Annotated in this window: 42 protein-coding genes, 3 pseudogenes and 1 other annotated feature (1 of these 46 cut by a window edge); of the genes and pseudogenes, 26 read left to right on the plus strand and 19 right to left on the minus strand. The window is 38.6% G+C overall.

Going from position 1 to position 45,513, the window contains the following annotated elements; translation table 11 throughout:
* The 7 genes from H131_RS02605 to cysI all read left to right on the plus strand — a co-directional run.
* A protein-coding gene (locus H131_RS02605; RefSeq protein WP_010857492.1) for a leucyl aminopeptidase crosses the window boundary here: on the plus strand, positions 1–921 show its 3' portion. Its footprint begins 588 nt before the window's first position; 921 of the gene's 1,509 nt are visible here — the last part of the coding sequence; the start codon falls outside the window, past its left edge; its stop codon occupies positions 919–921.
* A gap of 66 nt (positions 922–987) precedes the next feature.
* Entirely contained in the window at positions 988–1,200 is a 213-nt protein-coding gene (locus H131_RS02610; protein WP_010857493.1) for a hypothetical protein, read from the plus strand.
* Between the two features lie 612 nt (positions 1,201–1,812).
* Positions 1,813–2,589: a uroporphyrinogen-III C-methyltransferase gene (gene cobA / locus H131_RS02615; protein WP_010857494.1), complete on the plus strand. Its 777-nt coding sequence runs from the start codon at positions 1,813–1,815 to the stop codon at positions 2,587–2,589.
* Between the two features lie 12 nt (positions 2,590–2,601).
* Complete coding sequence (locus H131_RS02620; protein WP_010857495.1) at positions 2,602–3,324, plus strand: sirohydrochlorin chelatase; 723 nt, start codon at positions 2,602–2,604, stop codon at positions 3,322–3,324.
* A 24-nt stretch (positions 3,325–3,348) separates the two neighbouring features.
* Positions 3,349–3,498: a YezD family protein gene (locus tag H131_RS23395; RefSeq protein ID WP_010857496.1), complete on the plus strand. Its 150-nt coding sequence runs from the start codon at positions 3,349–3,351 to the stop codon at positions 3,496–3,498.
* A 30-nt stretch (positions 3,499–3,528) separates the two neighbouring features.
* Positions 3,529–5,319 carry an assimilatory sulfite reductase (NADPH) flavoprotein subunit gene (locus H131_RS02625; protein WP_010857497.1) on the plus strand — a complete coding sequence of 597 codons (1,791 nt, stop codon included), beginning with the start codon at positions 3,529–3,531 and terminating at the stop codon, positions 5,317–5,319.
* A 12-nt stretch (positions 5,320–5,331) separates the two neighbouring features.
* On the plus strand, positions 5,332–7,053 hold the full coding sequence (gene cysI, locus H131_RS02630) for an assimilatory sulfite reductase (NADPH) hemoprotein subunit (RefSeq protein WP_010857498.1): 1,722 nt from the start codon (positions 5,332–5,334) through the stop codon (positions 7,051–7,053).
* Between the two features lie 155 nt (positions 7,054–7,208).
* On the opposite strand, the pseudogene H131_RS02635 reads toward cysI, so the two are convergent.
* The 5 genes and pseudogenes from H131_RS02635 to H131_RS02655 form a co-directional block, all read right to left on the minus strand.
* Positions 7,209–7,349, minus strand: a pseudogene (locus H131_RS02635) (IS5/IS1182 family transposase); the annotation flags it as partial.
* Positions 7,350–7,608: 259 nt separating this feature from the next.
* Positions 7,609–8,679, minus strand: a complete 1,071-nt coding sequence (locus H131_RS02640) for a sulfate/molybdate ABC transporter ATP-binding protein (protein WP_010857500.1) — start codon at positions 8,677–8,679, stop codon at positions 7,609–7,611.
* A 16-nt stretch (positions 8,680–8,695) separates the two neighbouring features.
* Positions 8,696–9,570, minus strand: a pseudogene (cysW, locus tag H131_RS02645) (sulfate ABC transporter permease subunit CysW).
* Between the two features lie 11 nt (positions 9,571–9,581).
* Complete coding sequence (cysT, locus tag H131_RS02650) at positions 9,582–10,415, minus strand: sulfate ABC transporter permease subunit CysT (protein ID WP_010857502.1); 834 nt, start codon at positions 10,413–10,415, stop codon at positions 9,582–9,584.
* Positions 10,416–10,426: 11 nt separating this feature from the next.
* Positions 10,427–11,479, minus strand: a complete 1,053-nt coding sequence (locus H131_RS02655) for a sulfate ABC transporter substrate-binding protein (RefSeq protein ID WP_010857503.1) — start codon at positions 11,477–11,479, stop codon at positions 10,427–10,429.
* Positions 11,480–12,305: 826 nt separating this feature from the next.
* Here H131_RS02655 and H131_RS02660 point away from each other — a divergent pair.
* The 5 genes and pseudogenes from H131_RS02660 to H131_RS23400 all read left to right on the plus strand — a co-directional run.
* Complete coding sequence (locus tag H131_RS02660) at positions 12,306–13,007, plus strand: phosphoadenylyl-sulfate reductase (protein ID WP_010857504.1); 702 nt, start codon at positions 12,306–12,308, stop codon at positions 13,005–13,007.
* Between the two features lie 12 nt (positions 13,008–13,019).
* Positions 13,020–14,084, plus strand: coding sequence for an inorganic phosphate transporter (locus tag H131_RS02665; RefSeq protein ID WP_010857505.1), 1,065 nt, complete (start codon positions 13,020–13,022; stop codon positions 14,082–14,084).
* Positions 14,085–14,125: 41 nt separating this feature from the next.
* Positions 14,126–15,265 (plus strand): sulfate adenylyltransferase, encoded by a 1,140-nt coding sequence (gene sat / locus H131_RS02670; RefSeq protein ID WP_010857506.1) that lies wholly within the window; start codon positions 14,126–14,128, stop codon positions 15,263–15,265.
* Positions 15,262–15,855 (plus strand): adenylyl-sulfate kinase, encoded by a 594-nt coding sequence (cysC, locus tag H131_RS02675; protein WP_010857507.1) that lies wholly within the window; start codon positions 15,262–15,264, stop codon positions 15,853–15,855. Before sat ends, cysC begins: the two co-directional genes overlap by 4 nt.
* Positions 15,856–16,180: 325 nt before the next feature.
* A pseudogene (locus H131_RS23400) lies at positions 16,181–16,359 on the plus strand (transposase); the annotation flags it as partial.
* 122 nt (positions 16,360–16,481) lie between these two features.
* Here H131_RS23400 and mnhG read toward each other — a convergent pair.
* The 7 genes from mnhG to H131_RS02710 are packed head-to-tail and all read right to left on the minus strand — an operon-like array spanning position 16,482 to position 22,240.
* A complete protein-coding gene (mnhG, locus tag H131_RS02680; protein ID WP_010857508.1) occupies positions 16,482–16,850 on the minus strand; it encodes a monovalent cation/H(+) antiporter subunit G in 369 nt (122 codons plus the stop codon).
* A complete protein-coding gene (locus H131_RS02685; RefSeq protein ID WP_010857509.1) occupies positions 16,834–17,115 on the minus strand; it encodes a Na(+)/H(+) antiporter subunit F1 in 282 nt (93 codons plus the stop codon). The genes mnhG and H131_RS02685 overlap by 17 nt, the downstream gene beginning before the upstream one ends.
* Positions 17,112–17,591, minus strand: coding sequence for a Na+/H+ antiporter subunit E (locus H131_RS02690; RefSeq protein WP_010857510.1), 480 nt, complete (start codon positions 17,589–17,591; stop codon positions 17,112–17,114). The genes H131_RS02685 and H131_RS02690 overlap by 4 nt, the downstream gene beginning before the upstream one ends.
* Positions 17,592–17,595: 4 nt before the next feature.
* Positions 17,596–19,083, minus strand: coding sequence for a Na+/H+ antiporter subunit D (locus H131_RS02695; protein WP_010857511.1), 1,488 nt, complete (start codon positions 19,081–19,083; stop codon positions 17,596–17,598).
* On the minus strand, positions 19,076–19,417 hold the full coding sequence (locus H131_RS02700) for a Na(+)/H(+) antiporter subunit C (protein WP_010857512.1): 342 nt from the start codon (positions 19,415–19,417) through the stop codon (positions 19,076–19,078). Before H131_RS02700 ends, H131_RS02695 begins: the two co-directional genes overlap by 8 nt.
* Complete coding sequence (locus tag H131_RS02705; protein ID WP_010857513.1) at positions 19,417–19,839, minus strand: Na(+)/H(+) antiporter subunit B; 423 nt, start codon at positions 19,837–19,839, stop codon at positions 19,417–19,419. The genes H131_RS02700 and H131_RS02705 overlap by 1 nt, the downstream gene beginning before the upstream one ends.
* Positions 19,826–22,240, minus strand: a complete 2,415-nt coding sequence (locus H131_RS02710; RefSeq protein WP_010857514.1) for a Na+/H+ antiporter subunit A — start codon at positions 22,238–22,240, stop codon at positions 19,826–19,828. Before H131_RS02710 ends, H131_RS02705 begins: the two co-directional genes overlap by 14 nt.
* Before the next feature lie 155 nt (positions 22,241–22,395).
* On the opposite strand from H131_RS02710, the gene H131_RS02715 reads away from it, so the two are divergent.
* Positions 22,396–22,959, plus strand: coding sequence for a DUF5366 family protein (locus tag H131_RS02715; protein ID WP_010857515.1), 564 nt, complete (start codon positions 22,396–22,398; stop codon positions 22,957–22,959).
* 284 nt (positions 22,960–23,243) lie between these two features.
* Here H131_RS02715 and H131_RS02720 read toward each other — a convergent pair whose 3' ends face one another.
* Positions 23,244–25,094: a transglycosylase domain-containing protein gene (locus tag H131_RS02720; protein WP_010857516.1), complete on the minus strand. Its 1,851-nt coding sequence runs from the start codon at positions 25,092–25,094 to the stop codon at positions 23,244–23,246.
* Positions 25,095–25,408: 314 nt separating this feature from the next.
* On the opposite strand from H131_RS02720, the gene H131_RS02725 reads away from it, so the two are divergent.
* The gene (locus H131_RS02725; RefSeq protein ID WP_010857517.1) at positions 25,409–25,996 is read left to right on the plus strand and encodes a peptidylprolyl isomerase; all 588 of its coding nucleotides are present in this window, start codon (positions 25,409–25,411) and stop codon (positions 25,994–25,996) included.
* Between the two features lie 24 nt (positions 25,997–26,020).
* Complete coding sequence (locus tag H131_RS02730) at positions 26,021–26,233, plus strand: hypothetical protein (protein WP_010857518.1); 213 nt, start codon at positions 26,021–26,023, stop codon at positions 26,231–26,233.
* A gap of 312 nt (positions 26,234–26,545) precedes the next feature.
* Here H131_RS02730 and H131_RS02735 read toward each other — a convergent pair whose 3' ends face one another.
* Positions 26,546–27,976 (minus strand): magnesium transporter CorA family protein, encoded by a 1,431-nt coding sequence (locus H131_RS02735; protein WP_010857519.1) that lies wholly within the window; start codon positions 27,974–27,976, stop codon positions 26,546–26,548.
* Positions 27,977–28,455: 479 nt separating this feature from the next.
* Between H131_RS02735 and H131_RS02740 the strand changes: the two genes are divergently transcribed.
* The gene (locus tag H131_RS02740; protein ID WP_010857520.1) at positions 28,456–28,638 is read left to right on the plus strand and encodes a hypothetical protein; all 183 of its coding nucleotides are present in this window, start codon (positions 28,456–28,458) and stop codon (positions 28,636–28,638) included.
* 102 nt (positions 28,639–28,740) lie between these two features.
* Here H131_RS02740 and H131_RS02745 read toward each other — a convergent pair whose 3' ends face one another.
* Complete coding sequence (locus tag H131_RS02745; protein WP_010857521.1) at positions 28,741–29,910, minus strand: MalY/PatB family protein; 1,170 nt, start codon at positions 29,908–29,910, stop codon at positions 28,741–28,743.
* 72 nt (positions 29,911–29,982) lie between these two features.
* On the opposite strand from H131_RS02745, the gene H131_RS02750 reads away from it, so the two are divergent.
* Positions 29,983–30,243 carry a DUF1871 family protein gene (locus H131_RS02750; protein ID WP_010857522.1) on the plus strand — a complete coding sequence of 87 codons (261 nt, stop codon included), beginning with the start codon at positions 29,983–29,985 and terminating at the stop codon, positions 30,241–30,243.
* A gap of 163 nt (positions 30,244–30,406) precedes the next feature.
* Here H131_RS02750 and H131_RS02755 read toward each other — a convergent pair whose 3' ends face one another.
* Positions 30,407–31,744 (minus strand): sodium-dependent transporter, encoded by a 1,338-nt coding sequence (locus H131_RS02755; protein WP_010857523.1) that lies wholly within the window; start codon positions 31,742–31,744, stop codon positions 30,407–30,409.
* Between the two features lie 276 nt (positions 31,745–32,020).
* On the opposite strand from H131_RS02755, the gene H131_RS02760 reads away from it, so the two are divergent.
* The 3 genes from H131_RS02760 to yugI all read left to right on the plus strand — a co-directional run bounded on the left by H131_RS02760 (position 32,021) and on the right by yugI (position 34,680).
* On the plus strand, positions 32,021–32,569 hold the full coding sequence (locus tag H131_RS02760) for an RNA polymerase sigma factor (RefSeq protein WP_010857524.1): 549 nt from the start codon (positions 32,021–32,023) through the stop codon (positions 32,567–32,569).
* Positions 32,562–34,214, plus strand: coding sequence for a hypothetical protein (locus tag H131_RS02765; RefSeq protein WP_010857525.1), 1,653 nt, complete (start codon positions 32,562–32,564; stop codon positions 34,212–34,214). The genes H131_RS02760 and H131_RS02765 overlap by 8 nt, the downstream gene beginning before the upstream one ends.
* An 88-nt stretch (positions 34,215–34,302) precedes the next feature.
* Entirely contained in the window at positions 34,303–34,680 is a 378-nt protein-coding gene (gene yugI, locus H131_RS02770; protein ID WP_010857526.1) for a S1 domain-containing post-transcriptional regulator GSP13, read from the plus strand.
* An 83-nt stretch (positions 34,681–34,763) separates the two neighbouring features.
* Here the strand turns inward: yugI and H131_RS02775 are convergent, their stop codons facing one another.
* Positions 34,764–36,071: an AAA-type ATPase lid domain-containing protein gene (locus H131_RS02775; protein WP_010857527.1), complete on the minus strand. Its 1,308-nt coding sequence runs from the start codon at positions 36,069–36,071 to the stop codon at positions 34,764–34,766.
* Positions 36,072–36,220: 149 nt separating this feature from the next.
* Here H131_RS02775 and pruA point away from each other — a divergent pair, with 149 nt between their 5' ends.
* The 5 genes from pruA (at position 36,221) to H131_RS02800 (ending at position 41,954) form a co-directional block, all read left to right on the plus strand.
* A complete protein-coding gene (gene pruA, locus H131_RS02780) occupies positions 36,221–37,765 on the plus strand; it encodes an L-glutamate gamma-semialdehyde dehydrogenase (RefSeq protein WP_010857528.1) in 1,545 nt (514 codons plus the stop codon).
* Between the two features lie 130 nt (positions 37,766–37,895).
* Positions 37,896–39,089, plus strand: a complete 1,194-nt coding sequence (locus tag H131_RS02785; protein WP_010857529.1) for an ornithine--oxo-acid transaminase — start codon at positions 37,896–37,898, stop codon at positions 39,087–39,089.
* Positions 39,090–39,172: 83 nt separating this feature from the next.
* Positions 39,173–40,417, plus strand: coding sequence for a Glu/Leu/Phe/Val family dehydrogenase (locus H131_RS02790; RefSeq protein WP_010857530.1), 1,245 nt, complete (start codon positions 39,173–39,175; stop codon positions 40,415–40,417).
* Positions 40,418–40,505: 88 nt separating this feature from the next.
* A complete protein-coding gene (locus tag H131_RS02795) occupies positions 40,506–40,721 on the plus strand; it encodes a hypothetical protein (protein WP_010857531.1) in 216 nt (71 codons plus the stop codon).
* A 69-nt stretch (positions 40,722–40,790) separates the two neighbouring features.
* Entirely contained in the window at positions 40,791–41,954 is a 1,164-nt protein-coding gene (locus tag H131_RS02800) for an iron-containing alcohol dehydrogenase (RefSeq protein ID WP_010857532.1), read from the plus strand.
* A gap of 137 nt (positions 41,955–42,091) precedes the next feature.
* Here H131_RS02800 and H131_RS02805 read toward each other — a convergent pair whose 3' ends face one another.
* The gene (locus H131_RS02805) at positions 42,092–43,078 is read right to left on the minus strand and encodes a cation diffusion facilitator family transporter (RefSeq protein WP_010857533.1); all 987 of its coding nucleotides are present in this window, start codon (positions 43,076–43,078) and stop codon (positions 42,092–42,094) included.
* Between the two features lie 15 nt (positions 43,079–43,093).
* Positions 43,094–43,816, minus strand: coding sequence for an MgtC/SapB family protein (locus H131_RS02810; protein WP_010857534.1), 723 nt, complete (start codon positions 43,814–43,816; stop codon positions 43,094–43,096).
* A 134-nt stretch (positions 43,817–43,950) separates the two neighbouring features.
* Here H131_RS02810 and H131_RS02815 point away from each other — a divergent pair, with 134 nt between their 5' ends.
* Positions 43,951–44,850, plus strand: a complete 900-nt coding sequence (locus H131_RS02815; protein WP_010857535.1) for a DMT family transporter — start codon at positions 43,951–43,953, stop codon at positions 44,848–44,850.
* Between the two features lie 318 nt (positions 44,851–45,168).
* Positions 45,169–45,513, plus strand: a sequence feature (16S ribosomal RNA rRNA prediction is too short).

The raw sequence follows: 45,513 nt of genomic DNA on the forward strand, positions 1-45,513 counted from the left end.
TTATTAACAGCTACAGACTTAGCAAATTATGCAGAGACACTAGCTGCTGAATACGATCTTGAAGTAGAAATTTTAGATAAAGCTCAATTAGAGGAGCTTGGTATGGGTGGTATTTTAAGTGTTAATCAAGGTTCAATTGAAGAACCTCGTTTAATAACATTAAAATATAAAGCAACAGAAGATTTTGCTGATCCAATAGGTCTTGTTGGTAAAGGGGTTACATATGATACGGGCGGCTATTCTTTGAAACCAAAAGATTCAATGGTTGGTATGAAGGGTGATATGGGTGGTGCAGCTGCAGTCCTAGGTGCTATGAAAATTATTGGTGAATTACGTCCTAATAAAAATGTAGTAGCGGTTATTGGTTCTACTGACAATATGGTATCCGGTCTAGCGTTTAAACCAGATGACGTCATTACAATGTATAGTGGTAAAACGGTAGAGATTTTAAATACAGATGCAGAGGGACGTTTAGTACTTGCAGATGCTACTACTTATGCCAAACAGCAAGGAGCGACGGCATTGATTGATGTAGCAACATTAACTGGTGGTGTCATTACAGCACTTGGTATGGATAAAACAGGTGCACTAGCGAATAACGATGAATTTTATGCTGCTTTTATGGAAGCTACCCAGGAAACAGATGAATTTGTCTGGCGTTTACCATTAACAGAAAGTGATAAAAAACGTATTCGTAAATCCGATGTTGCTGATTTAAACAACTCTCCAGGCCGCGATGGGCATATGATATTCGGTGGAGGTTTTGTTGGCGAGTTTGTCGGCGATACACCATGGATTCATTTAGACATTGCAGGAACATCTGATGCGATGGCTACACACGATTTAGGACCAAAAGGCGGAACAGGAGTTATGGTACGTACTTTGGCTAACTTTGTGCAGCGTCTAGGAGAAGAAAAATAAGGTAGGCGATACACATGTGGGTTATGTTCCCTCTTTCATAAGATAGAGTAAAAAGGGAGGTAGCATATGCGAAATTTCGGAGGATATCCTGGTGGCTTTGGTAGCTTCTTATTGCCATTTGGTGCACCGTTTTTTGGAGGATTTTTAGGAAGTTTAGTTGGATCACAATTTAATCAGTATCCGTATTATCCGTACTATCCAAACTATCGACCATATCCACCACGTCCACCATATTTTCGACCTGGTCACCCATTCCCACGTTATGGAAGACCATATTAACTCAAATATGACAGACGTAAAAAAAATTATCCAACCAGTTATCGATGGTGAATCGGTAACTGGTTGCTTTACTTGAATTTTATTGTAATGCAAATGGTGCTGTCAGCTAAAGATAAACAATGGAATTACTTTGTTTAAAATGAAAAACACAGACGTATGTTTTAAGTAAAATAATGGATGTAAGGGTTTGCTTAGTTGAAGCCGTGCCCGCAGAAAGCGAGTCAGCCTTAGCTGAAATCAAATCTGCCAAGATTAAGATTTTTAATAGCAATAAAAAGTAAATCAACACACGTGATAACATCTTTTAAAAGCATTGCATAAAACATCACCATAGTCATTCAAATATGACAGATGTAAAAAAATTATCCAACCAGTTATCGGTGCTGAATCGGTGGCTGTTTTTTTTTTACTTTAAAGAACAATTTGGAAGTACAAATTAATTGTTGACAGAATATACTATATTATTTATTATTCTTATTATATTACTAAGAATTAAAAAGCAGCTGACTAGTAAACTAGAGGCTCCTATTATTCACAGGCATGGCTATGCCTGTGAATAATAGGAGCCTCTTTTTTATCTCTACGAAGAGAAAAGAAAAAGGAGGGGATTACGTGGTGAAAGTTCATATTGTAGGAGCAGGTCCTGGAGATGTTGACCTTATTACAGTAAAGGGACTACGTTGCATTGAAACAGCAGATGTCATTTTGTATGACCGACTCATTAATAAGGAGTTACTAACATATGCCAAAAAAGATGCCAAATTGATTTTTTGTGGCAAGTTGCCTAATCAGCATGCCATGATTCAAGAGCAAATTAATCGTTCACTCGTAAACTACGCGCAACAAGGCCTTATTGTGACCAGATTAAAGGGCGGTGACCCATTCGTTTTCGGAAGAGGTGCTGAGGAAGCAGAGGTACTTGCACAGCATAATATTCCGTTTGAAATTGTACCAGGTATCACTTCTGGTATTGCTGCTCCAGCTTATGCAGGTATTCCTGTTACACATCGTGACTTAAGTTCAAGTTTTGCCATGGTCACTGGACATATGCGAGCAGGAAAAGATGATACCATTCAATGGGAATGCCTAGCAAAGGGGATTGATACGATTGCCATTTATATGGGGGTTGGTAATCTTCCTTACATCTGCCAGCAATTGCTCAAATACGGTCGCGATGAAAAAACACCTGTAGCAATTGTTCACTGGGGAACCTTTGCACAACAAAAAACTGTCACAGGCACTTTGGCGAATATTGTAGATGTGGTCCAGAAGGAAAACATTCAAAATCCTAGCGTGATTGTTGTTGGAGAGGTAGTGGCACTTCGTGAAAAAATTCAATGGTGGGAAAATGTTATTCCGGAACCCCTGCTAGAAGAAATTTCTGGGTAAGGGAGTGCTTTCATGCAGGCAACATTATATATTGCACATGGTAGTCGGGTAAAAACTGGTGTGGAGCAAGCTGTTGCATTTCTTTTGCGGGTACAGCGAGAAGTTGATGTACCAATTCAAGAAATTTGTTTTTTAGAGCTAGCCGAACCAACCATCACGGAAGGCATAGCGAGCTGTATACAACGTGGAGCAACGGCCATTGCAATTATGCCGATTTTATTATTAGCCGCCCAGCATGCGAAATACGATATTCCCATAGAAATAGAAAAAGCGAAAATACAATATCCTACTGTTCGGTTTACATACGGTGAACCACTCGGTGTACACGAACTATTAATAGACACACTACATGCACGTGTTTTAGATACTCAACGTCCTATAGAGCATGCAAGCGTTTTGCTCATAGGACGTGGTAGTAGCGATCCAGCAGTGAAGCTCGATTTAGCAAAAATTGCGACAAGGTTACGTGACAAATATGCATATGTAACTGTAGATACGTGTTTTTTATATGGAAGTAGTCCGACCTTTGAAGAGTGGTTACAGCAGAAGCAAGAAAACAACAACCGTGTATTTATTGTGCCATATTTATTATTTACCGGTATATTACGTCAGAGCATAGTGAAACGTTTGATGGATTATGAGGAAAAGAACGTTATTCTATGTGAAAGCTTAGGCTATGACGACAATGTGAGGAAAGTTTTAGTGGAACGTATTCATCAATTATTACAACTTTAAAATTTAAGGGGAAGGTGTTTAATAATGGTAGATAAAAGAGCGGAAAATGTAAATCTAGCATTAGATAATGTCCGACAATTCTTAAATACAGTGAACAACGGATCGATTACATTAATTGTACAAAATTCCTACGTGGTACAAATTGAAAAGAAAGAAAAAATACGTCTTAGATAATTTTTAAAATTAATACGTGAGGTGGCAAAGTTGAAACTGCAAGTAATAAATAGTCCGTTTAGTGAGGAGCAGGTAAAGCTATTAAATGAGCTTCTTCCTAAATTAACAGTAGAACAGAAAATCTGGCTGAATGGTTATTTAAGTGCACCACAATCAGCCGAAAAGGTAATTGTTGAGGAATCATCACAAACAGTAGCTCCCATTACTAAAGAAGTAACAATTTTATATGGTTCACAAACAGGAAATAGTCAAGGTTTAGCTGAAAAATATGCATCGATATTAAAAGACAAAGATGTTGAAGTATCCATCGCTTCCTTAGCGAGTTTTAAACCCAATAATTTAAAGAAAATAACGAATCTATTACTCGTTGTTAGTACGCATGGCGAGGGAGAGCCACCAGATCAGGCAATGCAGTTTTATGATTTCTTGCATAGTAAGCGAGCACCGAATTTAGAGCATCTTCATTATTCGGTGCTGGCATTAGGGGATAGCTCCTATGAATTTTTCTGTAAAACTGGTCAGGATTTCGATGAGCAGTTTGAGAAGTTAAGGGCAACACGTATCGCCCCACGTACAGACTGTGACTTAGATTATGATGAACCTGCAGCACAGTGGTTCGCAGCTGTTCAGCAGGAATTACTGCGAAGTACAGAAACAGTAATTAGTTCACAGCAAGGCCAAGTAGATACAAAGAGAACTAAATCTGCTTATTCTCGTAAAAATCCTTTTTATGCAGAAGTGCTAGAAAATCTAAATCTTAATGGGCGTGGTTCTAACAAAGAAACGTACCATGTGGAGCTTGCTATTGAAGGAGCCGATTTTCATTTTGAGCCTGGCGATAGTATTGGGATTCAACCAGAAAATGATGAATCCTTAGTAGATGCATTATTAACAGCACTTCAATTAAATGCAGAGTCAAAGGTAACTGTATTTGAAGAGTCATTAACCTTAAAAGAGGCATTACAGAAAAAGCTAGAGATAACGGTTTTATCGAAACCTTTATTGCGAAAAATGGCTGCTTACACAACACATGAGGATTTTGTCGCTTTACTTGAAGATGACATCGCATGGAAGGACTATGTAAAGGGCCGTGATTTACTAGATATTGCGGGAGATTTCGCACCTTTTTCGTGGGAGGCACAACAATTCGTTGCCCTTCTACGTAAAATTCCTGCTCGTCTTTATTCAATTGCTAGTAGCCAAAAGGCAAATAGTGATGAGGTGCATTTAACGATTGGTAAGGTAAGCTTTGAGAAGAATGGTCGGGAACGTCTTGGCGTTTGCTCAGGCAGTTTTACCGAGCGTATTCAAGTTGGTGATACAGTGCCAATTTATGTTCATAAAAACCAGAATTTTAGATTACCAGAACAAGAGGATACACCAATTATTATGATTGGTGCAGGTACAGGGATTGCCCCATATCGAGCATTTTTAGAGGAGCGTGAAGAGCTAGGTATAGAGGGTAAAGCATGGCTATTCTTTGGTGATCAACACTTTGTAACGGATTTTCTGTATCAAACAGATTGGCAACGCTGGTTAGTTTCAGGGACATTAACCAAAATGAATGTTGCTTTTTCGCGCGATACAGATAAAAAAGTATATGTGCAACATAAAATCGAAGAAAATGCGGAAGTCTTCTATGAGTGGCTTGAGCAGGGGGCTGTGATTTATGTGTGCGGCGATGATAAGTCAATGGCGACGGATGTTGATCAAACATTACATCGCATAATTGAACAGCAAGGGCAAAAAACGGCTGAAGAAGCAAAAGCCTTTGTAAAAGAATTAAAACAACAAAAACGCTACCAACGTGACGTTTATTAAGGAGCGATAAGAATGAAAAAAAAAATTGTGTTGCCACCTCAATCGGGTACACCTAGTGATGTAGAGCGTATTAAAACAGAAAGCAATTATCTGCGTGGTTCCCTTGAACAAACAATGAATGACCCATTAAGTTCTGGAATTCCAGAAGATGATAATCGCCTGATGAAGTTCCATGGTAGTTACTTACAAGATGATCGTGATCTTCGAAATGAACGTCAACGTCAAAAACTTGAGCCTGCTTATCAATTTATGGTGCGTGTCCGTACACCAGGTGGAGCAGCAACATCAGCACAATGGCTTGTAATGGATGAAATGGCTAGAAAATATGGTAATGGGTCATTAAAATTAACAACACGCCAAGCGTTCCAAGTGCACGGTATTTTAAAATGGAATGTTAAAAAATATATGCAGGAAATCAATGATGTACTATTGGATTCCCTCGCTGCTTGTGGGGATGTCAATCGAAATGTAATGTGTAATGTCAATCCAAATCAATCAGCATTACACGAGGAAATTTACAACTGGTCCGCAAAACTAAGTGAACATTTATTGCCAAGAACACGCGCTTACCATGAACTATGGCTAGATGGGGAAAAGGTGGTCGATAGTCAGGACGATGAAATCGAGCCAATTTATGGGGCGCAATATTTGCCACGTAAATTTAAAATAGGCATTGCTATTCCACCGAGTAATGATGTTGATGTTTACTCTCAGGACATTGGCCTTATCGCAATTGTTGAAGAAGAACAATTAGTGGGCTTTAACGTAGCAGTCGGCGGAGGTATGGGAATGACGCATGGGGATCATGCAACATATCCACAACTTGCACGTGTCATTGGGTTTATTACCCCCGATAAGTTACTTGAAACTGCTGAGAAAATTATTACGATTCAACGGGACTATGGGAATCGTTCGGAGCGTAAAAATGCGCGCTTTAAATACACAATTGACGCTCGAGGTCTTGAATGGTTTAATACAGAATTACATCGTCGTCTTGGTTGGGAAATGCAACAGGCGCGCCCATTTATCTTTGAACGTACAGGTGATGAATTCGGTTGGATTAAAGGGGCAGACGACAATTGGCATTACACATTATTCATTCAAAATGGTCGCATTAAAGATTTTGAGGATTATCAATTGTTAATGGGCTTACGCGAAATTGCAAAAGTGCATACAGGTGATTTCCGTTTAACGCCAAATCAGAATTTAATGATTGGCAATGTAGCACCACAGAAGAAGAAAGCAATTGCCGCACTTATTGAGCAATATAAGCTAACAGATGGCGCATACTATTCAGCGCTACGTCGCAATTCGATTGCCTGTGTTTCTTTACCTACTTGTGGTTTAGCGATGGCGGAGGCAGAACGTTATTTACCTGCACTCATTACGAAAATCGATACAATTATCGATGAAGTAGGCCTCCATGACACAGAAATCGTCATCCGTATGTCGGGCTGTCCAAATGGGTGCTCCCGTGCCGCTATGGGCGAAATAGGCTTTATCGGTAAAGGACCTGGAAAATATAATATGTATCTAGGTGCAAGCTTTACAGGTAATCGCTTAAACAAAATTTACCGTGAAAATATCGGAGAAGAAGAAATTTTAGCAGAGCTTCGTCCTATACTTTTACATTATGCTAAAGATCGTTTAGAAGGCGAGCATTTTGGTGATTTCGTTATCCGTCTAGGCTATGTAGAAGCTGTATTTGACGGCCGACAATTCCATAATAGTTAAGGGGGAAATTAAGGCTACTACGCAGAAAATTTGATTTTTTGTATAGTGGTTTCTACTGTATCTTTTCAAAAAGATTAATCATTTTAAAGTAATAAAATAATTTATAATAAAGCTTGATAAAAATCACCTCTTTGGTTTTCCTTTGAGGTGATTTTTAATTTATATAGAACCACGGGATTAACACATGGACGATCACGTGGTGAATATAAGTTTTCGACTAAATGGCCTTCAGGCACCATTTGGTCAATTGTCAGTATTTCTAATGGATGTCGTTCATGATTACTATTTTTCGTCATCCTATCCATCACCTCAATCATTTAGTTGATTGGAGCGCAGGTGGCGACTTCTGCGGGAATAGCATGAGCGAAAAGGCCCCGCAGAAGCGTAGCGACGAGGAGACTGAAGCCATCCCGCGAAAAGCGTCCGCCGTAGTGGAAATCAACGGGTTCATATAGAGTCTTCTATTTGAAAAGAAAAAAACTGTAAACAAACTCAATTATTTTTTGAGTTTGTCTACAGTCTGGGGCTGTCGAGAGACAAATGATTCCCTTCTTTTTAAATGGAGAAATCCTCAGGGACAAATACTTTTAATTGTTTTGGTTTTACAAAAACAGAGTCTCCAACTTTGAGCCGAAGGGTATGGAATTGTTCCTTTGAAAGCTCTGCCTCTAAGTATTCATCCATATCCTCACGGCGTAACTCAATCTGTACGATTGGACCGAGTAAATGAATATGGCTTACTGTGGCAGGAACAGTACCTGATACAGCTGTTTGTTCAATTTGAATATCGTGTGGACGGACGTAGCCTACTGCATCTTCTTGTGTATGAGCATGTGAGTCAGGCACATCAATAGTAAATTCGCCGTATGTAAGTTTACCGTTATGTAAACGCCCTTTGAAAAGATTGACATTCCCTAAAAAATCATACACAAATGGACTTTTTGGATGGGTGTATACTTCATCTGGACTACCGATTTGCTCGATTTGTCCGTTATTCATCACGACGATGCGATCTGCAACATCAAGTGCTTCTTCTTGGTCATGTGTCACAAATATACTCGTAATGTGGAACTCATCATGAAGTTTTCGTAACCATCGCCGTAATTCCTTACGTACCTTGGCATCGAGTGCACCGAATGGTTCATCTAAGAGTAATACCTTAGGCTCGACTGCAAGTGCTCTGGCAAGTGCTACACGCTGCCGCTGCCCTCCTGAAAGCTGTGTTGGATAACGGCCTGCAAAATTTTCGAGCTTTACGAGTTGTAATAGCTCCATTACTTTTTCCTTAATCTTTTCCTTGCTAGGCCTTGTTTTTCGAGGACGAACTTTAAGTCCATAAGCGACATTATCAAATACCGTCATATGGCGAAATAGTGCGTAATGCTGGAAAACGAAACCAACGTTACGCTCCTTTGGATGACGATTCGTAATGGTTTGGCCGTCAAATAAAATGTCACCGACATCAGAAGTTTCAAGCCCCGCAATAACACGTAGTAGAGAAGTTTTGCCAGAGCCAGAAGGACCGAGTAAAGCGATTAGCTCCCCAGATTGGATATCGATGGATACATCTTTTAAAGCCTGAAAAGAACCAAATCTTTTTGAAACATTTTGAATTTGGATGCTCATGCAGGTAATCCCTCCATTAAACTGATTTTGATTTCCAAGCAACGATATCTTTGATAATGAGCGTTACAATAGCAATCACACTCATGAGTGAAGCGACAGCAAAGGCTGCTGAGAATTGATATTCATTGTATAAAATTCGATATGGAGTGGCATCGTATTCGTCATACCACGAATATGCCCAGAGACAACGGAGACAGCGCCGAATTCACCAATGGCACGTGCATTACATAAAATCAGACCATAAAACAGACCCCATTTTATATTTGGCAGTGTGACATACCAAAATGTTTTAAAGCCATTTGCACCGAGTGAAATAGAGGCCTCTTCTTCAGATGTTCCTTGTGCCTGCATAAGTGGAATGAGCTCCCGGGCAACAAAAGGCAAAGTCACAAAAATTGTAGCCAGTACAATACCGGGCAAAGCGAAAACGATTTTAATGTCATTGGCAAATAACCAATCACCGAACAAGCCTTGCGCACCAAATAATAAAATAAAGACAAGACCTGCAATAACAGGAGACACTGCAAACGGTAAATCAACAAGTGTCAGCAGAAGATTTTTGCCTTTAAAATTAAATTTTGTTAGTGCCCAAGCAGCAATTACACCAAAAATCGCATTTAAGGGAACGGCTATTGCTACGACTATCAGTGTCAGCTTGATGGCAGATAAAGCATCTGCATGCGTGATGGCAGCAAAATAAACATCTGCCCCTTTTTGAAAGGCAGTAATAAAAATTGAAACGAGAGGTAACACGATAAACAATGCTAAAAAGGCCAGTGCAATAAATGTCAAACTGTACTGAATAAAACGTGGTTCTTGCAAGGCGGCAGGTTTTGCAGCGGCCGTATTTTTTTGAGGAGCAACCTGCTCAATTGAAGTAGAATGGTCCATTAAAATTCCTCCTAATGTACAAAGCGACGATTTGCCAGCCATTGTATAAGATTAATGGTGAATAATAGGACGAAGGAAGTGACAAGCATTACGACAGCAATAGCAGTAGCACCTGCATAATCATATTGTTCAAGCTTCGTCATAATGATTAATGGTGTTATTTCGGTTTTCATCGGCATATTTCCAGCGATAAAAACAACCGATCCATATTCCCCTAATGCACGTGCGAAGGCTAAAGAAAAGCCTGTTAAAATTGCAGGTACAAGTTCTGGAAAAATAACTTTGCTAAATGTTTGAAGACGTGTTGCACCAAGACTTGCTGAAGCTTCCTCAACTTCTGCACTAATATTTTGCAATACCGGTTGCACCGTACGTACAACGAAGGGTAACCCGATAAATGTCAGGGCGATAATAATTCCAAGAGGGGTAAAGGCAATTTTAAAATCAAAAAACTGACCAATCCAGCCATTTGGTGCATATAGAGAAGTTAAAGCAATCCCCGCAACAGCGGTCGGTAAGGCAAATGGTAAATCTACTAGTCCGTCAATAATGCGTTTGAACGGAAAGTGATAGCGTACAAGCACCCAAGCGATAATTGTGCCGAATAAAACATTGAGTAAACCAGCAGCGAGCGCTGTGCCGAAGCTTAGCTTATAGGAGGCAATGGCACGTGGATTGCTCACGATACTGACAAACTCTGCCCAACTTAAGGACATGGTATGAAAAAAAATCATTGCTAGTGGCAAGAGAACAAGTAAGCTCACGTATAACATCGTATAACCAAGAGAAAGATGGAAGCCTGGAATTACACGGGCTGGCTTCTTTTTTAATGTTAGGCTATTCATGAAAAGCCTCCTTATTGTGGCACGTAAATTTCATCGAATGTTCCACCATCTTTAAAATGTGTGGATTGTGCTTTTTCCCACCCGCCAAAGTCTTCAATCGAAATGAGTTCAAGGGTAGGGAATTGATCTTGGTATTTGGCAAGTATGTCAGCATTACGTGGACGATAGTAATTTTTAGCTGCAATTTCTTGCCCAATATCACTATACAAATGTTTTAAATATGCCTCTGCAACTTCGCGAGTCCCTTTTTTATCTACATTTTTATCGACGATTGCAACAGGTGGCTCTGCTAAAATACTTAACGATGGTGTGATGATTTCAAATTCGTCTTTACCTAACTCATTCAACGATAAATAGGCCTCGTTCTCCCAAGCGATTAAGACATCGCCAATTTCACGTTCAACAAAAGTAGTTGTTGAGCCACGTGCACCAGAATCTAGAACCTCTACATTGCTATAGAGTGCCGTCATAAATTCTTTTACCTTCGCTTCATCATTGTGATACAGCTTAGCAGCATAAGCCCAAGCGGCTAAGTAATTCCAACGGGCTCCACCGGATGTTTTAGGGTTTGGCGTTATAACGGATACATCGTCTTTCGTTAGATCTTGCCAATCTTGAATGCCCTTTGGATTCCCTTTACGTACTAAAAAAACAATCGTCGAAGTGTACGGTGTAGAATTACTTTCAAATTCTGTTTGCCACTCTGTGTTTAGTAACTCACGCGTTTGTGCAATTTCATCAATATCGTAGGCAAGAGCTAGTGTGACTACATCAGCTTCAAGTCCATCAATTACTGCACGCCCCTGCTTGCCAGAACCACCATGCGATTGTTGTATCGTCACAACCTGACCCGTTTCATCTTTCCATTTAGCCATAAAATCATTGTTGAATTCTTGATAAAGCTCGCGTGTCGGATCATAGGAAACATTTAATAATTCAACAGATTTTTTTGCACCCGCATCATTTGCATCTTGGTCAGAGGGACTATTACTGCACCCTGTTAACGCCAGTGTTAACGCAGTTAATAGGGTGAACGTTTGAAAAATATGTTGTCTTTTCCTCATAAAGTATCTCTCCTTTTTTGTCGAAAAACGCAAAAGACCATCTCTCAAAGTTACAGTAGTAGTTTGAGTAGATGGCCTTCAGATTTTCTGATCAGCTTTTTATTTGTTTTGTTTGTCTTCAATCATAGTTATACATTAAGCATATATTTCCTATTAGTCAACAAGGAATTATAAAAATAAAAAGTGATTTAAAATTGATGAATTATTGGCAAGCACAATAATAATCGTTAATTGTTTAATTGGAGTAATAATTCGATTGGTTTTTAATTTCATAAAGTATTATACATTCTTAATTTGTAATTATTTGGGCATAAAGGTTAAAGAAGTGAGGTGATATGTAGCAAAAGACAGCTATCATGAATAAAATATTCGTAAACTTATTAGTTGGTACATCGTATAAGAACGAAAAGGATTAGAATGCTTTAATTTTTTTTAGAAAACCTAGTTGACTACTAGGTGAAATATAGTATATATTGGATTATATTAAATGTGATCGTTGTATGAGGTGTAGATGACCAGTACACAATCACCAATAAAAGCTGGCTAGTCAAACTAGAGGCGTTTTAACGTAGGCAAGTAGTATTTTTGTGCCTGTTGTTAGAACGCCTTTTTTTATGTTGATTTAGCAGGCGTTCAGTTGCTAACTGGTAATAAGAAAAGCTTTGGCTAAGTAAGTCGTTCGGTGGTTTTACTGAAATATTCCATATCGTGTAGGCCAAAGTACAGTTTAAATTTGTACATATGTTTTTCTGCACGAAAAGGAATGAAGACAAGGCGACTGGTATCATTACGCCGTGGCGTAATTGATTTTTATGAGGGGGATTACATGTTAACGTATGTAACTTGGCAAGAGCCAACGATAGTCTTTGAACAGGATGAGACATATAAGGCAGCACTTGAAGTTTTACGCTGGAGTTATGGAGAATATGGTGAGGAAATCGTCTATGCCTGCAGCTTTGGCATTGAAGGGATTGTCCTAATTGACCTCATCTCAAAGGTAAAACCAAACGCAACAATTGTCTTTTTAGACACAGATGTTCATTTTAAGGAAACATATGAAACGATTAATCGAGTAAAGGAAAAATATCCACAGCTCAATATTATTTTAAAAAAATCGGCACTTACACTTGAGGAACAGGCACAACAATTTGGTCATGAATTATGGAAGACAAATCCAAACAAATGTTGTGAAATTCGCAAAATGCTACCTTTAAATGAGGCGCTATCAGGTGCAAAGGCTTGGATTTCAGGATTACGTCGTGAGCAATCTCCAACGCGAATGAACACCAACTTCATTAATCGAGATGAAAAATTTAAGTCAATTAAAATTTGCCCGCTTATTCATTGGACCTGGAAGGATGTATGGCGTTACGTGTCAAAGCATAATTTGCCGTACAACCCATTGCATGACAAAGGCTATCCAAGCATTGGCTGTGAACATTGTACACAACCAGCATTTAATATGGATGATTTACGTTCAGGCAGATGGCAAGGATTTGGTAAAAATGAGTGTGGGTTACACGGATAAGGGAGTGTTGCCATGCTAGAATACATTGCTATTTTCATAGGTTTATTTTTTGCTATGAATATTGGAGCAAGTGGTGCTGCTGCATCGATGGGAGTTGCTTACGGAGCAGGTGCCATTAAAAAGGCCTGGCAAGCACTGTTGATTTGTGCAGTAGGTGTTTTTGCTGGAGCGGTACTTGGTGGTGGTGAAGTAGTCAAGACGATAAGTTCAGGCATTATGCCACAAGAGTATATTACCGTAAATATCGTTATGATTATTTTAATAGCTGCGACGAGTTCTTTATTTCTTGCTAATCTTTTAGGTATTCCGTTATCGACAAGTGAAGTAACGGTTGGTGCCGTTGTAGGTGTAGGCATTGCCTACAAAGTGCTCTACATTAAATCTTTGCTAATCATCATGTCTTTTTGGGTGCTCGTGCCGTTCATAGCATTTATCAGTGCGCTTTTCTTTGGAAAATTACTTTATAAATTAAAAAACAGAGGTTATTTAAAAGACCGCCCCATACTCACGGTTTTGTTAGTGTTCGCGGGATTTTTCGAAGCCTTTTCAGCAGGCATGAATAATGTCGCCAATGCAGTTGGTCCAATTGTTGGCGCTGGCATAATGACTGTAACAAATGGCATTTGGCTTGGCGGGGCCTTTGTAGCCCTAGGTGCGATGCTTCTCGGCAAGCGGGTTCTCGAAACAAACGGGAAAAAAATTGTGCGCTTTGAAAAAGCAGAGGGAATTGTCATTTCAACTACTGGTGCAGTGCTAGTAGGCATAAGCTCCGTGTTTGGGCTTCCAGTCCCATTAACACAAGTAACATCCTCCTCTATTATTGGAATGGCTATGGCTAAAAATGGAAAACAAATTTTCCATAAGCATATTGTGAAAAAAATTATTCGTATTTGGATTGTATCACCAATCTTTTCATTGGTGATTTCTTATAGCCTTGTCCAACTCTTTATGGAGAAAGATTTATATGCCATCGTCTTAATGGGAAGCACAATTGTTGGAACACTTGGTGCAATAAGCTTAATGCGTACAGTGCGTGAGGAAGAACGCACCATATACGATGCTGGTGAAGGAATTTAATATAAAACTAAGTATTTTAATTGATATAGGAGGAAATTTACATGAGTTTACAACCACATGGCGGTATTTTAGTGCAAGCCTATCATCCAGATAAGTCTATTACACACATCAAGAAAGAAATTGAAATTGATGCGATGGCACTAAGTGATCTAGAGCTGATTGCAATTGGTGGTTACAGTCCAATTGATGGTTTTTTTACAAAGGAAGATTATGAATCTGTTATAGAAAACACACGATTAGCCTCTGGTATTGTTTGGAGTATACCTATTACGCTACCCATTACAAAAGAAAATTCTACAAGCCTGCAAGTGGGGGATGAGGTGAAGCTCGTACATGCTGGTGAGCCTTATGGTGTCATTGTGGTTGCTGATATTTATGAGCCAGATAAACACAAAGAAGCGTTACTAGTTTATGGTACAAAGGATTTAGAGCATCCTGGAGTTAAAAAATTACATGAGCGTCCAAGTATTTATATTGGCGGTAAGATTACATTAATAAAACGACTAGAGGAAAAATTCCAGGCCTACTCATTTGACCCAATTGAAACACGTCAGCTATTTGCAGAGAAGGGATGGCAAACAATTGTCGGCTTCCAAACACGGAATCCTGTACATCGTGCGCATGAGTACATTCAAAAGGCTGCGTTAGAAACAATCGATGGTTTATTTTTAAATCCATTAGTAGGTGAAACAAAATCAGATGATGTATCTGCTGCCATTCGCATGGAAAGCTATGAGGTCTTATTAAAGAATTATTACCCAGAGCACCGTGTACAACTAGGCGTATTCCCAGCAGCTATGCGCTATGCAGGCCCGAAAGAAGCTATTTTCCATGCACTTGTACGTAAAAATTACGGTTGCACGCATTTTATTGTCGGACGTGACCATGCTGGTGTTGGAGATTACTACGGCACATATGACGCACAAAAAATCTTCGAACAATTCTCAGGGACTGAACTAGGAATTGTCCCACTAAAGTTCGAACACAGCTTTTATTGCAGTAAATGTGAGGGGATGGCAACAACGAAAACATGTCCACACGATAGCACTTGTCATGTGATATTATCGGGCACGAAGGTACGTGAAATGCTACGCAATGGCGAGGTTCCTCCAAGTACATTTAGTCGAGCAGAGGTTGTAGAGGTGCTAATTAGAGGAATGCGTAGGGAGGTACTAAATTGAGTACAAATATCGTTTGGCATGAGTCATCTATTACAAAACAAGAGCGTCGTACACGAAATAAACATCATAGCTTTATTTTATGGTTTACAGGCCTATCTGCTTCAGGGAAATCATCCGTTGCGAATGCTTTTGCACGCACATTGTTTGAAAGAGGCCATCAAGCTTTTGTATTAGATGGCGACAATGTGCGTCATGGTTTAAATAATGATTTAGGCTTTGGTGAAGCACATCGCAAAGAAAATATTCGACGTATCGGAGAAGTCTCTAAACTCTTTGTGGAGAGCGGACAAATAGTTTTGACGGCCTTTATTTCACCGTACCGAGCAGATCGTCAAATTGTCCGTGATTTGGTGGAAGAGGGGGAATTTTTAGAGGTTTATGTAAAATGCTCCGTGGAAACATGCGAAAAGCGTGATCCGAAAGGTCTTTATAAAAAAGCCCGCAATGCGGAAATCACAAATTTTACTGGCATTAGTGCACCATATGAAGAACCAGAACAACCAGAAGTTATTTTAGATACCGAGCAACATTCGATTGAGGAATGTGTAGAGCAGCTAACCACGTTTTTAACAAAAAAAGGATATATCTAAATCATTGAAACGACAATACGTTGCTTAAGAGCAATGTGTTATTGTTTCAGACTGTAGACAAACTCGAAAAAATATCGGGTAGCCTATAGTCTTTTTTCTTTCACAACATATTTAGATAAAACCGTTGATTTCCACTAGGGGCGGGCGCTTTCCGCGGGCTGAGTCGAGCTGCTTCCCTCGCTTTGCTCAGTCCAGGATCTCGACTTTCCCGCTTTTCCGGCACGAGTCACCTCCTTTGTTCCAATCAACTTCTACATTTAGAACTCAATCTAAAGTGTTGATTGCAAGTGAACTTTTGAGGTGATGCTATGATGCTTATGACATCAAACAAATCTATGCGAAGCGCAAAGAAACAATTGAACGTGTCTTTGCGGATTTGCAGGAAAAGCATGGTATGTGATGCACAACCTTAAGAGGTCTTAAAAAATTGCCATGCAGGCGATACTTACTTCTGCTGCCATGAATTTGAAGAAGTTTGCTACTTGGACACGGCAAGCCACTTAATAAGTTCAAGGTTGGTAGGGGAATGCCATTTTCTAAACATAAAAAAATGACAAAAGATATCGAGGGTGAACTTCTCGATGTCTTTTGTCGTTTTTATGTTGAAATACATAAATGGAATAGCTTTATTTAATTCCTTGCTCCTTTTTCATTTTGTCAATTTCAGCAGCAAGGTCGTCACGTACTGTTCCTTTCCAAGGCTTGACACCTGCAATATAAGAGGAACGGGTCATAATATGTCCACCAACTGGACCTGTGATGAATAGAAACAAAATACCTAATAAAATACGAGGATTAAAATGATCTTCGATTAGCCAAAAGTGAAAGAAGACACCAATTAGCACACACATGACACCTAGCGTTGCACTTTTAGAAGCTGCATGTGCACGTGTGTACAAATCAGGTAATCGAATAAGACCGATGGCGGTAACGACGATAAATAGTACCCCAACAGAAATGAACAAGATAACTAAACTATTAGCGAGAATTGTCACGTTTAATGATATCTCCTTTCTCTATGAATTTAGAGAAAGCAACTGTACCGATGAACGATAAAATCGCTATCAATAATACAATCTCAAGGAAGAAGCTCGTTTCGACCAATACTGAAAACAGGCCGATTAACGAAATAAGTGACACACCTAGTGAATCCAGTGCTACGACACGATCAGATGCGGAAGGCCCCTTAACCATACGATAAATCACTGCGATCATTGATAAGCAAATCACTACAACTGAAGCAATAATAAACGTCATCATGATTTACTCACCTCCAAAATCGCTTTTTCAAATGAATCTCGAATGGCTGCAATGGCATCATCGACATCACTAATATCAATCGCATGCACATACAAGGTTTTTGCATCGTCCGACACATGTACTACTACTGTCCCCGGTGTTAATGTAATAAGACTTGATAATAGAGTAATTTCCCAGTCTTCTCTTAAAACAGTAGGGTAAGCAAAGAATGCAGGTTGCATATCAAGTTTTGGCTTTAAGACAACTTGTAGTACTTGGATATTTGCTAATATTAACTCTTTTAGAAAAAGGACAGTGAGCTTAATAATTGCCCATATTCGGACAACATATAGTCGCGACGAAAAAAATCTTCGCATGATGACAAGTAATATAATGCCGAGTATGAATCCAACAATAAAGCCGGTTGCTGTGTAATTAGATGACAGGAACATCCAAACGAAGGCAAGAGCAAAGTTTAAGATGATTTGAAATGCCATAGCTCTAATCCTCCTTCATTACAGCATCTATATAAATAGATGGATCATTTAATAGTTTAGCGGCATCGTCCATAAATGGAGTAAGCCATTCAGTACCAACACCGTATGCCACTGTAATTAGCACTAATAGCACAGTAGGGGTAAATAGCGTAGCATAGACTTTTTTATCAACTGTACCCTTCGTCTCCTTTTCTTCACCCCAGAAGGCATAAAGGAAAATACGAATGACAGAAAGCAGGACTAGTAGGGAAGAAGCTAAAATAAAAATACTACTCCACGTACTTCCAGCTTCAAAGCCCCCTTGTACGATTAATAATTTGCCGATGAAGCCACTCAGTGGGGGAATCCCTGCTAAACCAAAGGCTGCGATTAAGTAGAACCAGCCTAGTGCCGGGTACTTTTTCATAAGCCCACCCATTTTACGCAAATCAGATGTGCCTGTAATGTAAATCACAATGCCAATTAGCATAAAGAGCGCCGCTTTTATCAGCATGTCATGAATTAAATAGAACATCGCCCCTTTAAGGGCAATTTCATTCATTTGAGAGACACCGAATAAAATAACACCTACGGCAATAACAATGTTGTAAATAATAATGAGTTTAACATCGAAATAAGCAAGGGCACCAATACAGCCTGCTATAATAGTAGCAATCGCCAATGCCATTAGTAAATCATGTGTATACGATAAGTCATAGACGAAAAACAATGTATAGGTACGAGTAATCGCATAAATCCCAACCTTCGTTAACAATGCACCAAATAGAGCTAACACTGGAATAGGCGCTGCTGCATAGGATGTTGGAAGCCAGAAGTAGAGTGGAAAAATCGCTGCTTTTAGCCCAAATACCATTAAAAATAGTACAGCAATCACTGTCACAATGCCTGGTTGGTCAATTTCACCGATTTTCACCGCGATGTCCGCCATATTTAACGTACCGACAACAGAGTAGAGGAAGGCTACTGTAATGACAAATAATGCTGATGAAATGACATTAATTAAAATATATTTAATAGAGCCCATCAGTTGTTGCTTTTCGCCACCCAGTACAATTAGTAAGTACGATGACATTAGTAGGACTTCAAAGAAGACGAATAAGTTAAAAATATCACCTGTCGTAAAGGCTCCATTTACACCAGTTAAAATAAACATAATACCAGGATAGTAGAAGTAGCGTTCACGCTCTTTTGTGATTGAGCCGAAGCCATACCACACGACAAAAAAAGTAATCAGAAGTGTCGTTGTGACCAGCAACGCCGATACCATATCCGACACCATAGTAATACCGTATGGAACAGGCCAATCACCAAATGTAACTTTTTGTACCCCATCATTTTTTACTTTTAGTAGAAGTGAAATCGCTGATACGAGGGCTAGTCCAATACCGAGTAATGCAAATGTACGCTGGTATTTTAAATTTTTTTGACCAAACATTAAAATCATTCCGAAAAAGAACGGGATGATAATCGGTAGTAAAAGGAAGTTATTCATCCTCATCACTTCCTCTCATTAAACTAATATCATCAGTCTCGAGCTCCTGATATGAACGATATGCCAGCACAAGGAAGAATGCCGTTACGCCGAAGCTAATAACAATTGCTGTTAAGATTAGTGCTTGTGGCAACGGATCAGCAAACGTTTTGGCACCTTCTGTTAAAACAGGGGGTGCCTCTCCTCCAAGGCCACCCATCGTTAAAATAAGCAAATGGGCGCCATGACTTAGAAGCCCCGTACCAATAATAATGCGCAATAAACTTTTTGATAAGATTAAATAAACCGCTGCCATGAACAAGAAGCCGATGACAAACGCCATAATTATTTCCATTATTCATCCTCCCCAATCGTTTGAATAATGGTCATCGTAACGCCGACAACAACCAAGTAAACGCCGCCATCAAAGAGCATTGCCGTGTGTAATGACTGTTTGCCTAGAAGCGGTAAATCGAAATAGTCGAAGAAGTGAGTGAAAAATGGCTTTCCCATAAACATTGGAAATGCTGCTGTTGCAAGTGCTAATAATAAACCAGTTGCCGTTAAGTACGTGTAATTAAACGGTAGTACAGTACGTACTGTATTTAAATCAAAAGCAAGTACTAATAATACAATGGCACTGGATGTTAACAGTCCTCCGACAAAGCCGCCTCCTGGTGTATAATGCCCAGCCATAAAAATATGAATGGAGAAGAAGAAAATAATGAAGAACACAATTTTTGCTGTGAATTGAAGAATCACATCATTTGTTTTCATGTGCTTTCTCCTTTCTATTCATGCGGAGCTTAATCATTGCTAAAATAGCCATACCCGCAATACTTAATACTGTAATTTCAAATAATGTATCGAAACCACGATAGTCTACTAAAATAACGTTGACGATATTCCCACCGCCTGCTAAAGAATAGACGGTTTCCTCGTAATATTTTGAGATGGACGGGATAAATTTTTGCGAATGCGCTGATAATGCGATCAACGTCACCATAACGCCAACCGCGATTGAGATAATCGCACGGTTTAATTGAAAGCGCATACGTTCTTCCCGTTTCCCAAGCTTTGGAAGGTGATAAAACGCCATAAGGAATAAGGCGACGGAAATTGTTTCAATGACAAGCTGAGTTAATGCTAAATCAGGGGCATTAAAAATAACGAAGAATAATGCTACTGTATAGCCAACTGAACCGAGACCGATTATTGCGGTCAAACGTGATTTTGCTACTATCGTTGTAGCAGTACCAATGACTAAAACAAATATTAAAATAATTTCGTACAAACGAATAGGTGCGGCCCCTTCAAAGGAAATTGAAAAGGCATCTTTTACAAATAAAGTACCTAACACAATCGCCACAATACCGCTAAACATATAAAGTAAGTAGTGACGCATCGAGCCCGTCATATAAAGACGTGAGATACGATTTAAACCAACATCCAATCCTTGCATGATTTTGTCATAGGCATTATTCAATGTCAGTGATCTTGGGAATAATTTGTAGAGACCCTGCCATTTTGGTAAAGCCACAAACAATAAAACACCGATAATCACAATACCAATTGTCATAAACAATTCGGGTGTTAAGCCATGCCAAGCTGATACATGGATATCAATATCCCCCGGAGCATCATATAAAAACGGCTGAATCGCTTGAACAGCTGGCTTTACAAAAGTATCACCAATTAGATTAGGAATGAAGAATATTATGACAACAAACGCTGCTAAAATCATCGGTGAAATAAGCATGCCAATGGGTGCTTCATGTGGTATTTTCGCGTATTGTTGTGGTTTGTATTGTCCCGTGAATGTTCTAAAGACAAAGTAGCAACTATAGATGAATGTAAAAATACTTGCAATCCAAGCTACGATTGGGAAAAGAGCTCCCCATGTATCAAAGCCGTACAATTCAAATTCTTTAAGTGCTAGCATCGCTGTTAAAAACATTTCTTTACTCAAGAAGCCGTTAAATGGTGGTAATCCTGCCATCGAGAAGCTGCCAATTGCTGCAACTGTAAAACTGAGTGGCATAATACTCATTAATCCACCGAGTTTACGTATATCACGCGTGCCAGTTTCATGATCGATAATACCCGCGATCATGAACAAGCTCCCTTTAAATGTTGCATGGTTAATAAGGTGGAACATGGCTGCAAAGGCTGCAAATCTAAATACTGAATCTGCTGCACCATTCACATGAAATGCGCCTGCGCCTGCACCCAATAACGACATAATAAGTCCGAGCTGACTGACAGTAGAGAACGCAAGAATCCCTTTTAAATCCGTTTGTTTCACGGCAAAGAACGATCCCCAGAATAACGTGAATAGACCTACTGCTGTTACGAGCCATACCCAAAGCTCTGAAACGGCGAAAATTGGTGTGAAACGGGCCACTAAGTAAATACCAGCCTTCACCATTGTTGCAGAGTGGAGGTATGCACTGACAGGTGTCGGCGCTTCCATCGCATCTGGTAACCAAATATAGAATGGGAATTGCGCGGATTTCGTAAATGCACCTAATAGTAATAATACTAACGACCATGTAAACAATGGATGCTCTACTAAATTTGGTGCCATCACAATGAGTTCACGAATTGAATACGTTCCCCCCATTAAATACAGCAGAATAAATCCGCCTAACATCATTAATCCGCCGCCAACTGTAATCATCATTGACTTCAGTGCACCAAAACGAGAAGCATCGCGTGTGTACCAATAGCCAATCAGTAAGAATGATGATATCGACGTTAATTCCCAGAAGAAGTACAAAGTAATTAAATGATCAGATTGTACAACGCCTAGCATGGCAGTCATAAATAATAATAAGTAAACATAAAAATTATGTAGTTTCTCTTTATGTTTATCTAAGTAGAAAATCGAATAAAGCACAACCAATGAACCGATCCCAGTGATAAGTAAAGAGAATAGCAAGCTAAGTCCGTCTAAATAAGACACGACAGAAATATCAAGTGATGGGATCCAAGGAAGTTCAGCTTGGAAAACTTCACCCTTTGCAACTTTCGCTATATAAGAGGCATAAATAATCGCGAGTGTAGCAGGTACTGCAAGAACGAACCAGCCAGTATGAATGTTTTTTATGCTCTTGTATAAGAATGGCACTAATATCGCAGCTAGCATAGGGATGAAAATATAAAGTACTTGTAACAAAAAAATCCTCCTTTATGCAAGTAAGTATAGTAATTATAACGTACTTTCAAAGGTAATGCATATGCACTATCGGGATTTAGCTTGCGGTAGTGGGAGAATTTTCGCTATATTATAAATAGGAAGTTATCAACTAAAAAAGAGGAAAAAATTTTTTTATGAGGAATCCTTATATCTATGGTTATCTACCATTAATTACTATTTTATTATTCAGTTTAACATTCGGTATGTATGCTGTAGGAGAATCGCTGCACCTATTTCGATCTATCGGAGTATATTCTGGCATGCGTGAGTTTCTATCGGATTTTGAGCTGCGTGTTTTATTACTCATTGTGTTTGCAATGATATTCTTCATGATGTTTTCGGCATTAAAATTAATTGGAGAGACCATTCATGAGCTCGGTATGTTATTTTTCTCAAAAGATAGCGAAGGCACAACGGTGAGTCAAGCACGGGGCGGTTACGTTATCCTATTTGTGGGCGCTATGTGTTCTGCATTTGCCATTCAATCGATTTATGCTTTAGCAGGTATATTTATCATCACAGTATTTATTTATTTTATTTATTTAATCTATAAAATGAGTCATTTTATTTCGATGGGTGGAACAATTGGATTATTAGTATTTGAGCTTCTGATGTGGACATTACTAATGTCACTCGTAGTTTATGTGATTTTGAAATTGTATAACGGTATTTTGGCCAGCTTACCATTTGCTAAGTAAACAATAGCTACTAAATTTTTATTGCTTTGAAAAATTTTAGTACATAATAAAGATTTTCAAACAATAAAGGCCATCTTTCCATATGTTAAAAATCCGCTATGCTTTCCGCACGCAAGGCACGAACCGGCTTCCTTTTATTTTTTGTGCTGTGCTTAGGAGACTACGCGGATTTTTCCTTGTATATCAAAACAAAGCATGCTAGGACTGTTCCTAGCATGCTTTGTTTACTTTTTGGGACAGTTCCACATCGTTTTGCGCGCAAAAGCGAAGCTTAACATCAACGTTTATTCCAGCAGTACATTAAATAGCTGATGATGAATTTTGTAAGATTCTAGCTTCTCCATGGACTGTGGTTTGTCATAGCCTAGCCAGACAGCAGCTGTGTATTTACTATTTAAACCAGCGAGCCAATAGTCGCGATAATCATTCGTTGTTCCCGTTTTAGCTCCGATATAATCACTATCGCTATATACCCCTTGCCCTGTGCCATTTGCCACAACATCTGCTAAAAGCCCACGCATATACTTTACTGTTTTTGGAGACCATATTTGATCGCGCTCTGTATTCCAACTGTATAGCTCTGTTCCATCATTTGCTGTTACCTTACGTATGCTATGTGCAAGAACATAAGAGCCATCGATAAAGCTCGTATAGGCATCTGCTAGTTCTAATGCAGTAACACCATACGTTAGCCCTCCTAATGAAGCGGCATAATTACGATCCTCAGCAACGATAGAGCGGAAGTGGAAACGATCTAGATAATCAAATGCTGTTTCAACACCGACTGTATTAAATAGTCGAAGAGCGGAGGTATTATAACTGTGCCGGAATGCTGTACGAATTGGAACATCTCCATATAGGTAGCCACCGTAATTTTTTGGACAAAATGAACCAACACAATAACGACCACCATTGACGATGGAATCCGGTGTGTGCGTTGTTGTTTCAAAAAAAGGAGCGTATACGGCTAATGGCTTAAAAGCAGATCCTGGTTGTCGCATACCTTGATAGGCACGATGATAATCATATTTTTCATAGTTTTTACCAGCATACATACTGACGATCTCTCGTGAGACATTATCAATGACCGTACCGGCTGCCTGTAGCTTTCCAGTACCCAAAACTGCTGTCATCAGCTCCTCATCATGCGCTTGTTTGTTAGGATCAAGCGCAGTGTGAATCATTAAGCCATTTTGGAATAAAGTTTTGAGCCGGTTGTCTAGCTGGTCTCGAATTTGTTTCTTTTCTTCTTCATTTTGCGTGTTAGCAAGACGATCTGCATAGCCTTCCTTTTCCGCAACAAGCCAGCGTAATTCCTGCAAGACATAAGTGCCATACATTGGATAGCTTTGAATTTTATTTTTAACGTTCAATGTAATTATTTCTGCTTTATAAGCAGTTGCATCTGCTGAGCTAATCGTACCTCTAGTTGCAAGTGTATCTAAAAGACGTTCCTGTCTTTCTTTCGTATGATCAAAGTTTTTCAATGGGTTATAGAGAGACGGGTTGTTTGGAATGGCAGAAATAAAAGCAATTTCGGCAACAGATAATTCTTGTATTGGCTTTTGAAAATAATACGTTGCAGCAGCGCCAATGCCATAAACCTGGTTACTAAAATACGATTCATTTAAATACATTGTTAAAATAGTTTCTTTATCAAACTCTTTTTCAAGTTCGTATGCATAAAACAGCTCAGTCAATTTCCGTTCATACGTTTTTTCTTCCGATAAATAACGCATGCGAACAAGCTGTTGTGTAATGGTACTACCTCCCTGAGAAGTGGATTTTGAATTAGAATTGACCACCATGGCACGTGTGATGGCACTAAGGTCAAAGCCAATATGGTCATAAAAGTCGACATCCTCACTGGCTATAAAAATTTCCTGGGCAATTTGCGGAATATCTTGTAAAGTTAGTGGCTGTCGCCATTCGACATATTCTTCACTAAATGTTTGTCCATTCCGATCAATAAGTATAACGGGCAGTTGCGCTTGTACTTCTGGCAAATGGATAGCATTTTCAATTTGTTCCTCATGTGCTTTTGCTGTACCCAATTCTACCCTGATACTAGTGCTAATCCACCAAAGGAAGGGTAGACATAAAATAATAATAAAAAACCCAAAAGCCTTTTTCATGTGTCCCTCCATTCTGAATCTAAGTCCTTCAACAGAATAACATAATTTGGATGGTTTCCAAATACTCGTTCTGACCTATTTCTATGTCCACAATCAGTTACGATGCAACGTCTATCCGTAGTGAATCAGTAGCTGCTCCATTATGCTTTCAAAACATAAAATTTTTGCTGAATGAAGTTAAAAGTGCAAAAATCGTCAATACTTTGGTGGAGAAAACCTCGAGGAAGTATGTTAGACTAATATGAGGTCAGAAATGATGAAAGTGTCATCATTTCCGTTGAAACTGAAATTTTACTTTTAAAGGAGAGACTCCCATGTTTCCACAATTAACAAAAGAAGTACAAGCAGGCGAAGTAATAGTAGAAATGGTTACAACTTTAGGTGCTGTCAAGATTAAATTATTCCCAAAACAAGCACCTAAAACAGTTGAAAATTTCTTAGGCCATGCCAAATCTGGCTATTATAACGGCATTGTTTTCCACCGTGTTATCCAAGACTTCATGATTCAAGGTGGCGACCCAACTGGTACAGGTATGGGCGGTGAATCAATTTGGGGTAACTCTTTTGAAGATGAATTCTCTGAAGAATTATTCAACCTACGAGGTGCGCTTTCAATGGCGAATGCTGGTCCAAACACAAATGGTTCTCAATTCTTTGTCGTTCAAATGAAGCACCTTCCAAGTGATATGTTACGCCAATTACAAGGAGCAGGTTTCCCAGAAGAAATTATTGAAGCATATGCTCAAAATGGAGGTACACCTTGGTTAGACCATAAACACACTGTGTTCGGTCATGTTGTAGAAGGTATGGATATTGTTGATAAAATCGCTGACGTAGAAAAAGACGGCCGTGACAAGCCATTAGAAGATGTGAAAATTGAGTCAATTACAGTTTTTGAATAATAATTGTAAGGACGTGTAGAGAACATGGAACAATTAATGTATCAATTTTTATATTTCCCTGAAGATAAATCAGGCTACATTCCTGCAGCATTTGAATTTTTATTAATGCTCATTTTATGTACAGCTGTGTTTATTATTTTCCGTAAAATTTCTAAAAAACAAGAAATCAAATCAAAAGAAATTGAAGAACGTATTTTAGCTGATAAAAAAAATACTAGTAATCAACAAAATATTTAATAAAAACAGCACACCATGTAGCGTGCTCGGCTGTAGACAAACTCGAAAGTGAAATGAGTTTGTTTGCAGTCCTTTTTCTTTTGAATAGAAGTATCTATATGAACCTGATGATTTTCGTTACGGCTGAAAGTGGGGCGAACAAGTATGTACGTCGCTTTCAAGACTCAGATATCTTTGAATAGTTTTTCAATCGCATCTTAATGGGTTATTGTAACTAATATTTCTGATAAAATTTCAAAAGGTATTCGGAGTGATCAAATACCGAATACCTTTTGTCGACACTATATGGCAATCTCATGTAGAGTACTTTTTCTATGGATGATTTCGCTTATATCGACGAAAATAATTTCTCGATATTGTAAAACTAGAATAACAAACAAGTACAAGTGATAAACCGATACCGCTAAGTGCTACCACAAGTGCAAGCCATTCAAAAGCGGTATAGCCAAAAATACTTGTCCAGCTTACAGTGCCATCCCATTCCCCTATCACTAAGTTCATACCGTAAATACCAGAAACGACAGTAAATACTGTTAATATGAACAGTAATCTATTATTCCTATTATCGGAGCGATCCTCTAATGTGCGATATAAGCTATCAAGAGTTGATTTTGTTTCAATATAATGCTCATTAATACGGAAAAATTTCCGCAACGATTGAGAGATTTCTTTCCCCTCTGTACGGACAATAACCTCATCAAAATAATAACGTGAAGAAAACTTCGTAATTAATTCAATCAGTTCATCGACAACAAGCTTATCTTTTCCCCAACTTATTTCACTATATTCAAAAGATACCTTTAGGAGCATCATTTTGTAAAAATAATGTATAAACAAATTATAATAATGCGTACCCATAAATTCTTCAATGCTATGTTTTGACTTCTGAAAGGACAGATTAGATATGGCCATTTGTGCCTGGGCTGAAGTGACAATATAGCTGTGTGGTGCCCAACGCATATGCGTATGTTCTTTCACATACTCGCTAATATATTGAGGATTAGTACTGGAAATAAAGGGCTTCCCTTCAGGAGTTTTTCCATCTACTTGGCCCAATCGAAACAAATGTTCATCTAAAATTTCTTCTTCTTCCTTACATAGTAAAAACGCAGAGGAATACATGCGTTCATCCTCAAAAAAAGGTAATCCTTGATACGTTTCTGTTAGCTGATGCGGTACAAAGGGAAGTAAGAAGGGAACAAAATGTTTGAATAATACATCCCCTGTTGATGAAAAATGACCAAATGAAAAATGATGACTTGTGCCTTTTTCTTCTCTGAGTTTAGCTTCTAACACACGAAAATAATGTATAAAGTTTAGTACATCATTAAAGTCTTGCGCCGATTCCGTCATAGTCGTTCTAATAGTAATGATGCCATTCCCGAATGGGCAAAGTGTAATATCAATGCTAACAATTTCATAAGCAAGGCTGTCCTCTCTATAGTGCAACTCGCCTTTTGCATGGAAAGCTTTTGAAAAGCGGATAAAATCTTGACGATTTGCGTTATCAGGAAATAGTTTGTCTTCGATGAAGGGATAAAAAAATTGAGCTAATTCTTCATGTGAAATCGAGATGGATTCTCCATAAAATTTATTCTCTAAAGATTTGTTTTGTAAGGTGAAGAACGAAAAATTTTCTTTTGTTAGCTCTTTACAAAGCTTGTCTCTGCATTGCATATGGTAAGCAAAGGGGAATAAAAAAGTCATATAAGCACGTTCAATCGTTAATGGAGCTAACGTCATTTAATACACCTCACTTTTGTATAGAAACTTTTACCTTTTTAACTTGTTTCTAAACATAATAAAGGATACCCGTAGACAAACTCGAAAAAATATCGGGTATGCCTACAGTCTTTTTATCTTTTTCAATAAATATAGATAAGACCGTTATTTCCACTACGGGCGGGGTCAAGCTGCTTCCCTCAGTTCAGGATCTCGACTTTCCCGCTTTTCCCGTAGGAACGGAAGAGTATGTTCTATTTGGTAGGAGAAAGCCATTTTTTGAAGGTAGTTCTCTTGTTTTTTAGCGAGTATATGAGCATACAGGTAGCATTTGATTTCGTAATAAGAAATTCGTAATCAGAGGTGTTTTATAAACAGCATCAACTGCCATAAATGGTCCTTCGGTACAGGCTGTTCACGCTTATTAATTTTTCGTCATCATGTTTATTTCAAGTATTTTAGCAGGTTCGGAGCAGAATAGAAACAGTAGGTGATACAAGTTGATTGGAGTGGAAGGCGCGACACTTCTGCAGGAACAGCACGTGCGGAAAATCAATTTTTGCGGCAATCCGCCGCAAAAATTAGTTGGAGCCATGCCTGCGGAAAAGGAGCGCCTGAAACGGAAATCAACGGTTTCTTACTATAAAGAAAAAAGACTGTCTACAAACTCAAAATTTCTTTGAATTTGTAGACAGTCTGAAAGGATATCTCAAGTACCTGAGATATCCTGAAAAGGGTCCAAAGTAATTCTTCATGAATAAAATCGACCACTTTTAAAATGATGATTATAATAATGCGCGCTTAAAGCGTGTAACACCATCTTTAACAGTTTCAAATGAACAAGCAACATTCATGCGTAGGAAGCCACGACCTTCTTCTCCATACTTTGTGCCAGGCTCTAACGCCACTTTACCAATTTCAAGTAATCGTTGCATCATTACTTCTTCATCGATTTCCATCTCGCGGTAATCAATCCAAAGTAAATATGTGCCTTGCGGTTTCTCAACACGAATACCAGGTAATTGTTCTAACTCTGCCATTACATATGCCATGTTGTTCGAAATATAAGGGAGTAATTCCTCTAACCACGCAGAACCTTCTGTATATGCAGCATGCATGGCGATAGGTGCAAAGCTATTTAATGAGCCCTGACCACTAGCCATGTTGACGGCCTCTAACTGCGCACGCTTTTTCTTATCTGTTACAATCATATAGGCAATTTGAATGCCTGCTAAATTAAATGTTTTCGTTGGTGCCATACATGTAATAATACGATCTATTTCATCTCCTGCAACCTTGGCAAGAGGTGTATGTACTGCGCCTTCTAACATTAAATCTGAGTGAATTTCATCAGAAATAACAACAACATCATATTTTGCACATAATCGAACAATTTCTTTTAATGTAGCTTCATCCCATACATAGCCCCCTGGATTATGCGGATTACATAATATATAAGCTTTTACATTTTGAGCAAGAGCCTGTTCAAAGGCCTCAAAATCAAAAACAAATGTACCGTCTTTCTCTACTAAAGGACATGAAACAACTTCTCGGCCATTACTTTTAGGTATGTTAAAGAATGGAGGATAGACAGGTGATGATATAAGCACCTTATCTTCTAGCTTAGTAAATGCTGTTATGGCATTTGCCAAAGCAGAAACAACACCGTTGTTGAATAAAATAGAGTCCTTGTCAATGTGCCAACCATGTCGGGTATCCTGCCAGTCTACTATTGACTGTAGTGCTTTCTCACTGATAAAGCTATAGCCAAAGACAGCGTTTTCAGCATGCTCTTGCAGTGCCTGTGACACAGCTGCAGGTGGAGCAAAATCCATATCAGCTACCCACATTGGTAGTATTTCTGAAGCACCTTTTAACCCATATACTTTTTCCATTGCGTCCCATTTTACAGAGTTAGAATGACGACGAATAATAGTATTATCGAAAATAGACAAGCAAATCACTCTTTTCTTTTTTATTTCCTATGGTATCATACGAGTATGATAAAAGGATAATAGGTGAGTATTTTGGAAAATATTAAAATGAATCAAGCAGCCGTGCATCTGCTAGAGGAATGGGATCCATTCCACTTAGGTCCAGACCATTATGATACGGAAACAGCTGATGTCGTAGCAGCACTGCAAGGAATTGATGATCCTTCAGTACTAGCAAAGGTTATTCAGGAAACATATGAGCATTCGTTTGAACAATGGATTCCATTCGAAGATTGTGTAGCCATTTCGTACAAACTCATTGCTATTAAATTCGAAGCAAAGTGTATTATTTAATATAAAAGTCCCCAGCAATTTTGGTGGAGACAATAATACTAATTTTATTGTGTAGGCGTACAGCAGTTTCTGTTTAAATTTGTAGCAACTGTCCAACTATGCTGAACTGTTTGTAATAATAATCCTCGCTCCCATGACGGTGCGAGGATTATTTATTTATTTATTAAAATAATGGAAGTATACCTTGAATGAAAATTATCAATATCGCAATGGGTGCTACATAGCGGATCAAAATATACCAAATGTTAAACATTAAACTCGACGAAGCAAGCTCCCGACGTGAAATATCTTTAGTATAGTAATAACCTGCAAAGATGGAAATGAGTAAAGCACCAATTGGCATACCAACACTATTCGTAATAAAGTCAACAAAATCGAAGATAGAACGATCTAAAATTTGCACATCGGATAACAGACCAAATGATAAGGCACTTGGAATTCCGAAGATGAAAATAATGACCCCACCAATCCAGGCAATTTTTTTACGTTTTTCAGGCTTATCTCCAATCGCTATCGCAACAACAATCTCCAGCATCGAAATGGATGAAGTTACTGTGGCAAATAGTAAAAGGATAAAGAAAATAGTTAAGAACAGGCCACCGAGCGGTAATTGTTGAAAGACAGCTGGCAAAATGATGAATACCAGACCTGGTCCTTGATCAGGTGTATAACCAAGTGCAAACACTGCTGGGAAAATGACAAGTCCTGCAAGTAGCGAAATGATGATATTCATAGAGGCTACATTTATAGCTGAATTACCAATTTTCTCCGTTTTCGGCAGATATGAAGCATAGGTAATCATGACCGCAATACCGACACTTAACGAGAAGAATGCTTGTCCGAGCGCCTTTAAAAATGTTTCGGCATTCAAGTAAGACCAGTCAGGCACGAACATGAATTTAACGCCTTCCATTGCACCATCTAGTGTTAATGATCGGACAACTAATACGATGAAGAAAATGAATAGTAGTGGCATCATCCATGTACTCGCTTTTTCAATGCCGCCTTTAATGCCCCCAGAAACAATCGCGATGGTTAATAGTAAGAATAAACCTTGCACAAGCACCGCTTCGAATGGGCTAGAGATAATGCTGCCAAACATATCAGCGTAATTGGTATCATTACCACCACTATTTAGCTGAAACGTTAGTGCACGTCCTAAGTAACTTAAAATCCAACCACCAACAACGCTATAGAAAGATAAGATTAAACCAGCAATAATCATGCCGCCCCAACCTATCAAATACCATGGTTTTCCTGGTGCTTGCTCTTTGAATGATGTCACGGCATCCTTTTGTCCCCGACGACCAATCATAAATTCAGCAATTAATACCGGTAAACCGATAAAGAACGTACATAAAATGAATAGCAGAATAAATACACTTCCACCATTTGTCCCCGCCATATAGGGGAATTTCCAGATTGCCCCTAGCCCGATGGCACTGCCAGCCGCTGCTAGGATAAATCCAATTTTAGATGTAAATTGATCTCTCGATGACACGAAAATAAAGCCCCCTTATACTAAAGTTTTATTTTACCGCAAAAATTTCATAACACAAGGCAAATATCAGAAAATTTACTATAAATTCACCTGCATCCTGCGATAAAGGGTTCAACCAGTGTAACAGGCTACAATGCGACAGTTCTAATGGTCTACCAGCCCGATCTATCAGAACTTTTACTAGCATTTACCTAAGTAATCCAAATTCATTTAAATATGTAACAATTAGGAGGGAAAGTTCGTTACATACACACAAAGCAATAAGGGGGGAGAACAATGCCGGAGTCTAAATTAATTGAACAGGCACAGCAAGGCGACAAAGAAGCCTATATCGAACTAATTCGTATACATCAGCGAACAGTTGAAAAATTCGCCTTTCAATGTGGAGTACATAGCAGTGATTTAGCAGATGTGTCACAGGAGGTGTTTGTAAAGTTATATCGCTTTTTGCATCAATTTAAGCAGGATCGTTTTACCACATGGCTCTATAAAGTCACACTCAATGCGACACGAGATTATTATCGAAAGGAGCAACGGGAGCTAGCAAAAGAGGCGTTGCTAGGCACACTGCAACATATTCCTAGTGCTTCAGCAGAAAGGCATGTCCTTAATTTTGAGGAAGACAGGCTATTACATAATGCCATTCAAGCACTCGATGAAAAATATCGTTATCCTCTCGTATTATTTTACTTTCATGAATTGAAGTACGAGGAAATTGCAGAGGTGCTCGGCATTTCCTTGTCAACAGTGAAAGTTCGTATTTTACGTGCAAAAGAAAAACTTAAAGTAGTTTTGTTAGAGGAAGGGAGTGTTGAAAATGGATGAGCAACAATTTGACAAACGCATGGCGCTCTTAAAAAAATCGTATGATCGCCTAGAACCCCAATTAGATCCCGTAGATGTATTCGCGCAAATCGAAGCAGAGAAAGCTCCCCCACCTCAGCACATTGTTTCCTCACCACAGAAGCACTCAAAGAAATGGCAAAAGCCAGCTGTTTTGATAGCGAGTATTGCAAGTGTGCTCTTAGTTGGTGTGTTGGCGACACCATATGTAATAAAACAGCCAGAAAATGTACAGAGTGAAGTATCACAGAAGCCGGCTCCGAAAAAGGTTGGAAATGAGGATTGGGTTGAAAATATAACTAAAAAATATAATAGTAAAAAAGAGCAAATTAGGAGAGAGTTGAAAGTTTCTATAGATGAACTGACAGCATTTGATTTTATAAAGAATGCAGATTCAACTTTAGATTTTTATACAAAAAGTAATATGCATTTGCTTTCAAGTGATGTCGAATATTTAAAGAGTACTGAAGAAGTTATTTTCAATGAATTGATGACACCAAAGAGGGCGTTGGAAAGGATTAAAAAATATAATAAATTAACTTTTGACGAATCGTATGAAGTTTATAGCTTATACGTAAAATCTGTTGCAGAACTTGAGATTTTTTACAGTAAGCTCCTTGAACCGTATGCACACGTTTTAATGAAGACAAAAGATAGAGATCAGCTACCTTCAGATTTAAGAGCAATTATTGAAGCGGCAAACAAACAATTTATGGAACTTCAAATAGATGAAGAAGGGGTATTTTACTTTAAAGCAAATCCAATAGATGGGGAATTTGCACCAAACTATATTAATCAATTACATCCAGATATTTTCGGTTTTTTTGAGTATTTACAAAAGGGAAATTTATTATTAGCGGATGACTTACGCTACACACGAGAAGAAACCGTGAAATCCTTAAAAATAATGGAGCGCTCATTACTAGCAAATGTGAATGCAGGATCACCTAATTATAAGTTAATAAGAAAAAACTTCGAAAGTACTTGGCTGGCGTTATTAAAAGGTACTGATAATTATCCTGCTATGACGAAGAAGGGTAAAATTAATGAACAATATATTGAATTTTTACAAAAGTTAGCTGATGGTAGCTATGGTGAGGTAATGAGAGTTTGTGCTGAAAAAATCTTGAAAGAATTACAACGGGACGGATACTCTGAAACATTGGCACAATTATCTTCTTTTGAGATTTGGAAGACACTATTGCAGAGACGTGAAGAAACAATAGGCTATTTAAATGATAGTGATTTTAGTATTGTTGACATGGATAGATTACAAAAAGAACAAATTAAGGCAATATATGAGCAGTACACAAAGAACGATGATGAAGCAATTATTAATCAACTACGCCCTATTAATATAGTTGCGCTCTATTTATATGCAAGCATCGTTGGAAATGATTCAGTGCAAAGGTCATTATTGATGCAAGATGCAAAAATTGGTGCAAGTACACTACAAGAAATTAAGAGTTTGGATGTATTTAGTGAGTTAGGTGAGTATGATGGTATTCAACCAATAGTGGCGGTCCGCGTTACTAAAGGGTATCAGGAAAGGTATGGCAGACAGTTTATTATAAAAGTAACGTACAATAAGGATGGTCATTATCGTATCACAGAGATTATGGATTGATAAGACGATTTTTTGCCCCACTTATTTACATATGTTATAATTTAATGTGATATATACGTAGCAAACATATAGAAAGTGGGCAAAGGTTATGGTAAAAAAATATGAATTAGGAGACGTGTTGACCGGAAAAGTTACAGGTATTCAACCGTACGGTGCATTTGTAGCACTTGATGAAGAAACACAAGGCCTTGTGCATATTTCCGAAATTACGTACGGCTTTGTAAAAGACGTGAGTGAATTTTTATCGGTTGGGCAAGAGGTAGAAGTAAAGGTACTTGAGATCGATGAAGCGGCCGAGAAAATTAGTTTATCAATGCGAGCTTTACAAGAACGCCCTACAACGTTACGAAAAAAAGATGCACCACCACGTAAATCATTGCAGGACCGCGTAGATGAGTCAGATGCTAATGGCTTTAACTCCCTAAAAGACAAATTACAAGACTGGATCGAACAGTCAGGACATTAAAGAAATGAGGATGCCTCCATATGTAGGCATCCTCATTTTTTTTTTTGAACTCTTTCAACTGAGCAGCATTTCTTAAACCTAAGCTATTGTTTTTTGATTTTTCGTAATCGATATTGTAGGTTTTGTCGACTCATACCAAGCGCACCTGCAGCTTTTGTAATATTACCCTCATATAAATTCAATACATTTTGCACATAATAGGATTCGGCTTCACGTAAATAAGCATCGAGCGGCATGACATCATTTTGCTGCTGAAACATAAAGAACTCCGGTTCTCGATCTGATGTGTCATGCTGCTGTACTTTGAAACGGAAATGAAGCGGTAGCAAGTCATGGGTAACCGTTGTCTCAGTTGTCATAAACGATACAATTTCATCCAGTAATAACTCAAGCTCCTTTAAGTTTCCAGGCCAATCATATTGTAAGAATAATGTTTGAACATCAGGTGCAAGATCCTGCACATTTGAAGCAAATCGTTCACGATGTCTGCTAAAATAATCAGCAATAAACGGTAGAATATCTTCTTTTCGATCCGTTAAATTGGGAATTGTAATAGCCATTGTTGCGAAGAAATAATAGAGCGATTTTGAAAGCTTCTTCTGTGCAATTAATGCAATTGGATCACTGCCTACGCTACCAATCAACATGTATTTTGACTGTGGAAAGGATTGCAATAATTCTAATAATTGTTCTTGTACATCAAGGCTTAAAAAATCAATACGTTCAAAGAAAAATGTATACGCCTTGTCATCTCGTAAAAGCTCTTTCACTTTATCAAGAACCGATTGCGCAGAACGTCGACTAAATAGTGTTATAAATGCCTCTGGATCGGGCGAAGCGGCATGGTGAATACCTTCTGCTACTAAATCCTTTCCAGTGCCAGATTCTCCAATCAGTAAAACGGGTAATTTGACGGCGGCAGCTTTTTTTGCATTCGCGATAACCTGCTTCATCGTTTCGGAAACAGCGGTAATCATATCAAATGTTAAAGGTTCATCATAGCGACGCAGAGGCTGATACACTAATTTTTCGAGTGATGTAATATCGCGTGCAAATTCGATGGCTCCTATTAGTTTGTTTTTTTCAAAAAGCGGAAATGTATCATTAATAGTGGTAATTTCATGCCCATTTTTATTCCAATAAGTTTGCTTTACATTTATTTCTTTCATCCCAGTTTGTAAAACACGCATTAAAGTACTTTCATGTTGACGAAAAGAAAATAGTTCAATAATTGAGCGATCAGCTAATTCATCAAAATGAAATCCCTCAATTTCCTTCATTTTTGTATTATAGATAATTGTCTTACCAGTCACGTCAATTGCATGGATACCAACGGATACATTCGTTGCAATAAAATCATAAAAAGGTAGTAAAGGTTCTGAATTTTTCATAAAATTTGCACCTCAAAAATTTTTTACTTGAAATATGCAACAAAATTTTGCATTATAATAAGTGTAAGAATATTCTATACGCAAAGAAAATTTGCGTCAATGTTTTTTGCACACTAAACTTTTACATCTCACAAAGGGAGGATTTTAGTATGATTCCATACAAACACGAACCATTTACAGATTTTTCTCAAGAGGCAAACTACAATGCTTATCTAGAAGCATTAAATAAAGTAGAAGGTTATTTAGGGCAAGATTACCCACTGATTATTGGTGGGGAACGTATTACAACAGAAGATAAAATTGTTTCTTATAACCCTGCAAAGAAAACAGAAGTGATTGGTCGCGTATCTAAGGCGAACCAAGAATTAGCTGAAAAAGCAATGCAAGTGGCAGATGAAACATTTAAAACATGGAAAAAAGTAGATCCAGCAGTTCGTGCAGATGTGTTATTCAAAGCAGCAGCGATTATTCGTCGTCGTAAACATGAATTCTCTGCATTATTAACAAAAGAAGCTGGTAAACCTTGGAACGAGGCAGATGCTGATACAGCAGAAGCAATCGATTTCTTAGAATACTATGGTCGCCAAATGTTACGTATTAAAGACGGCCAACCTGTTGAAAGTCGTCCAGGTGAATACAACCGTTATGACTATATTCCTCTAGGAATTGGTATTGTGATTTCACCTTGGAACTTCCCGTTTGCAATTATGGCAGGTACAACAGTAGCAGCTCTAGTAACAGGGAACACAGTATTATTAAAACCGGCTTCAACAACGCCTGTAGTGGCATATAAATTCATCGAAGTATTAGAGCAAGCTGGTCTCCCAGCAGGCGCAGTGAACTATGTACCAGGTTCTGGTGCAGAAGTTGGTGATTACTTAGTTGATCATCCGAAAACACGTTTTATCAGCTTCACAGGTTCTCGTGATGTTGGTTTACGCATTAACAAACGTGCAGCAACACATAACGATGGTCAAATCTGGATTAAACGTGTAATCGCTGAAATGGGCGGTAAGGACACAATCGTAGTCGATAAAGAAGCAGATTTAGAACTTGCTGCACAATCTATTGTAAAATCAGCATTCGGCTTCTCAGGTCAAAAATGTTCAGCATGTTCTCGTGCAGTAATCGTAGAAGATGTCTATGACACTGTTGTTGATCGTGTACAAGAGCTAACAAATGCATTAACAATTGGTGACCCAACAGACTTCAGTAACTTTATGGCAACTGTTATTGACCAGGCAGCATTCAATAAAATTACAGAGTATATCGAAATCGGTAAAAATGAAGGGCGCCTGGTTGCAGGTGGTACAGCGGATGACTCAGTTGGTTACTTCGTTCAACCAACAGTGTTTGCAGACGTAGATCCTTCAGCACGAATCATGAGAGAAGAAATTTTCGGACCTGTCGTTGCTATTGCGAAAGCGAAAGATTTTGACGAAGCAATTGCAATTGCAAACGATACAGAATATGGCTTAACTGGAGCGGTGATTACAACTAACCGTATGAACTTAGAAAAAGCTCGTGAAGATTTCCATGTAGGTAACTTATACTTCAACCGTGGTTGTACAGGTGCTATCGTTGGCTATCAACCATTTGGTGGCTTCAACATGTCTGGTACTGACTCTAAAGCGGGTGGCCCTGACTACTTACAACTGCATATGCAAGCTAAAACAACTTCAGAAATGCTTTAATTTTTAACGCTATAAAAAGAGAGCTTCCATAATAGGACATCATTGATGAGAAAGGCGGGCTTTGTAAAAAGTCTCAGCCTGTCTCTCTTTTATAGAACTATTATCATGAAGTATAAGGAGAGAATACTATATGACAAATTCACAACAAGTTATTGAAAAAACGCAAAATTATGGTGCTGCAAACTATCATCCACTGCCAATCGTTATTGCAGAGGCTGAAGGTGCATGGGTAACAGATCCGGAAGGTAACAAATATTTAGATATGCTATCTGCTTACTCTGCTGTAAATCAGGGACATAGACATCCGAAAATTATCGCTGCGTTAAAAGAGCAAGCTGACAAAGTAACATTAACTTCTCGTGCTTTCTATAGTGAAAACTTAGGTGAGTGGTATGAGCTTGTAGGTAAATTAACAAATAAACAAATGGTATTACCGATGAATACGGGTGCAGAAGCAGTAGAAACAGCGTTTAAAGCGGCTCGTCGTTGGGCATACGATGTAAAAGGTGTAGAAGATGGCAAAGCAGAAATAATTGCATGTAATGGGAACTTCCATGGGCGTACAATGCTTGCTGTATCATTATCATCTGATGAAGAATATCGTCGTGGTTTCGGACCGATGCTACCAAATGTAAAGCTTGTAGATTACGGTAATTTGGAAGCACTTAAAGCAGCGATTACACCAAATACAGCAGCATTTTTAATTGAACCAATTCAAGGGGAAGCTGGTATTGTCATTCCTTCAGAAGGTTTCTTAAAAGCTGCTCGTGAACTATGCCGTGAAAACAATGTATTATTTATTGCTGATGAGATTCAAGCTGGTTTAGCACGTACAGGTAAAATGTTCGCTTGTGATTGGGAAGATGTTGAACCAGATATGTACATTTTAGGGAAAGCTTTAGGTGGCGGTGTATTCCCAATTTCTTGTGTAGCTGCAAACCGTGACATTTTAGGCGTGTTCAACCCAGGTTCACATGGCTCCACTTTCGGTGGAAATCCTTTAGCTTGTGCAGTCTCTATTGCATCAATTAAAGTATTACTAGATGAGAAACTAGCAGAGCGTTCACATGACCTTGGCGAATATTTCAAAGGAAAGCTTCAAAATATTAATAACCCCGTTATTAAAGAAGTTCGTGGTCGTGGATTATTTATCGGAATGGAACTAACAGAATCAGCACGTCCATACTGTGAAAAGCTAAAAGAATTAGGTTTATTATGTAAAGAAACACATGATACAGTAATTCGTTTTGCACCACCACTTGTCATTTCACAAGAAGATTTAGATTGGTCAATCGCGCAAATTGAAAAAGTTTTTAAACTTTAACAAAATGTTCACATTTTAATTCGGAAGTGTGTTACAATGATGCCGATATACTATCATTAATAAAAACAAAGAGGCGATTTAATATGTCTGAAAACTTAAATCTGTTCACATCAACTCAAGATGTCATTCAAGATGCTTTAAATAAACTTGGTTATGACGAAGCAATGTATGAATTATTAAAGGAACCACTTCGCATGCTACAAGTCCGCATCCCAGTTAAAATGGATGACGGTACAACAAAAGTATTCACTGGTTACCGAGCACAACATAATGATGCTGTAGGACCGACTAAAGGTGGCGTACGCTTCCACCCAGCTGTTTCTGAGGAAGAAGTTAAAGCGCTTTCAATGTGGATGACATTGAAATGTGGGATTGTTGATTTACCATATGGCGGTGGTAAAGGCGGCGTTATTTGTGACCCGCGCCAAATGTCTATGGGCGAAATCGAACGCCTAAGCCGTGGTTATGTTCGTGCAGTGAGTCAAATCGTAGGACCTACAAAAGATATTCCAGCTCCAGACGTATTTACAAATGCACAAATCATGGCTTGGATGATGGATGAATACAGCCGTATGGACGAATTCAACTCACCTGGTTTCATTACAGGTAAACCACTTGTACTTGGTGGTTCTCAAGGTCGTGACCGTGCAACTGCACAAGGTGTAACAATTGTTATCGAAGAAGCAGCAAAAAAACGTGGAATTGACATTAAAGGTGCTCGTATCGTTATTCAAGGTTTCGGTAACGCGGGTAGCTTCCTTGCAAAATTCATGCATGATTTAGGTGCAAAAGTAATCGGTATTTCTGATGCTTATGGTGCACTCCATGATCCTGAAGGTTTAGATATCGATTACCTATTAGATCGTCGTGATAGTTTCGGTACAGTAACAACTTTATTTGAAAACACAATTTCAAACAAAGAATTATTAGAACTTGATTGTGATATTTTAGTGCCGGCTGCTATCGAAAACCAAATTACTGCTGACAATGCGCATAATATTAAAGCAAACATCGTAGTAGAAGCAGCAAATGGTCCAACAACTGCTGAAGCAACTAGAATTTTAACAGATCGTGGCATTTTACTTGTACCAGACGTATTAGCTTCTGCTGGTGGTGTTACAGTTTCTTACTTTGAATGGGTTCAAAATAACCAAGGTTATTACTGGACTGAAGAAGAAGTAGAAGAACGCCTTTACAAAAAAATGGTTGAAGCCTTTGATAATGTTTATACAACAGCGACAACACGCAACATTAACATGCGCTTAGCTGCATACATGGTAGGTGTTCGCCGCACTGCAGAAGCATCTCGCTTCCGTGGATGGGTTTAATCAATAGATAAATGATAAACGAGACATTCCCAACTAATGGGATGTCTCGTTTTTTTCTGTTTGTGGCTCTTTTTGCGAAGTGACGGATATGTTCGTCGAAATGACGGATAAAATCATCAAAGTGACGGATAGAATCGCTGAAACGACGGATAAGGTCATCAAAGTGATGGATAGAATCGCCGTAAAGACGGATAAGTTCATCAAAGTGACGGATAGAACCTCTAAAGTGACGGATGAGGAATTAGCTGTGCCTATTCCTGAAAAAATATACATCGCCTATTCTAATTACATGATACATGTATAGCATAATGCTTAAATCTTTGCTTTCGCTGTTATAAATATGAGAAAATCCAAGTAGAAAGGGGCGATTTCCATGAATTCATTTACATTCTATAATCCTGTTAGATTACACTTTGGTGAAGATGCGCTAGAAAGATTAGCAAAGGAGTTAGCGCAATACGGTAATAAGGTGTTGGTTGTATATGGCGGAGGCAGCATAAAGAAAAACGGCGTATACGATGCTGTGATAGAGAAATTACAACAAGCGGATAAAACGATTTTTGAATTGAGCGGTGTTGAGCCGAACCCTCGTGTTGAGACAGCCCGTCTTGGCATTGATATTTGTAAAAAAGAAGGTATTGATCTTGTCCTTGCTGTTGGTGGAGGGTCCGTTATTGACTGTTCAAAATTAATAGTAGCTGGTGCAAAATATGATGGTGATGCGTGGGATATCGTCAAGAGAAAGGTAATTGCACAAGAGGCGTTACCACTAGGAACAGTATTAACATTAGCTGCAACAGGTTCAGAAATGAATTCTGGCTCTGTTATTACGAACGCTGTAACCGAAGAAAAGTTAAGTTGGGGTAGTCCGGCGGCATTCCCGCGTTTTTCAATTTTAAATCCGGCCTACACTGTTTCGGTACCGAAAAATCATACAGTTTACGGTATCGTTGATATGATGTCACATGTATTTGAACAGTACTTCCATAATGCGACGAATACGCCAATCACAGATGAAATGAGTGAGGGTGTCTTGCGTACAGTAATTGCTACAGCTCCAAAACTAATGAAGGATTTAGATAATGTTGCGTTACGCGAAACGATTCTATTAGCTGGAACAGTTGGTTTAAATGGCTTTTTATCGATGGGTTCTCGCGGCGATTGGGCATCACATGATATTGAGCATGCGGTATCAGCGATTTATGATATTCCACATGCGGGCGGTTTAGCTATTTTACAGCCACATTGGATGCGTTTAAGCGTACCGATAAATCCTGAGCGTTTTGCTGGTATTGGGGTACGTGTCTTTGGTGTTGATGAGAAGGGTAAAACAACAGAGGAAGTGGCTTATGAAGGAATCGACCGTCTATCCGCATTTTGGACATCTTTAGGTGCTCCAAACCGCTTAGCAGATTATGATATTGATGATTCGAAATTCAATCAAATTGTTGAACATGCTATGCATAATGGACCTTTTGGTAACTTTAAAAAGTTACAGGAAGAAGATGTACGTACGATTTTACAGAATGCAAGATAGTAGATAGGGTTCCTGTTTAGGAAGTAATGAAAGGTGAGGTAATGCCTTTCGTACTTCCTTTTTTTATTTTTTCACCTACTGGTATAAAATAATAGCCAACTGCCTGAAGTCGGGCAATTGGCTAAATCGATTTAATGTTAAATAGTGGGCCTTGTGGGCTTGTCTGCAACGTGTACCCAGTTTAATAAACCATCATCTTCATCAAATAAAATGGCCACTTTTGATACGCCTTTTTGACTTAAAATAACTGCTGTTAAATGGTCGCGTACATCATCTAGGTACGCAAGTGATAAATTAGCATCGGCTTCTGCAACTAACTCAACATGCAAAAACTCACCTTCTTTAACAACCTCTAGACGTACAATATCTTTAATATTTGGATCCTCCATTACGAGATGAGCGATATGGTTAAGCATTTCCTCATCCGTTTCACCGATAACGCCACGGGCATTATCAAGAAATATCTTGCCAACTACATAAAACATCATACAGCCGATAATCATTGACACGAGTCCTTCGATTCTTGCCCACCCTGTAAAGTGTGCAATTAAAATAGCAGCAAATGCTAATACATTCCCAGCTGTGGCTACTAAATCTTCCATAAACACTAATTTTGTTGCTGGTTTTGCGCGCTTCAAATAAGTAAATGCTTTAGTAATAGTAGCTAAACCAGCTTTTTCTTGCCCAGCCTCATGCAGCACTTCGACAGCTGCTTTTGCAAGGACTATGCTCTCTAACACAATCCCGATAAATAAAACACCAAGTGCAATGAACATTCCTTTTGATTCACCAGCTGGATGCATAAAATGATGCCAGCCTTCTTTTACAGTTTCATAAGAAAGAATCGCTACTATAATGACGGCGAATAGACAAACCAGATTAACAATTCGACCAAATCCTGCAGGGAATTGCTTCGTCGGCGCTTTTTTTGAAAGAGCTGAACCAATATAAACAAATAATTGGTTTGCTGCATCGCCAAGGGAGTGCATCATTTCTGCAAACATGGCAACATTCCCTGTGAAGGAGAAGGCAACGCCTTTAATGATTCCTAGAAATGCATTGACACATGCAGCCATAAGGGAGGGCTTATTACCATCTTTTAATAGTTTCAATAATTCTGCCATAGAAGTGTCCTCCAACTAGTTTAAAATTTCCATTTCAATTTTTTCTACATAAGATAAGGCTCGCAATGAACGATAAAACGACAGTAAGTTATCCGAGATTATTAACGATAGTCGTAAATCTAATTCGTGTAAAACAGTATCATTTCTTAGTGGAATATCTTTTATGCGCATGTTTTCGATAATAATATTATTTTCCTTTAGAAATTGAAGAAAAGATTCAGCATGGCAATCATCGTCAATTTGGATTTTTAATGATATTTCTCTCATTCGAATACGTTTTGGTCCGATTTTCATAAGAAATGGCGATAACACTTCAATACCAAAGACAATGATAATAACTGCTAATGTAGCATCCATATAGAAACCTGCGCCAACTGCTATTCCGATTCCAGCAGCTCCCCAAATCATCGCGGCAGTCGTTAATCCCGAAATGCTATCGTTACCACGTCTTAAAATAACTCCTGCTCCAAGAAAGCCGATGCCACTTACGACTTGTGCTGCTAAACGAAGCGGATCCATTGTGATATTAATATCTGCTCTTGGGGGTGTTGAGTATGCAGTCTCAATCGAAATAATTGTCAGTAGACAGCTGAACGTCGCAATAACTAAGCTCGTTTTCAATCCAACAGGCTTCTTTTTTAATTCCCTTTCAATACCGATTACTAAACTTAATGTGGCTGCAATAATTAATTTTATGCCAACTTCATATGTAATCATATTTTCCAATAGTGTATCCATTCTCAACCCTCCACCGATATTTCGTATTGCTAAGAGATATGCAAGCTGTCATTATTATATGTACATTACTTTTTTGTATTGTACATCACGGAACTAATGATGTATAAGCATATTTGAAGCGGAGGTGGAATTCAATGGAGCAACCAAAAATTCATCCATATATCCCAATTTTTATTGGCGTTATTTCTGTATCCTTATCTGCTATTTTTGTGAAGTTAGCAAATGCAGAGGCGGGTATCATTGCCTTTTATCGGATGTTGTTTTCGGTGATAATTATGGCGCCGCTATTTTTATGGAAATATACTGCTGAGTTAAAACAATTATCGAAGCGGGATTGGTTGTTTTCTTCAATTGCAGGTATATTCTTATCATTTCATTTTATTCTGTGGTTTGAATCACTTAATTACACATCTGTTGCAAGTTCCACTGTTCTTGTGACGCTACAGCCACTATTTGCGTTTGTTGGTACATATTTTTTCTTTAAAGAAAAGATTACTGTAAAAACCATTTTTGCTGGTGTGATTGCCATTGTCGGAAGTGTATTGATTAGTTGGGGAGATTTTAAGTTAAGTGGTTCGGCATTTTATGGAGATATGCTTGCACTTATCGCTTGTGCACTCATTACGGCTTATTTATTATTTGGTCAAGATGTACGTAAACGGCTATCTCTTGTGACATATACCATGATTGTTTATGTGGTAAGTACCATTACGTTGTTTTTATATGTACTTATTAAAGGAGAGTCATTCGGTCCTTACTCAACAATCGATTGGATATGGTTTATTTTATTAGCGATTGTACCAAATTTATTAGGCCATACATTATTTAATTGGTCTATTAAATATGTTAGTACAAATGTTGTTTCAATTGCTATCTTATTTGAACCAATTGGTGCGGCGGTGTTGGCGATTTTTATTTTCCAAGAGTATTTAATCGCTACGCAAATCATTGGTGGTTTAATTGTTATATTAGGTATAATCTTATTTATTATTGATGAAAATAAGATTTTAAAGTTTTTTTCTAAAAAAGCTTGATTTACAATAAAAAATGTTATATATTATTACTTGTCCTTAACAAGAAGGATTGCTTAAGAAAAATATTTCGAAATAGTTGTTGACTTCTTGTTAAACACAAGTTATGATAATAGAGTCGCTGAAATAAATCGACGACAACATGAACCTTGAAAACTGAACAAGCAAAACGTAATCAATAAAGTTTTCAGTAACGAACTTCGGTGCGTGAACAAAACAAAATTTTGGACATCAAAAATGATGCCAGCAAAACAATTTGAGCTTATCAAATTTCTTTTATGGAGAGTTTGATCCTGGCTCAGGACGAACGCTGGCGGCGTGCCTAATACATGCAAGTCGAGCGAATGATGAGGAAGCTTGCTTCCTCTGATTTAGCGGCGGACGGGTGAGTAACACGTGGGCAACCTACCTTATAGTTTGGGATAACTCCGGGAAACCGGGGCTAATACCAAATAATCTCTTTTACTTCATGGTGAAAGACTGAAAGACGGCATCTAGCTGTCGCTATAGGATGGGCCCGCGGCGCATTAGCTAGTTGGTGAGGTAACGGCTCACCAAGGCGACGATGCGTAGCCGACCTGAGAGGGTGATCGGCCACACTGGGACTGAGACACGGCCCAGACTCCTACGGGAGGCAGCAGTAGGGAATCTTCCACAATGGGCGAA

The organism is Lysinibacillus sphaericus OT4b.31, from assembly GCF_000392615.1.
GTDB classification, from domain to species: domain Bacteria; phylum Bacillota; class Bacilli; order Bacillales_A; family Planococcaceae; genus Lysinibacillus; species Lysinibacillus sphaericus_B.

Bases quoted from the DNA above. Each gene is read 5' to 3' on its own strand.
- H131_RS02725 (WP_010857517.1), top strand. From the start codon at position 25,409: ATGTTTCCACAATTAACAAAAGAAGTACAAGCAGGCGAAGTAATAGTA.
- H131_RS02610 (WP_010857493.1), top strand. From the start codon at position 988: ATGCGAAATTTCGGAGGATATCCTGGTGGCTTTGGTAGCTTCTTATTG.
- H131_RS02795 (WP_010857531.1), top strand. From the start codon at position 40,506: ATGTTCGTCGAAATGACGGATAAAATCATCAAAGTGACGGATAGAATC.
- H131_RS02700 (WP_010857512.1), bottom strand. From the start codon at position 19,417: ATGGAAATAATTATGGCGTTTGTCATCGGCTTCTTGTTCATGGCAGCG.
- H131_RS02775 (WP_010857527.1), bottom strand. From the start codon at position 36,071: ATGAAAAATTCAGAACCTTTACTACCTTTTTATGATTTTATTGCAACG.
- H131_RS02730 (WP_010857518.1), top strand. From the start codon at position 26,021: ATGGAACAATTAATGTATCAATTTTTATATTTCCCTGAAGATAAATCA.
- H131_RS02815 (WP_010857535.1), top strand. From the start codon at position 43,951: ATGGAGCAACCAAAAATTCATCCATATATCCCAATTTTTATTGGCGTT.
- H131_RS02685 (WP_010857509.1), bottom strand. From the start codon at position 17,115: ATGATGACGTTTATTATTGCTTCAGTTGTAGTGATTTGCTTATCAATG.
- H131_RS02665 (WP_010857505.1), top strand. From the start codon at position 13,020: ATGCTAGAATACATTGCTATTTTCATAGGTTTATTTTTTGCTATGAAT.
- sat (WP_010857506.1), top strand. From the start codon at position 14,126: ATGAGTTTACAACCACATGGCGGTATTTTAGTGCAAGCCTATCATCCA.
- yugI (WP_010857526.1), top strand. From the start codon at position 34,303: ATGGTAAAAAAATATGAATTAGGAGACGTGTTGACCGGAAAAGTTACA.
- H131_RS02785 (WP_010857529.1), top strand. From the start codon at position 37,896: ATGACAAATTCACAACAAGTTATTGAAAAAACGCAAAATTATGGTGCT.
- H131_RS02690 (WP_010857510.1), bottom strand. From the start codon at position 17,591: ATGGCATTTCAAATCATCTTAAACTTTGCTCTTGCCTTCGTTTGGATG.
- H131_RS02655 (WP_010857503.1), bottom strand. From the start codon at position 11,479: ATGAGGAAAAGACAACATATTTTTCAAACGTTCACCCTATTAACTGCG.
- H131_RS02765 (WP_010857525.1), top strand. From the start codon at position 32,562: ATGGATGAGCAACAATTTGACAAACGCATGGCGCTCTTAAAAAAATCG.
- H131_RS02805 (WP_010857533.1), bottom strand. From the start codon at position 43,078: ATGGCAGAATTATTGAAACTATTAAAAGATGGTAATAAGCCCTCCCTT.
- H131_RS02660 (WP_010857504.1), top strand. From the start codon at position 12,306: ATGTTAACGTATGTAACTTGGCAAGAGCCAACGATAGTCTTTGAACAG.
- H131_RS02720 (WP_010857516.1), bottom strand. From the start codon at position 25,094: ATGAAAAAGGCTTTTGGGTTTTTTATTATTATTTTATGTCTACCCTTC.
- H131_RS02790 (WP_010857530.1), top strand. From the start codon at position 39,173: ATGTCTGAAAACTTAAATCTGTTCACATCAACTCAAGATGTCATTCAA.
- H131_RS02695 (WP_010857511.1), bottom strand. From the start codon at position 19,083: ATGAATAACTTCCTTTTACTACCGATTATCATCCCGTTCTTTTTCGGA.
- H131_RS02810 (WP_010857534.1), bottom strand. From the start codon at position 43,816: ATGGATACACTATTGGAAAATATGATTACATATGAAGTTGGCATAAAA.
- H131_RS02640 (WP_010857500.1), bottom strand. From the start codon at position 8,679: ATGAGCATCCAAATTCAAAATGTTTCAAAAAGATTTGGTTCTTTTCAG.
- pruA (WP_010857528.1), top strand. From the start codon at position 36,221: ATGATTCCATACAAACACGAACCATTTACAGATTTTTCTCAAGAGGCA.
- H131_RS23395 (WP_010857496.1), top strand. From the start codon at position 3,349: ATGGTAGATAAAAGAGCGGAAAATGTAAATCTAGCATTAGATAATGTC.
- H131_RS02715 (WP_010857515.1), top strand. From the start codon at position 22,396: ATGAGGAATCCTTATATCTATGGTTATCTACCATTAATTACTATTTTA.
- H131_RS02705 (WP_010857513.1), bottom strand. From the start codon at position 19,839: ATGAAAACAAATGATGTGATTCTTCAATTCACAGCAAAAATTGTGTTC.
- H131_RS02800 (WP_010857532.1), top strand. From the start codon at position 40,791: ATGAATTCATTTACATTCTATAATCCTGTTAGATTACACTTTGGTGAA.
- cysI (WP_010857498.1), top strand. From the start codon at position 5,332: ATGAAAAAAAAAATTGTGTTGCCACCTCAATCGGGTACACCTAGTGAT.
- cysT (WP_010857502.1), bottom strand. From the start codon at position 10,415: ATGAATAGCCTAACATTAAAAAAGAAGCCAGCCCGTGTAATTCCAGGC.
- H131_RS02760 (WP_010857524.1), top strand. From the start codon at position 32,021: ATGCCGGAGTCTAAATTAATTGAACAGGCACAGCAAGGCGACAAAGAA.
- H131_RS02735 (WP_010857519.1), bottom strand. From the start codon at position 27,976: ATGACGTTAGCTCCATTAACGATTGAACGTGCTTATATGACTTTTTTA.
- H131_RS02620 (WP_010857495.1), top strand. From the start codon at position 2,602: ATGCAGGCAACATTATATATTGCACATGGTAGTCGGGTAAAAACTGGT.